The following is a 55,973-nucleotide window of genomic DNA, read 5'->3' as shown; positions in this document are numbered from 1 at the left end:
CAGGCGCTGGGCCTGGTGGGCGACCTGAGCCTCGCCGACAACGTGCTGCTGCCCGCCCGGCTGCGCGGCACGGCCGGCACCGAGGGACCCCGCGCCCGGGCGCTGCTGACCGACTTCGGCCTCGCGCACCTCGCCGACCGGTATCCCTCCCAGGCCTCGCTCGGCGAGCAGCAGCGGGCCGTCGTCGCCCGGGCGCTGCTGCTGCGCCCGGCGGTGCTGCTGGCCGACGAGCCGACCGCGCACCAGGACCGCGGGCACGCCGACGGGCTGCTCGACGCGGTCGTCGAGGCCGCGCGGGGCGGGGCCGCGGTGCTGATCGCCACGCACGACGAGCTCGCCTGGGCCCGCGCCGACCGGGTGCTGTCGATGCGCGACGGCGTGGTCACCGAGGGAGCGCCGTCATGAGCCGGCCGCCGCTGTGGCGGCTGGCCCCGTGGACCCGGGCGCCGCTGCTCGGGCTGCGCCAGCCGGCCGCCGTCCTCGCGGTGCTGGTGACCAGCGCGATCCTGGCCTGCGCGGTCGCCTCCGCGCCGCTGTTCCTCTCCTCCGCCCGTTCGGCCGCGCTGCAGCAGCAGCTCGCCGACCAGTGCGCCGAGGCCGGCTGGGCGCAGACCGGGTTCGACGCCGGACGTGCGGACCCGGCCGCCGACGCCGCGCTCGCCACCGTCTGGGCGGAGCAGGGGCGGACCAGCGAGCCGGTGCTCGCGACCGCGGCGCTGGTGGGCCGGGAGCGGTCCGCCGAGGGCGGCCTGGTCCGGACCGCCACCGGCGAGCCGGCCTCGCTGCCGGTCGCCGTCTACTACCGCCCCGACGCGCTCGCCCACGTCGAGGTGGTGGGCTCGCAGCCCGGGGACGGGCTGTGGCTGCCCGAGTCGTACGCGCGGACGGCGGGCATCGGCCTCGGCGACCGGATCACCGTGGCGGACGCCCCCGTGACGGTGGTCGGGCTCTACCGCGACCTGTTCAGCGTCGACGCCGGCGCCTACTGGTGCGACTACCGCATCCTCTACGCCAACGACATCAACGCCAACACCGCTCCCCCGGCGTTCGCGCTGGCCACCGACCCGGACACCTTCGCCGCGGTCTCGGCCGGCTACCGGGGGGTGCAGCAGCTCGCCCAGGTGCCGGTGGACGCCGCCGGACTGTCGGTCAGCGACGCCCGGGAGCTGCTGGCCGCCCAGGACCGGGCGCAGCGGCGGGCGTCCGCCCTGCTCGGCGCACCCGGCGATGCCGGGCTGGTCAACTCCCGGCTCGCCGACGCGGTCGACCGGGCCGAGCTGGTCGAGTCCGGGCTGCGCGGGCCGGTCGTGCCGGTCGCCGTCGCCGGGGCGCTGCTCGCGCTGGTCCTGGTGGCCGCGGCCGGCAGCTTCTGGGCCGACCGGCGGGCCACCGAGGTGCGGCTGCTGGCCGCCCGCGGGGTCGGGCCGGTGCCGCTGGCCGGCAAGGCGGCGCTGGAGCTGGGGCTGCCCGCGCTCGCCGGCGCCGCGGTCGGCTGGGCCGCCGCCCGGCTGCTCACCAGCGGGCTCGGTCCGGCCGACGACCTGGACCCCTCGGCCACCTCCGCCGCGGTGGCCGCCGCCGTCGCCGCCTTCGTGGTCGGGCTGGGGGCCGCCGCGGCCGTGGCCGGCCTGCGCGCCCGCGGGACGGCCGAGCGCCCGCTCGGCGCCGCCCCGCGGTGGCCCTCCCGGGTCCCGTGGGAGCTGGTGCTGCTGCTGGGTGCCGGGTGGTGCTGGCTGCTGCTGCAGACCCGCGACGCGGTGGTCAGCACCGGGGGCGTCGCGCAGGTCAACGGGCTGCTGGTCGCCTTCCCGCTGCTGGCCACCGCCGGCGCCGCGGTGCTGCTCGGCCGGCTGCTCACCGCGCTGCTGCCCCGGCTGCGGCGCTGGGCCGGGCACCGCTCCCCCGCCGTCTTCCTGGCGGTGAACCGGCTGGCCGCCGCCCGGCTGGCCACCGCGACCCTGCTCGTCGCGGTCACCCTGCCGGTCGCGGTGCTGGGCTACACCGCGACGCTCACCGCGAGCGCGCAGAAGACGCTGGACGCCAAGGTCGGCGTGCAGATCGGCGCCACCCGGGCGGTGCAGACGCTGTCCCGGTTCGCGCCCACCGCCGCGATCGACGAGGTCGGCACCTTCGTCGTCCGGTACGAGGGCAGCGCGACCGCGCCCGACGGGCAGGGCGACAGCGCCGGCCGGCAGGACGTCGCGGTGCTCGCCGTCGACCCCGCCGACTTCGCCGGCACCGCGTTCTGGGACGCCTCCTTCGCCGACGAGCCGCTGCCCGAGCTGATGGCCGCGCTGACCGGGCCGGAGGTCGACGGCCGGCTGCCGGTGGTGGCCGCCGGGCTGCCGACCGGGGACCCGCAGCTGCAGCTGGGCAGCGTCGCGGTGCCCGCCGAGGTCGTCGCCACGGCCCGGGTGCTGCCCGGCCGTCGGCTGGACGGGCCGGTGGTCCTGGTGGCCGCCGACCGGCTGCCGGAGATCGAGCGCACCGCCGGCGCCTCCCGCGCCGCCGAGATCTGGACCAACGGGCAGCTCGGCCCGGCGGTCGAGGCGCTCAGCGCGGCCGGCGGGGTCGGCTTCCGCGCCCTCGAGCCGGCCGGGGTGCTGCAGAGCGCGAACTTCCTCGGCATCACCTGGACCTTCGGCTACCTGTCGGCGCTCGCCGTCTTCGTCGGCGTCATCGCCGTCGGTGGGCTGCTGCTGTACCTGGAGGCGCGCTCCCGCAGCCGGGTGTCGGGCTACGTGATGGCCCGCCGGCTGGGGCTGAGCCGCGGGGCCCACCTGCGCTCGCTGCTGGTCGAGCTGGGCGGGGTGGCCGTCGTCGGGCTGCTGATCGGCGGCGTGCTGGCCGGCGGCGCGGTGGCGCTGGTCTACCGCCGGCTGGACGTCGACCTGGTGCGGCCGCCCACCCCGCTGCTGGACGTGCCCTGGACGGCGCTGGCCGCCAGTGCGGTCGTGGTGGTCGTGGTCGCCGCGCTGGCCGCGCTCTACGCCCAGCGCGCCGCCGACCGGGCCGACCCCGCAACGGTCCTCCGCCAGGACGCCTGACGGAGGACCACCAAGAGCACGCCTCTGGTGGGACGTGGCCCGCAGCGGGAGGGACCACGGACGGCGGGGTGCTGGGAGGCTGACCGGGTGGCCTCGTTCCGCGACCGCAGCGACGCAGGACACCGGCTGGTCGGGCCCACCGCGGCGGTGCTCCCGGCCGGGTGGCCGGTCACCGTGGTCGGCCTCCCCCGCGGCGGCGTCCTGGTCGGCGCCGCCCTGGTGGAGGGCCTGCGCGCCCTGGGCCGGACGGCGCGGCTGGACCTCGTCGTGGTCACCAAGGTGCTCTCCCCGGACTTCCCGGAGCTGGCGCTCGGGGCGGTGACCGAGCACGCCGCCGTGCGCAGCGCGGCGGCGTGCCGGCTCGCCGGGGTCGACGACGACCGGTACGCCGAGCTCACCGCCGACGCCCGCCGCCGGCTCGGGGAGCGGGCGGCTGCGCTGCCCGAACCGGTCACGCCCCCGGACGGCGCGGTGCTGCTGGTCGACGACGGGCTGGCCACCGGTTCGACGGTCGAGGTGGCGGTCGCCGAGCTGCGCACCGAGGTCCCGGACTGGTTGGGCCTGGCCGTGCCGGTGGCCGACGCGACCGCCTGGCAGCGGGTGCGGTCGCTGGTCGACGGCGGTGTCGTGCTGCTGCAGCGCACCCCGATGCGCGCGGTCAGCGTCGACTACGCCGACTTCACCCAGCTGCACGACGACGTCGTCCGCGCCGCGCTGGCCCGGTGGGCCTGACCCGCGGTCAGCGGCGGCGGGGCGAGCGGGCGAGCTGCCGGCTCTGCGCGACCAGCCGGCCGGTGGAGTCCCAGATCCGGTAGTCCTCGTCCAGCCAGCCGCCGGCGATCTCGCTGGACCGGGCCTCCACCAGGCACCAGCCCGGCGCGGGCAGCGCCCGGACCAGCACCTGCAGCTGCACGGTGGGCGCCCAGCCCAGGTCGCCGAGCGCGAAGCTGGTCGGCGGGAGCGCGTCGGCGAAGGTCAGCAGCGCCAGCGGGTCGGGCTCCCGGCCGTCGGTGAAGCGCATCCACGCTCGCAGCCGCGGCTCCCGGGAGGGCCGGCCGAACGCCCAGCCGGCGGTGGCGGGGTCCAGCCGGGTGTCCACCCGCAGCGACAGCCCGGGCACCGGCACGCCGGGCGGGGCGAGGTCGCGGTGCTCGGCGATCGACACGCACTCCTCGACCGGCGGGGCGTCCGGGGTGGGCTCGGACCACTGCGGGGCGTCGGTGCCCAGCGTCGCCGTCGTCACGGTGACGGTCAGGGCCGGCCCAGCGGCGTCGGCGAGGGTGACCAGCGAGTGCGCGAGGGTGCGGCCGGCCGCACCGGGGACGACGGTCAGCGTGGCCGGACCGGCGGCCGGGGCGCGGAGGTAGCTGGCCGACACCGCCACCGGGTGCGGGTGCGGGCTCTCCAGCAGCGCGGCGCGGCCGACCACGGAGAGCAGGTAGCCGCCGTTGAGGATGCCGCCGCCGACGTCCCAGCCCGGGTCGAGCTCGGCGACCAGCCCACCGGCCTCGGTCCGGGTGACGGCGGTGGCGCGGTCGAAGGCGGGGAGGTCGGTCTGCGGCACGACGGACAGGGTGCCAGGGTCGGGCGCATGGACCAGACCCACCTCGGCCGCAGCGGCCTCTCCGTCTCCCGGCTGTGCCTGGGCACGATGAACTTCGGCTGGAAGACCGCCGAGGAGGACAGCCACGCGATCATGGACCGGGCGCACACCGAGGGCGTCAACTTCTTCGACACCGCCAACGTCTACGGCTTCGACGCCGGCAAGGGCCGCACCGAGGAGGTGCTCGGCAGCTGGTTCGCCCAGGGCGGCGGCCGCCGGGACCGCACCGTGCTGGCGACCAAGGTCTACGGCGGCATGTCCGACTGGCCGAACGACACGTTCCTGTCCGCCCGCAACATCGTCCGGGCCTGCGACGCCTCGCTGGGCCGGCTGCAGACCGACTGGATCGACCTCTACCAGTTCCACCACGTCGACCTCGAGACGCCGTGGGACGAGATCTGGCAGGCCTGCGAGACGCTGGTCGCCCAGGGCAAGGTGCTCTACGTCGGCTCCTCCAACCACGCCGGCTGGCAGCTGGCCGCCGGCACCGAGGCGGCCCGGGCCCGGCACTTCACCGGCCTGGTCAGCGAGCAGTCCGTCTACAACCTGCTGGTCCGCGACATCGAGCAGGAGGTCATCCCCGCCGCACAGCACTACGGCATCGGGATCATCCCGTGGAGCCCGCTGCAGGGCGGGCTGCTGGCGGGCGCGCTGGCGAAGGGCGACGGCGCCCGGCGCAGCGACGCCCGCACCCAGCAGCGGCTGGAGGAGGTGCGCCCGCAGCTGCAGCGCTACGAGGACCTGTGCGCGGGGTGGGGGCTGGCGCCGGCCGACGTCGGCATCGCCTGGCTGCTGGGCCGGCCCGGGGTGACCGCGCCGATCATCGGCCCGCGGACGGTGGAGCAGTTCGAGGGCTCCCTGGCGGCCGTCGGCGTGACGCTGACCGGTGAGCAGCTGGCCGCCCTCGACGAGGTGTTCCCGGGGAAGCGGCCCGCGCCGATGCAGTACGCCTGGTGACCGGCCGTCAGGGCGCGATCGGCCAGGCGGCGACGCGCTCGTAGCTCGGGTCGGGGCCGAGGTGGCTGCGCCACAGCACCACCTCCGGCACCGGCCACACCGGCCCGGCGTAGCCGGCCAGCCGGTCGGGCAGGGTGGGGTCCGCCGGCCGGCCGGGCCGCCAGCGCCCCAGGGTCAGGTGCGCCCGGAACGGCCGGTCCTCCACCGGCAGCCCGAGCGCCCGGCCGCCGCGGTCAGCCGGCCGGCCAGCCCGGTGAGCCCGGCGACGTCCCCGGTGAGGCCCGCCCAGCAGACCGCCGGCCGGCGGGACGAGCCGAACCGGCCCGCACCGGCCAGCTGCAGCACCAGCGGCGGTGTGCCCGCCACCGCCGAGGCGACCGCGGTGGTCAGCGGACCCAGCAGGTGCGCCGGGACGTCGCCCAGGAACAGCAGCGTGAGGTGCCAGCGCGACGGCGGGGTCCACCGCGGTGCGCCCGGGGCGGCGCGCAGCGGCTGCAGGGCGCGGTCGAGGTCGGCCACCGCGGCGGGCGACGGGTCGACGGCGAGGAAGAGCCGGCCGGCCGACTCGGTCAGCCGGCCACCACCAGCCCGGCGGCCTCCAGCGAGGCGATGAGCCGCAGCCGCTCCAGCTCCCGGTTGGCCGGTGCGGCGGAGGTCAGCTCGTGCGGCACCTCGAGCAGCTCGGCCGCCTCGATCAGCACGTCGTCGTAGGCGGCCAGCAGCCCGCGGCGCCGGGCCATCGGCATCCCGCCGGGCACCATCGACAGCTCGCGGGTCAGCCGCCGCACGTCGGCGGCGACCAGTTGCAGCGGACGACGTGGCCGCGGGGCCGGCGCCGGGGCGGGGCGCGCACCGGGCACCCGGCGGCCCACCGGGTGGTGCCCGGCAGCCGCCGGACGACGGTCCGCAGGCCCGGCCGGCCGGGGTGCCGGACCGACCGCGGGCGGCGGTTCCTCGCGCAGCCGACGACGGGCCAGCCGGTTCAGCTGCAGCTCACCGGTCACCCAGCGCAGCAGCAGCGCGACGAGTGCGGCCGTGGCGGCGAAGAGCGCGACGAGACCGCCGAGGCGCAACAACGACGTCCCGACGTCCGCAGAGGCCGACCCTGCTGAGGGCACGTGTCTGACGTTACGTCTGCGGACGGCTGGTGACAACGTGGACGCTCAGTGCGACCGCTCAACGCACTGGATCGCGCGCGACCTGTTCTCCCGGGACCTCGCCGTCGGCCTGCTCCGCGATGGCGGCGACCCGGTTCGGCACCGGGTCGCCGGCCGGTGCGGCGGCCACGTGCAGCTGCGCGCTGGGCGGGACGACGTGCAGCTCCAGGCGCACCCGGCGGCCCCGGGCGAGGAGCGCGCCGGCGACGACGGCCGCCGCGACGACCACCAGGCCACCGGCGATGAACCCCCACCGGGCGCCCAGGTGCTCGGAGACCCAGCCGATCAGCGGGGCGCCCACCGGGGTGCCGCCCATGAAGCACATGAAGTACAGCGCCAGGATCCGCCCGCGCATCTGCGGGTCGACGCCGAGCTGGACGAAGCTGTTGCAGGCGACGCTGAACACCAGCGCGGCGGCCCCGGTGGGCACCAGCAGCACGGCGAACGACGTCTGGGTCGGCATCAGCCCCGCGATCACCAGCAGCACGCCGAAGGCGCCGGAGGAGACGACCAGGAACCGCTGCAGCGGCCGGGTGCTGCGCCGGGTGGACAGCAGCGCGCCGGACAGCGAGCCGACGGCGTAGGCGGTGGACATGAAGCCGAAGGCGGTGGCGCCGAGCCCGAACTCCTCCCGCGCCATCAGCGCGATGGTGATCTGGGTGTTGAACCCGAAGGTCCCGGCCACGAAGGCCAGCGACATGGCCAGGACCAGGTCGGGGTGCCGCCGGGTGTAGCCCAGCGCCTCCCGCAGCTGGCCGCGGGACCGGGAGGCCGGCGGGCTGGGCCGCAGCTCGCTGCCGCGCATGGCCAGCAGCGCCGCGATGGTCACCGCGAAGCTGGCGGCGTTGACCAGGAACGCCGGGGCCGTGTCCCCACCGGCGAGGCCGATGACCGAGCCCGCGACGGCCGGCCCGACGAGCCGGGCGCCGTTGAAGACCGTGGAGTTCAGGCTCACCGCGTTGGCCAGCCGGTCGGGGCCGACCATCTCCGAGACGAAGGACTGCCGCACCGGCATGTCCAGCGAGGACACCACCCCGAGGGCTGCGGCCAGCACGTAGACGTGCCACAGCGCGATCCCGTCGGTGGCCACCAGCAGGCCGAGCCCGAGTGCCAGGGCACCCATCACCGCCTGGGTGACGACCAGGACCCGGCGCTTGGAGTGGCGGTCGGCCAGGACGCCGCCGTAGAAGCTGAACAGCAGGGTGGGGGCGAACTGCAGCGCGGTGGTGATGCCCAGGGCGACGCCGCTGCCGCCGGACAGCTGCAGCACCAGCCAGTCCTGGCCGATGCGCTGCATCCAGGTGCCGGTCAGGCTGACCAGGTTGGCCGAGGCGTAGAGCCGGAAGTTGCGGACGCGGAGGGCGGCGAACATCGCCGTCCTCCGCCGTGCTCCTGAGTCAGGCGTCTGCGTCACCCACTGGCGAGCTTGTCCATGATCACCGCGGCCTCGCGCAGGACGGCGCGCTCCTCGGCGGTCAGGTCGTGGAGCTGACCGGACAGCCACGCCTCGCGGGCCCGGACCTCCTCGGTCAGCAGGTCCTCCGCGGCCGGGGTGAGGTCGATGACCACCTGCCGGCCGTCGGTGGGGTGCGGCGTGCGGGTGACCAGCCCGCGGGACTCGAGCGCCACGACGACCCGGGTCATCGACGGGGGCTGGACCCGCTCGTGGGTGGCCAGCTCCCCCGGGCTCATCGGGCCGTGCCGCTTGAGCGTGGACAGCGCGGCCAGGTGGGTGAGGGTCACCGAGGTGTCCACCCGCTGGTTGCGCAGCCGCCGGCTGAACCGCATGACGGCCAGCCGCAGGTCATGGGCCAGCGCCGCGGTGTCCAGCGTCGTCCGAGCCACGTGCCCCACCTTAGCCTGAATAGGAAGCCTGTCTAACGATCCGCCGGCCCGCCTTCAGGGGCCCGCCCCGAGCTCGCGAGGGGTGGGGGGAAGGCGGGTCCTTCTTCACAGGAGCTGCTGGATCGGGTCCAGGGCGAAGTAGACGACGAAGACCGCGGCGACGACCCACATCAGCGGGTGCACCTCGCGGCCGCGGCCGGTGGCCACCCGCAGGACGACGTAGCTGACCACCCCGGCACCGATGCCGTTGGTGATCGAGTAGGTGAACGGCATCAGCGCGATGGTCAGGAAGGCCGGGATGACCAGGGACATGTCGCCCCACTCGAGGTCCCGGATCTGGCTGATCATCATCGCGCCGACGATGACCAGCACCGGCGCCGCGGCCTCGGAGGGCACGACCTGCACCAGCGGGGTGAAGAACGTGGCGACCAGGAACAGCGCGCCGGTCACGACGCTGGCCAGGCCGGTGCGGGCGCCGTCGCCGACGCCGGCCGCGCTCTCGATGTAGGTCGTGTTCGACGAGACGCTCGCCGCGCCACCGGCCGCCGCGGCCAGCGAGTCGACCAGCAGCACCGGCTGGGACCTGGGCAGGTTGCGGTCCTCGTCGAGCAGGTCGCCCTCGGCGCCGACGGCGGTGATGGTGCCGACGGTGTCGAAGAAGTCGGCGATCATGATCGAGAAGACGATCAGCACGGCGGCGAGGACGCCGATCCGGTCGAAGCCGCCGAACAGCGAGAAGTTGCCGATGATCGACAGGTCCGGGACGTCGAAGACCTGACCCGGCCAGGTCGGCACCTGCAGCGCCCAGCCGTGGGTGTTGGCCACCGCGCCGTCGGCACCGGTGCGCGGGCCGATGTCGGCGATCGCCTCCACCACGATGGCGAACAGCGTGGTGGCGACGATCCCGATGAGCAGCGCGCCCTTGACCCGGCGGACGACGAGCACGCTGGTGAGCAGCAGGCCGACGACGAAGGTGAGCATCGGCCAGCCGGCCAGCGAGCCGTTCACGCCGAAGCTGATCAGCGGGTTGCCCGGCCGGACGATGCCGGCGTCGGCGAGCCCGATGATGGTGAGGAAGAAGCCGATGCCCACCGCGATCGCCGTCTTCAGCTGCGCCGGGATGGCGGTGAACACGGCGCGGCGGAAGCCGGTGAGCACCAGCACGGTGATCAGCAGGCCCTCGAGCACGACCAGGCCCATGATCTCGGGCCAGGTGAGCTGGGTGGCGGCGTAGACGCCGACGATCGCGTTGATGCCCAGGCCGGTGGCCAGCGCCAGCGGGTACCGGCCGACGATGCCCATCGCAAGGGTCAACACCCCGGCGACCAGCGCGGTCACCGCGGCGACGGAGGCGAAGGGCAGGGTCGCGCCGGTGATGTCCGCCCCGGACAGGATGATCGGGTTGAGCACCACGATGTAGGCCATCGTGAAGAAGGTGGTCAGCCCGCCACGGAGCTCGCGGCCGAACGAGGAGCGCCGCTCGGTGACCTCGAAGTACCGGTCCACGCCGTTCTTCGGGCGCACCTTCGGGCCGGGGCTGCGGCGCGGTGCGGTGGTCCCGGTCGCCGTCCCCTGCGGGGTCGCTGCCGGCGCCCCCACCGCGGTGCTGCCGGTGCCCTTGCCGGGCGTGCGGGCGGGACGGGACTTGTCGGGCATGGGGGGACCCCTCGGGACGGCGACCGACGCGGGTCCGGCGGGTCGGCTTCCCGGCGGGCCGCCCGGTGCGGGTGGCAGAGAGCGGCGACAGCGTGCCACACCGCGCCGCGGCGCACGGCGTACCGGCGTCCCGACCTGGCCCGCAGCCGCCTATCGTCGCCCCGTGCCCACCCGCCCCTCTCCCCCGCCGCTGCAGGTCGACACCGCCCGCGTGGTGCACGTCGGCATGGCGCTGTGGGCGGGCGCGCTCGTGGTGCTGCTGGTCCTCGGCGACCGGGTGGACCGGGTGTGGACCTGGACCTGCGTGGCCGCGCTCGTGCTGGCGGTGCTCGGGCTGGCCCTCATGCGCTGGCAGGGCCAGGGCCGCCGGGAGCGGCCCACTCCTCGCGGGTGACCGCGTACTCGACCTCGCCGAGCTCGCTGCCGGGCAGCGGGTCGTCGAGGTCGAGGGAGAAGGTCCGCACGTGGGTCATCCCGAGCGCGGCCATCGTGGCGCGGGAGGCGGTGTTCACCGCCATGGTCTCGGCGAACACCCGCCGCAGGCCGAGGTCGGCGAAGCCGTGCCGGAGCAGCTCGCGCGCCCCCTCGGTGGCCAGCCCCCGGCGCCAGTGCCGGCGCAGCAGCCGGTAGCCCAGCTCGGCCTGGCCGGCGACCGGCCCCTGGTCGGGCCGCTCGGGCGGCTCCAGGATCCACCAGCCGACGAACTCCGCATCGTCGAACCCGGCCCAGAACCCGAGCCCGGGCACCCGCGCGGCCGCGGCCAGCCGCGCGCGGTGCCTGGACTCGACCTCCGCGCGGGTGCTCGCCCGGCCGGTCAGGTACCGCATGACCTCGGGGTCGGAGTCGAGCGCGACCTCGGCCTCGAGGTGCTCCTCGGCGAGCGGCACCAGCCGCAGCCGGGCCGTCCGGAGCACCGCCTGCGCGCCCACCGGGTCAGAGGACGTCGAAGTCCGCGGTGTCGTAGCGGGCGGTGAGCTGCACCTCGGCCGGCTCGCCGTCGGAGGGCTCGAGCGTCGCCTGGCTGTGCGCGCCGCAGCCGTAGTCGGCGGTCACCACGTGGCCGTCGGCCGGGGAGTAGCCGTTCGCGCAGGCGCCCAGCGACATCCGCAGCGAGCCGGCCAGCGGCAGGAAGAACCCGCAGGTGGCGCAGGGGCCGGGGGCGTGCCGGGCCATCGCCGAGCGGGGCCCGAAGTCGCCGTCCCGCCAGCGCTCGGCGGCCTCGATCCGGCCCAGCGGCGAGAGCACCCGCTCGCGGCCGATGCCGATCTCCTCGGCGACCACCCGGCCGGCCGGGTCGTCGGCGGAGTCGTCGTCGGCGAGGTAGCTGGGCACCAGGCGGTGGTCGTCCTCGGTGGCGGGGAGCACGTCGCCGACCGACAGGTCACCGGGCCGCAGCCGCTCGTGCCAGGGCACCCAGGCCGGCGCGAGCAGCGCGGCGTCCCCGGGCAGCAGGACCACCTCGTCGAGGGTGATCTCGTCCTCACCGGGCACCCGGGCCAGCGTCACGGCCCAGTGCCAGCCGCGGTAGCCGGCCAGGGTCGCGGCGAAGGAGTGGGTGACGACGACGCCCAGCGCCGGGTCGGCGTCGTCGGCCAGCACCTCGGCGGTCACGCCCCGGTGGTCGCCGACGACGGCCGGGTCCCCGGCCACCTCGACGGCGGCCGTGCGGGCCAGTTCGACCGCGGCGGCCAGCACCTCGTCCGGGGCGGAGCCATGGGCGGCGGGGAACGCAGAGTCGGACACGCCCCCATTGTCGCGGATGCCGCCAAGCGCGCACCCGCCCCGCCCCGGGACGCGCGGCGCACCGCGTCCTCAGGCGGCTGCGGCACCATGGTCCCGTGCCCGACACCCCTGCTCCGCGCGCCCGGCGGCGGCTGCGCGCCGGCCGGGCACCGGAGCCCGGGGTGGAGACGCACCCGCTCGGCATCCCGCGGCAGCAGACCCGGCCGCTGCCGGTCGTCGGCGCCGGGCCGGTCGAGGACACCCGGCCGGGGGCACCGGCCGCGGCGCCGTGGGAGCCGGCGGCCGGGCCGCGGAAGCCGACCGTCACCCGGGTGGCCGCGGCCCGCACCCGCGAGCTCAGCGGCGCCACCGTCCGCCGGGTGCGCGCCTACGGCCGGGCCGACGGTGCCGGTGAGACCGGGCTGGCCGGGTTGTTCTGGGTGAACGCCCTGCACGTGGCCGGCGACGCGATGATCGCCGTCTCGCTGGCCGGCACGCTGTTCTTCGCCGCCGCCTCGGACGCGCAGCGCGGCAACGTCGCGCTCTACCTGCTGGTCACCATGGCGCCGTTCGCGCTGGTGGCCCCGGTCATCGGCCCGGCGCTGGACCGGCTGCAGCGCGGCCGCCGCTGGGCGCTGGCCGGCAGCCTGCTCGGCCGCGCCCTGCTGGCCGTGTTCATGGCCGTCCACCACGACGACCTGGGGCTGTACCCGGCGGCGCTGGGCGTGCTGGTGCTGAGCAAGGCGTTCAACGTGCTGCGGGCCGCCGTCGTCCCCCGGGTGCTGCCCGCGGCGATGTCGCTGACCTCGGCCAACGCCCGGATGTCGGTCCTCGGCCTGGCCGCCGGCGGGGTGTTCGGCGCCCTCGGGGCGGGCACCGCCTCGCTGCTCGGGTTCGGCTGGGAGCTGGGCGCGACCGCGGCGGTGTTCGCCGTCGCCGCCGTCCTCGCGCTCCGGCTGCCCCCGCACGTCGACGTCCCCGGCGAGGAGGAGGACCCGGCCGACGTGCTGCGCACCACGCCGATGGCGGTGCCCGGCAGCCGCCGCCGGGCCACCACGCCGCACGTGGTCACCGCGCTGCGGGCCACCGCGGCGCTGCGCGGGCTCAGCGGCTTCCTCACCATCTTCTCGGCGTTCCTCGTGCAGGCCACCGTGTCCAGCGGCTGGGAGGCCACGGTCGCCCTCGGCGGCATCGCCGTCGCGGCGGGCGTCGGCAGCTTCGTGGGCACCGGCATCGGCGCCCGGCTGCAGACGGCGAGCCCGGACCGGGTGGTGCTGGCCGCGGCCGGCGCGGCGGCGGCGATCACCGTGCTGGCCGCCTTCTTCTTCAGCCTGCCGATGGCCGCCCTGGTGGCCGGGGTCGCGGCGGTCACCAACGCGCTGGGCAAGGCCGCGCTCGACGCGATCATCCAGCGCGAGGTGCCCGACAGCCTGCGGGCGTCGGCGTTCGCCCGCTCGGAGACCTGGCTGCAGCTGGCCTGGGTGCTCGGCGGCGCGCTCGGCGTCGCGCTGCCGACCACCGGCTGGCTCGGTTTCACCGTCGCCGCGGCGCTGCTCGTGCTCGCCGTCGGCCTCACCCTCTGGAGCCTGCGCACCCGCCGGGCCCGCCGCACCACCGATCGGGAGGCCTGGACGTGACCTCGGCAGGACGGACGTCGACCGGGGTGGCCCTGCTCGCCGGGCTGGGGCTGCTGGCCGGCTGCGGGAGCTCCGCGGCCGACGACAGCGGGGCGAGCAGCAGCGGGACCACCGCGCCCACCGTCACCGTGCAGGCCGGCGGGGACGAGATCCCGGTCGACCCCACGCAGTACTGCCTGGACGGCGACGGCCAGCGCTACGCCAGCACGCCGCCGATCGTCGAGGTCACCCCGGACACCACGATCTCGCTGACCGTCTCCGACGCGGTGGCGGAGGCCGGCTGGAGCGTGCAGGTCTTCGACCAGGACCTGCAGGAGCTGATCGGGGAGGTCGACGTGCCCGCCGGCGAGGCGGAGTTCCGCGAGATCAGCACCTCCGACGTGGCGCCGCCGACCTTCTACCTGGTGGTCGTGGAGGACTCCGACCCCGAGGCGTGCAGCGGCCTGTCCGGGGCCTGGCCGGTGGGCTTCATCCGCACCGAGGCCGGCAGCCTGCCGACCGCCAGCCCGTCGGGGTCACCGGCCGGCTGACCGGCTCAGCCCTCCAGGTCGCCGGCGACCGCGCGGAGGACAGCGGCGACCTTGCGCGCCGTCGGCTTGTCCGGGTGCCGGCCGTGCCGCAGCCCCTCGGACACGCCGTCCAGCAGCTGGATGACGTCCTCGATGATCGGCACCAGGTCGTCGGGCTTCCTGCGGGTCGCGGCCACCACCGACGGCAGCGGGTCGAGCACCTGGACCTGCAGCGCCTGGTCACCCCGGCGGCCGGCGACGATGCCGAACTCGACCCGCTGGCCGGGCCTGAGCTCCGTCGTCCCGGCGGGCAACGCGTCCTTGTGCACGTACACGTCCGGGCCGCCCTCGTGGGCGAGGAAGCCGAAGCCCTTCTCCGCGTTGAACCACTTCACCTTGCCGCTGGGCACGTCGATCCCTCGGTCCGTCGATCCTGGTCCGCCCGAGGTTAACCGCCCTGGTGGAGTCCCAGCGCACCACTTTCCGAGTGTTCTGTCTCCGGACATGTGTCGCACTGATGTCTCAGGACATCTGTCGCAGATGGGCTATGCCGCTGTGAGTGTGGCGTAGCGCTTGGTCGGGTCCAGGGTCAGCTGGCCGATCAGCTGGCCGCCCAGGGCGTGGAAGCTGACGTGGCTGCCGTTGACCAGGGCGGTGATCTCGGTGCCGCCGTGGCGGGCGCCCAGGCGGATCAGGTGAGCGCCGAGGGTGACCGTGCCGTGCGGGATGACGGTGAGCCGGTGAACGGTGGCGTCGGTCTGCAGCGGTAGCTGCGCCGGCCCGCCGTGCACCGGCGCACTCCTCCAGGCCTGCTGCGGGGTGGTGGCGACCGCGGAGTGCCGGCGGCGGGTGTTGTAGTGGGCGCGGACGGTGTCCAGCCGGGTCTGCAGCTCCGCCGCTGAGGCGGCGGGGCCGGTGAAGAAGTGGCCGAGCAGCTTGTCCGCGGTCTGGTGCAGCCGCTCGCACTTGCCCAGCGTCTGGGGGTGGTAGGGGCTGGAGTGGATCAACCGGGATCCGGCGGCGATGACGGTGGCGGCGAACCGGCCCGGCCGGGTCAGGTTGGCCTGCCCGATCCGGCCGGTGAACGCCGAGCCGTTGTCGGCCAGCACCAGCCCGGGTGCACCGAACTCGGTGATCGCGCCGGTCAGCGCGGTGATCGCGGCCGCGGTGGTCTCAGCGCGGGCGACGTGGGAGGCCACCCAGAGCCGGGAGCAGTCATCGATGATGTCGATGGCCACCACCACGCTGCCATCGGCGAGGGTGTGCTCGGTGCCATCGATCTGGAAGCAGTCCCGCGGCCGGGCGTAGGCGAACCGCCGCCAGGACGACTTCGGCCGCTTGGCCGGGTTGCGCGCCAGGAGGTCCTGGCGGCCCAGTACGCGGTTGATCGTGGCCCGCGCCGGCACCGCCGCCCCGGTCGGCCACCCCGGCAGCGCAACCGCCGCGACCAGGGCGGCGTGGATGTTGTCCGCCCCGTTGTCGGGCTTGAGTTCCTCGCGCAGCGCCACGATCCGGGTGACCAGCCATTCCGGTGTGCCCGCCGGTGAGCTCAGCGGCCGCCGAGAACGCTCACTCCACGCGCCCTCGGCGACCACCCGCGCCCGATGCCGGTAGAACGTCCGCTCGTTCACACCGTTGAGCCGACACCACTCGGCGACGTTCTCGATCGGCATCCCGACCTGCAACGTCGCATCCAGCAGCTTCATGACTGCCGCTCGCTTCCCCACACCACCTCAACGGCAGCGTGATGATCAAGCGACAGATGTCATGAGACTCCTGGACTGACACATGTCCTGAGACTGAACACACCACTTTCCGAGCGCTGGGACTCCGTCAGGCGTTGCGGACGGCGGCGGCTGCCTCCAGGCCCAGCTCGGTGACCGACACCTCGCGCATCTCGACCTTGCGGACCTTGCCGGTGACGGTCATCGGGAAGCCGTCGACGACCTTCACGTACCGCGGCACCTTGAAGTGGGCGAGCTTGCCGGCGCAGAACGCCCGCAGCGCCTCGGCGGTCAGCGGCTCGGCTCCCTCCCGCAGCTGCACCCAGGCCATCAGCTCCTCGCCGTACCGCTCGTCCGGGACGCCGATCACCTGCGCGTCGACGATGTCCGGGTGGGTGTAGAGGAACTCCTCCACCTCGCGCGGGTACACGTTCTCCCCGCCGCGGATCACCATGTCCTTGATCCGGCCGACGATGTTGAGGTAGCCCGCCTCGTCCATCACCGCGAGGTCGCCGGTGTGCATCCAGCGGGCGGCGTCGAGCACCTCGGCGGTCTTCTCCGGCTCGTCCCAGTAGCCGAGCATCACCGAGTAGCCGCGGGTGCACAGCTCCCCCGGCGTCCCGCGCGGCACGGTCAGCCCGGTCTCGGGGTCGACGACCTTGGACTCCAGGTGCGGGTGGGTGCGGCCGACGGTGGAGGTGCGGCGGTCCAGGTCGTCGTCCGCGCCGGTCTGGGTGGACACCGGGGAGGTCTCGGTCATGCCGTAGCAGATGGTCACCTCGGTCATCCCCATCTCGTCGACCACCCGCTTCATCACCTCCACCGGGCACGGTGAGCCGGCCATGATCCCGGTGCGCAGGCTGGACAGGTCGTAGGAGCTGAAGCCGGGCAGCGCGAGCTCGGCGATGAACATGGTCGGGACGCCGTACAGCGACGTGCACCGCTCGTCCTGCACCGCCTGCAGGGTCGCCGCGGGGTCGAAGCCCGGGGCGGGGATGACCATCGTCGCGCCGTGCGAGGTGCAGCCGAGGTTGCCCATGCCCATGCCGAAGCAGTGGTAGTAGGGCACCGGGATGCAGACCCGGTCGGCCTCGGTGTAGCCGCAGCCCTCGCCGACGAAGAACCCGTTGTTGAGCAGGTTGTGGTGGGTGAGCGTGGCGCCCTTGGGGAAGCCGGTCGTGCCCGACGTGTACTGGATGTTGATCGGGTCGTCCGGGCTCAGCTGGGCCGCCCGCTCGGTGAGCAGGGCGCGGTCGGCGGCGCGGCCGGTGGCCAGCAGCTGCTCCCACTCCGGGTCGCCGAGGAAGACGACGGTGCGCAGCTCCGGGCAGTCCTCACGGACCTCGGCGACCATGGCCCGGTAGTCGCTGGTCTTGAACTCCGGCGCTGCGACCAGCACCGAGATCCCCGCCTGCTGCAGCACGTACTTGAGCTCGTGGGTGCGGTAGGCCGGGTTGATGTTGACCAGGACGGCGCCGAGCTTCGCCGTCCCGTACTGCACGAAGACCCACTCGGCGCAGTTGGGCGCCCAGATGCCGACCCGGTCGCCCTTGCCGACGCCCAGGGCGTCGAGCCCGAGCGCGCAGGCGTCGACGTCGGCGACCAGCTCAGGGTAGGTCCAGCGGCGGCCCGAGGCGCACTCCACCAGCGCCTCGTGGTCACCCACCCGCGCTGCCGTCCGGTCGAGGTCCGCCCCGATCGTGTCGCCGAGCAGGGGCACCGTGGAGGTGCCGCTGCTGTAGGACGGCAGCGCAGGCTGGGTCATGTTCGTCTCCTCTTGTCGGCCCCCCTGCAGGGGCCCGCTGCGAGCTTGCGAGCTGCGGGGGGCAGGGGGGTCCTCCTACTCGCCCGCCATCAGGCCGGCCCGGTTGGGGCGGTCGGTCGGGTGCGCGTAGCGCAGCCGCTCCGGCGGGAGCGGGAAGGCGTGGTCCTCGCCGAAGGGCGAGAGGCCGCCGGCCATCTCGCTCATCAGCTCGGTGACCGGTGGGCCGTCGCCCTCCGAGACCCCCCAGGTCGGTTCGACCAGGTGGGCGTGCTTCTCCTTGCGCTTGGACATCGGGCCTCCGTCAGCGGTGCGGTCCGGGTCAGCTCCCCGGGTGCCTCGGTGCCATCTTCCCGTGTCGGGCGGGTGAGATGCACGTCGCGCTCCCCGCCGTGTCGCCCGGCCGGGTCAACGCCGGCGGGCGACCCGCGCCCCGTAGACGGTGCCCGCACCGTCGGCGGTGAGCAGCCACTCCTTCGGGGAGACCTCCGCGTAGCGGATGTCGGCGCCGTTGAGCTGCTGCACCGCCCGGGTCCGCCACACCGCGGTGGACATCAGCTGCAGCCGCAGCGGCTCGTCGACGAACTCGTCGAAGCCGAGGGGCTCGACCTGCACCACCGCCGGGCCGGCGATCCGCAGGACGCCGATGCGCCACTCGGTGCGGGCCAGCGCGACGGTCCACCGGCGCGCCCGGACCAGCGACCCCAGGCCGATGCAGGCGACGGCGGCACCACCGACGACCAGCGCCACCACCATCAGCCCGGCGAACGGCGGCCGCGCGCCGCCGTTCTCCACGATCCGGACGACGGCCGCGCCCAGCAGCACCCCGAGGACGACGGCCACCAGCCCTCCGCCGAACCAGCGCAGCGCGCCGGCGCGCAGCGCGTCGACGGCGGTGCGGGTCTGCGGGTCGTCGAGCGCGGGCACCCGGCGATGCTCCCAGAACCGGACGACGAGGTCGCCCGCCCGCGCCGCCGGGGTGGGTCCGGGACGGTCGTGCTCTGCTGCCTGGACGGCAGCAGAGCACGACTGCCGCCAGGTGCCCTCCCGGCCGGCGGAGCAGGACCGACGGGCCGCGACGTAACGTGGACCGGATGTCTCCGGACCAGCCCGCCACGCTCGCCGCCTGGCTGCGCACCCGCACCGACGAGCAGCTGGGCGCCCTGCTGGTGTCCCGGCCCGACGTCGCGCGCCCCGCCCCGTCCGACGTCGTGGGCCTCGCGACCCGCCTCGCCGTCCCGGTCTCGGTCGACCGGGCGCTCGACGAGCTGGACGCGGCGACCCTGCAGGTGCTCGACGCGGTGCTGCTCTCCCCCACCGACGGCGTGCCCCGCACCGAACTCCCCGGTCTGCTGCCCGACGTGCCCACCGAGGTCGTCGACGCGGCCGTGGAGACGCTGGCCACCCGCGCGCTGCTGTGGGGCGACGAGGAGCTGCACGCCCCCGAGCCGGTGCGCCGCGCGGTCCGCTACCCGGCCGGGCTGGGCCGGCGGGCGGTCGACCTGCGGGTGCAGCTCCCCCGTGACCTGCCCGCCGTGCTCGCCGACCTGGCCCCCGACGAGCGCACCGTGCTCGACCGGTTGGCCGGCGACCGCCCGGTCGGCCACCTGCCCGACAGCACCGCCGGCTCGCTGAGCCCCGCGCGGCGGCTCCTGCAGGCCGGGCTGCTGGCCCGCATCGACGCGATCAACGTCGAGCTGCCGCGGGAGATCGGCCTGGTCCTGCGCGGCGACCGGCCGCTGGGCCCGCCCCGGCTCCGCCCCGAGCCCGAGCCGAGCCGGCGCGACCCGGCCGTCGTCGACCGGCAGGCCGCCGGTGCGGCGCTGGAGGTCCTCAGCCGGGTCGTCGACGTCCTCACCGCCCTGGAGGAGGAGCCGGCGGGCCTGCTGCGCGGCGGCGGTCTCGGGGTGCGGGACCAGAAGCGGCTGGCCAAGGAGATGCGCATCGGCGAGGCCGACGTCGCCTTCCTGGTCGAGGTCGCGCACGCCGCCGGGCTGCTGGACGTCGGCGGGGCGCACCGCGACGAGTGGCTGCCCACCCGCAGCTACGACGCCTGGCGCGAGCAGGACCTGGCCGACCGGTGGGCGACGCTGGCCTGGGGCTGGCTCACCAGCGTGCGACTGATCTCGCTGGTCGGTCAGCGCGACGTCGCCGGCAAGGCGGTCAACGTGCTCTCCCCCGACGTCGTCCGGCAGACCGCGCCGGTGCTGCGGCGGTCGGCGCTGTCGGTGCTCGCCGAGTTCCCCGCCGGCACCGGCCTGGCCGCCCCCGAGCTGGTGTCGCTGCTGCGCTGGCGCACCCCGCGGCGGGCCGACCGGCTGGCGCCGGTGCCCGACCTGCTGGCCGAGGCCGAGCGGCTGGGCATCGCCATCGGCGGGGTGCTCAGCAGCGGCGGGCGCGGCCTGCTCACCGGCGGGGAGGACGACGCCGCCGACGGGATGCGCGGCCTGCTGCCCGAGCCGGTCGACCACGTGCTCGCCCAGCCCGACCTGTCGCTGATCGCCCCCGGGCCGCTGGTCGCGGACCTGGCGGGCACCCTCGGCGTGGTCGCGGACGTCGAGTCCTCCGGCGGCGCCACGGTCTACCGGGTCTCCGACGGCAGCATCCGGCGGGCCCTGGACGCCGGCTGGTCGGCCACCGACCTGCACGACTTCTTCGCCCGGTCCTCCCGCACCCCGGTGCCGCAGGCGCTGGAGTACCTGATCGACGACGTCGCCCGCCAGCACGGCCGGCTCCGGGTGGGCGCCATCGAGTGCTACGTCCGCTCCGACGACCACGGGCTGGTCTCCCAGGTGCTCAGCGACCGCCGCACCGCCAACGCCGAGCTGCGCCGGCTGGCCCCGGGCGTGCTGGTCAGCGGGCTGCCGCCGGAGGAGGTGCTGTCGGTGCTGCGCGCCGCCGGGTACGCCCCGGCCGGGGAGTCCGCCGGTGGCGCGGTGCTCACCCGGCCGCAGGCGCCGCCGCGGGCCGCCGGACGTCGTCCCGGGGCGGGTGCCGGGCCGGTCGGGCCGCGTCCGCTGGCACCGGGCGACGTCGCCGCGACGGTCCGGGAGATCCGCGCCGGGGACGCCGCGCTGGCCGCCCGGCGCAGCGAGCCGGTGCGCCAGGTGCCGGGGGTGACCACGGCCAGCACGCTGGAGCTGCTCAGCCGGGCGGTCCGGGAGAACCTGCCGATCTGGCTGGGCTACGTCGACGCCCAGGGCAGCGGCAGCCAGCGCGTCGTCCAGCCGGTGTCGCTGGCCGGCGGCTTCCTGCAGGGCTTCGACGAGGGCCGCGGCGAGAGCCGCACCTTCGCCGTCCACCGGATCACGTCGGTGGCGCTGGTCGAGGCCGAGGACGCGACCGGATGACCTGCCGGGTCGCGGGTTGTTCCGCTTTCCCGCTCCTTCCGGGATGATCAAGCGCCCGTCCGGTGTTGCGCGGGGAAGTTGGGACGCGCAACCAGTGTCTGGGCAGAGGGTCCCGGGTCGTCCGCTGGTTGCGGCCAGGGCGAGGAGCGTGGGGCATGACGAAGAAGCGGACGGTCGCCGACCGGCTGGCCGAGGCACTGGGCGCGGTGCTGGGCACGACGGAGCTCCCGGTGCGGCTGCGCGGGTGGGACGGGTCGATCACCGGCCCGGCCGGCGCGCCGGTCGTGGCGGTGCACTCGCGCCGGGCGCTGCGGCGGATGCTGTGGTCCCCGGGGCAGCTGGGCATCGGCCGGGCCTACGTCGCCGGTGAGATCGACATGGAGGACGACGTCTTCGCGACGTTCAGCGCGCTGCGCACCGACAGCCGGCTGGCGCAGGAGAAGCCGCCGTCGAACTGGTCCTGGCGCGATCGGCTGACCCTGCTGGGCACCGCCCTCCGACTGGGCGCCATCGGCCCGGAGCCCGAGCCGCCGGCCGAGGAGGCCCGTCCGGCCAGCGGGAACCGGCACACCCGCGTCCGGGACGCTGCCGCCATCGCCCACCACTACGACGTCGGCAACGACTTCTACGAGCTCGTGCTCGGCCCGTCGATGGTCTACTCCTGCGCGGTCTGGGCCTCCCCCGAGACCGGGCTGGACGCCGCCCAGGAGGCCAAGCTCGACCTGGTCTGCCGCAAGCTCGGGCTGGCCCCCGGGTCGCGGCTGCTGGACGTCGGCTGCGGCTGGGGCAGCATGGCCATCCACGCCGCGCAGCGCTACGGCGCCACGGTCGTGGGCGTGACGCTGTCCGAGGAGCAGGCCCGGATGGCCCGCAAACGGGTGGCCGAGGCCGGTCTGACCGACAAGATCGACATCCGCGTGCAGGACTACCGCGCGGTGGACGACGAGCCCTTCGACGCGATCAGCTCGATCGGGATGGCCGAGCACGTGGGGCGTGCGCAGATGCCCGAGTACGTGGCCCAGCTGGACCGGCTGCTCCGGCCGGGCGGGCGGCTGCTCAACCACGCGATCTCCTGGAACGCCGGCGTCTCGACCTGGCGACCGGACTCCTTCATCGCCCGCTACGTCTTCCCGGACGGCGAGCTGCTGAACCTGGGCGAGACGGTGAGCCTGCTGGAGTCCCGGGACCTGGAGGTCCTCGACGTCGAAGCACTGCGCCAGCACTATGCGCTGACGCTGCGGGCCTGGGTGCAGCACCTGGAGCAGAACTGGGACGCCGCCGTGGCCGCCTCCAGCGAGGGCCGGGCGCGGGTGTGGCGGCTGTACATGGCCGCCAGCGCGCTGACCTTCGAGGCCGGCGACATGGGCGTGAACCAGGTGCTGCTGCAGAAGACCGGCGGCGAGCAGCCCCCGCTGCGCCGCACCGCCTGGCTCTGATCGCGGCGACCTGAGCCACCGCTCCTGATGGGGAGCCGTGCCACGGCGCGGCTCCCCATCAGGTCCACCGGCTTCGCCGGGCGAGGCGACCGGTCGCACACCGTCGTCCGGAAGGGAGGGTCGTCCTGCGGCGTTAACCTGGGCAGTCCGGCGCGTGTCTGCGCCTGAGCCACCGAACAGAGGATGCGCACGCGTGAGTGACGGCCCCCTGATCGTCCAGTCCGACAAGACGTTGCTGCTCGAGGTCGACCACCCGCAGTCCAAGGAGTGCCGGGCGGCGATCGCCCCGTTCGCCGAGCTGGAGCGCTCCCCCGAGCACGTGCACACCTACCGGGTCACCCCGCTGGCGCTGTGGAACGCGCGGGCCGCGGGCCACGACGCCGAGCAGGTCGTCGACGCGCTGGTGCGGTACTCGCGCTACCCCGTGCCGCACGCCCTGCTGGTCGACATCGCCGACACGATGGACCGCTACGGCCGCCTCACCCTGGCCAACAACCCGGTGCACGGGCTCACGCTGACCAGCACCGACCGCGCCGTGCTGGAGGAGGTCGTCCGCAGCAAGCGGGTGGCCCCGATGCTCGGTGCCCGGATCGACGCCGACTCGGTCGCCGTCCACCCCTCCGAGCGCGGCCGGCTCAAGCAGGCGCTGCTGAAGATCGGCTGGCCCGCCGAGGACCTCGCCGGCTACGTCGACGGCCAGGCGCACCCGATCTCGCTCGCCCAGGACGACTGGCACCTGCGGGACTACCAGCAGGAGGCCGTCGACGGGTTCTGGGCCGGCGGCTCGGGCGTCGTGGTGCTGCCCTGCGGGGCCGGCAAGACGCTGGTCGGCGCCGCGGCGATGGCCGAGGCCAAGGCGACCACGCTGATCCTGGTCACCAACACCGTCTCCGGCCGGCAGTGGAAGCGCGAGCTCATCGCCCGCACCTCGCTCACCGAGGAGGAGATCGGCGAGTACTCCGGCGAGCGCAAGGAGATCCGCCCGGTCACCATCGCCACCTACCAGGTGATCACCACCCGCCGGAAGGGCGAGTACCGGCACCTGGACCTCTTCGACGCCCAAGACTGGGGCCTCATCGTCTACGACGAGGTCCACCTGCTCCCGGCGCCGATCTTCCGGCTCACCGCCGACCTGCAGTCCCGCCGTCGCCTTGGGCTGACCGCGACGCTGGTCCGCGAGGACGGGCGCGAGGACGACGTCTTCTCCCTCATCGGGCCCAAGCGGTACGACGCCCCCTGGCGGGACATCGAGGCGCAGGGCTACATCGCGCCGGCCGAGTGCATCGAGGTGCGGGTCAGCCTGGACGACGAGGAGCGGATGACCTACGCCGTCGCCGAGCCCGAGGAGCGCTACCGGATCGCGGCCACCGCGCAGTCGAAGCTGCCGGTGATCCGCCGGGTGCTCGAGCGGCACCCCGACGAGCAGAAGCTGGTCATCGGCGCCTACCTCGACCAGCTCGACGAGCTCGGGACGGCGCTGGACGCCCCGGTGATCCAGGGGTCGACGACCAACACGGAGCGCGAGCGGCTGTTCCAGGCGTTCCGGGTCGGCGAGATCAAGACCCTGGTCGTGTCCAAGGTCGCGAACTTCTCCATCGACCTGCCCGAGGCCGCGGTCGCGGTGCAGGTGTCGGGCACGTTCGGCTCCCGGCAGGAGGAGGCCCAGCGGCTCGGCCGGGTGCTGCGCCCCAAGGCCGACGGCCGGCAGGCGCACTTCTACACCGTCGTCTCCCGCGACACCCTGGACAGCGAGTACGCCGCGCACCGGCAGCGCTTCCTCGCCGAGCAGGGCTACGCCTACACGATCGTCGACGCCGCCGACCTGGCCGGCCCGGGCGAGGTCAACGGCCCCGACTGGGTCGACGAGCCCGCCGACTGACCCCACGGCGTCCACCAAAGGCGCGCCTTCGGTGGTCGTGCGCCGAAAGCGCGCCTTCGGTGGCTGGAGCGGCGGCTCTCCGGCGGGACCCGGACGAGGGTCCCGCCGGAGCCCCGGGGCTCCGGCGGGACGGTTGGGGACGGCGGGACCGGCGGGGCGTGACGGGTCGGTCCGGCACGGGCATGACCTGTGCCACACCCGGCCCGACCGTCGTGGCATCGCCGCAGGTCAGAGCGGGTGCGCCGGCCTCCTATACGTCGTCGCGGAGGAGGCGCGCGGGAGGCCCCCGGTTGGGCGTGTTGCCTCCCCGCCGACCAAGATGGACCGCGACATGGGGACTGCAGCACGAGCGGAGACACTGGGCCCGCAGACGACCAGCCGACCGCTCCGAGCGTGGCAGCAGGCCGCACTGGCCAGCTACGAGGAGACCTCGCCGAAGGACTTCCTGGTCACCGCGACCCCCGGCGCCGGCAAGACGACGTTCGCGCTGACCCTGGCCGCGCGGCTGCTCACCCGGCGCGAGGTGGCCCGGGTGGTCGTGGTCTGCCCGACCGACCACCTGCGGCTGCAGTGGGCCGACGCGGCCGACCGGATGGGCATCGTGCTCGACCCCGGGCTGACCAACGCCGTCGGGCCGGTCCGGGCCGGCACCCAGGGCTACGTCACCACCTACGCCCAGGTCGCCGGCAAGCCGATGCTGCACGCCGCCCGGGCGACCGCGGTCAAGACGCTGGTGATCCTCGACGAGGTGCACCACGCCGGCGACGGGCTGTCCTGGGGTGAGGCGACCGAGGAGGCGTTCGGTCGCGCCGCGCGCCGGCTGTCGCTGACCGGGACACCGTTCCGCACCAAGGCCGACGAGCGCATCCCGTTCGTCCGGTACGTGGAGGACGGGTTCGAGGGCCAGGGCGGGCTGATGAGCGTCGCCGACTTCACCTACGGCTACAAGGAGGCGCTGGCGGACAACGTCGTCCGGCCGGTGGTCTTCGCCGCGTACACCGGCACCTCGCGGTGGCGGAACTCGGCCGGCGAGGTGGTCGCCGCGTCGCTGTCGGAGGCCGGCACCCGCTCGGTGGAGATGCAGGCCTGGCGCACCGCGCTGGACCCCAAGGGCCAGTGGGTGCCGCACGTCATCGCCGCGATGGACGACCGGATCACCCACCTGCGCGAGACCGGCATGCCGGACGCCGCCGGGCTGGTGCTGGCCAGCGACCAGGACGACGCCCGGGAGTACGCCAAGATCGTCCGCCGGGTCACCGGGAAGGCGCCGGAGCTGATCCTCTCCGACGACCCGAAGGCGTCGAAGAAGATCGAGAAGTTCAACCTCGGCGGCGCCCGGATCGCGGTCTGCGTGCGGATGGTCTCCGAGGGCGTCGACGTGCCGCGGGCCGCTGTCCTGGCCTGGATGACCTCCTACCGGACGCCGCTGTTCTTCGCCCAGGCCGTCGGCCGCGTCGTGCGAGCCCGCGGACCGCACGAGTCGGCGACGGTGTTCCTGCCCGCCGTCCGGCCGCTGCTGTCGCTGGCCGCCGCGATGGAGGAGCAGCGCAACCACGTCATCCCGCCGCCGAAGTCCCAGCCGGACGAGGACCTCGAGGAGCTGGACCTGCCGCCGCGGGAGCCCCGCGAGGGCGAGATGAAGCAGTGGGAGGCGCTGGAGGCCGACGCCCGGTTCGCGCACGTGCTGCACAGCGGGACGGCGCACACCGGCGAGGGCAGCTCGGCCGGCGCGCCGCTGGAGGCCGAGGACGAGGACTTCCTGGGCATCCCCGGGCTGCTCACCGCCGCGCAGACCGCGGAGCTGCTGTCCAAGCGGGACGACGAGCTGCGGCTCCGGATCGCCGCGTCGCACCGCCGCGGGGACGACGAGGACGGCTTCATGGTCGTCGAGGACCACCCGGAGGAGGAGCTGCCCGGCCGCGGCTGGCGGGACGTCGCCGAGCTGCGCCGGGAGATCAACCGGCTGGTGAACCGGATCGCGGCGAAGACCTCGCAGCCGCAGGCCGTGGTGCACACCCAGCTCCGCCAGTCGGTGCCCGGCCCGCCGTCGGCCTCGGCGTCGGTCGAGGTCCTGCGCGCCCGCCGGGAGCGTCTCCGCACGATGTTGTGAGCCCCGCCCGCGCCGACTGAGCAGTTCCGGTCGCCCGCGGCGGCGTGTCCGCCCGTGTCGGCGACCGCAACTGCCCACTCGCCGGACCGTCAGCGTCAGCGACGGGCCGAGCACGGACGGGTGACAGCCGATGCGCACATCGGGGGTTCCCCTGAGTCGCGGGATCCGGGACGGGTCCGGGCGTTCACCGATGTGCCGGACGCCTCGCACCGCGCAGGCTCGTGTCATGACATCGACCCCGCTCCCCGGCCCGGACTCCACCGCTCGCCCGCCGCTGTTCCGCAGCCGCACCGAGATGATGCTCGGCGGCGTCAGCGGCGGCCTGGCCGAGCACACCGGCGTCGACGCGCTCCTGTGGCGGGTCGGCTTCGCCGTCCTCACCCTCACCGGTGGGCTGGGCATCCCGATCTACCTGGCGCTGTGGGTGCTCATGCCGCCGGCGCCCGCCGGCCCGGCGGACCGCACCAACCTGCTCGACCAGTGGGTCGAGCGGCTGCGCGGCCGGCTCAGCAGCGACCGCACGGCCCCGACCGCCGGCTGACGGTCCCAGCGAGGTCCAGCGCACGCGTCCCGTCGGCGTTGCACCTGCAACGCACAGGGGGAGGCCGCCCGCGTACGTGAGGTCAGGACAGCAGGCCGCGGGCGGCGGCCAGGGCGACCGCCTCGGTGCGGCCGGAGGCGCCGAACTTCGCCAGGATGTTGCTCACGTGCACGCTGGCCGTCTTCTCGCTGATGAACAGCTCCGCACCGATCTGCCGGTTGGTCCGCCCCTGCGCCATCAGCGCGAGCACCTCGACCTCCCGCGGGGTCAGCACCGCGGAGACCTCCGCCGGCCGGGGCAGCCCGGGCAGCTCCAGCCGCCCACGCCGGGCCAGCGCCTCGACGGCCGTGCGCAGCGGCGCCGCCCCCAGCCGCACCGCCACCTCGTGCGCCGCGGTCAGCTCGACGGCGGCCCCCGGCCGGTCGTCGGCCGCCAGCAGCGCCTCGGCCAGCCGGAAGCGGGACCGCGCCTGCTCGTAGACGTGCCCGTAGCCGAACAGCTCGACCACCTGCCGCCAGGCCTCCGGCGACGCGCTCCCGCGCAGCCGGCCCAGCTCGGCCTCCAGCCGCGCGCACCACGCCTGCGCCTCGACCCCGAGCTCGCCGACCGCCGCGTCGTGCGCCCGCGCCGCCGCCCGGGCCAGCTCCGCCAGCGCCTCCCCCTCGGCCACCCAGCCGGCCAGCGCCTCGCGGTCGCCGTTCGCCCGGGCGGTGGCGGCCGCGTCGGCGACCGCGCCCACCGCCGAAGCCGCCAACCGCACCGTCGCCGGCCGGTCCTCCCCCCACAGCGCGTGCAGCCGCTCGTCGGCCCAGCGCGCCCGGTCGGCGGCCGTCCGGGCGTCCCCGGCCGCCGCCGCCAGCTCGATCTCGGCCGAGACGGTGGCCAGCATGAGCAGCACGTGCGAGTCCCAGCGGGTGGCGAGGCCCTGCGCCCAGGCCAGCCGCTCGCGGACGGCCGGGTCACCCCGGCCGACCAGCACCAGCAGCCCGTCGGCGCGCACGTGCGCCGCCATGTCCGGCACCCGGGCGAGCTCGTCGGCCGCGGCCAGGCTGCCGTCCCAGTCACCCGTCGCGTAGCGGGCGACGACCTCCAGGTGGCGGAGCTCGGCGCCGTAGAACGACCACTCCACGCCCAGCGCCCGGGCGCGGTCGAGGCCCGCGCCCGCCTGCGCCAGCGTCTCCTCCAGCTCCCCGGCCTCGTGGGCCACGATCGCCAGGCTGAACCACACCCGGGTCTCCACGTCGGCGTCCCCGGACCGCTCGGCGCGCAGCCGGGCCTCGTGCAGCCGGGCGCGCACGGTCGGCAGGTCACCGGCGCCCTGCACCCGGGCCAGCGAGATCGCGGTGTCGGCCCAGGCACCGTCCAGGCCCAGCGCGTCGGCGGCGGCGAGCGCCTCGTCGGCTGCGGCGTCGCCCTCGGCGATCCGGCCCAGCGCGTACAGCGTGCGGGCGTGGGTGGCCACCGCCCAGGTGCGCGCCACCGACGGCGGCTGCGCCGGCACCAGCTGCAGCGCCAGCTCGCCCTCGCGCAGCGCGTCGGCGGTCTCCTCGATCCGGGTCAGCCCCCGGGCCAGGGTGTAGTGCACCCGCGCCCGCGCCTCCGGGTCGCCGTCCGGGCCGAGCAGCTGCTGCGCCGAGCGCAGCATCGCCACCGCCCGGTGCAGCTCCCCGCCAGCCCGGGCCGCGGCGGCGGTGTCCAGCAGCAGCTCCCACTGCTCCCGGCCGGCGCGCTCGGCGGCGTCGGGCACGGCGGCCCACAGTGCGAGCGCGGCCTCCAGGTGCTGCAGCTGCTCGGCCGGCGCACCGACCCGCCGGGCGGCGTCGGCCGCCTCCAGCGACGCGCTCAGCGCACCGGGCAGGTCGTTGCTCTCCCGCGCGTGGTGCGCCCGCTCCGCGGCGGTGCCGGCACCCGGGTGCGCGCTCAGGTGCGCGGCGACCTCGGCGTGCAGCCGCACCCGCTCCCCGGGGAGCAGGTCGGCGAGCACCGCCTCGCGCAGCAGCGCGTGCCGGAAGCGGTAGCGGCCGGCGTCGGAGACGACCAGCAGGTGGTGGTGCACGGCCTCGCCCAGCGCCCGCTCGGTCTCCTCCGGCGACTGCGGGGAGACCGCCGACACCAGCTCGTGGCGCACCTGCCGGCCGGCCACCGCGGCCACCCGCAGCACCTGCTGGGCCGCCGGGCTGAGCTGCTCCACCCGGGCCAGCAGGACGTCGGTGAGCCCCATCGGCAGCGCCTCGCCGGCCAGCCCGGCCGCCAGCAGCTCCTCGGCGTAGAACGCGTTGCCCTCGGCCCGGGCCACGACGTCCTCCACCGTGCCCTCGGCGAGCCCGCCGGAGTCGGCGGCCAGCCCGCGGACGAGGGTGTCGACGTCGGCGTCGGGCAACGGCTCCAGGGTCAGCCGCTCGACCCCGGGCAGCCGGACGAGCTCGGCCAGCAGCGGCCGGAGCGGGTGCCGCCGGTGCAGGTCGTCGGCGCGGTAGGTGACGACGACGGTGATGGGCTCGTCGACCAGCCGGGCCAGCAACCGGGCGAGCAGGTAGCGCAGCAGGTCCCGGCTGGACCTGTCCGCCCAGTGCAGGTCCTCCAGCACGACCAGCAGCGGACGGTCCGCGGCGACCTGGGTGAGCAGCGCGGCGACCGCCTCGAACAGCTGCAGCCGGCCGTCCTCGGCCGGCGGCCGGAGCGCGCCGCGGCCCAGCGGGCTGCCGCGGTCGGGGTCGTCCTCCGGTGGGCCGGGCACCGGTGCGCCCGGCCGGCCGGTGAGCAGTCCGGCCAGCACCGGGTGGTCGGCCAGCACCGCGCTCAGCTCGGGGTCGGCCGCGACCGGGCGCAGCAGGTCGACGAACGGGAGGTAGGGCAGGCCGACGTCCCCGAGGTCGACGCAGTGCCCGGTGAGCACCCGCACGCCCCGCTCGGCCGACCGGCGGGCCAGCTCGTCGAGCAGGCGGGTCTTGCCCACGCCGGCGTCACCGGCGACCAGCACGGCCGAGGGGCGCCCCTCGACCGCCCGGTCGACGTGCGCCAGCAGCCGGGCCAGCTCGTCGGCACGGCCCACCAGCGGACCCTCGTCCCAGCGCGGCATGCCCTCGATCGTGGCAGAAGCCTGCGACAGGTCCGGGCGCACGCTCAGCGCGTCCGCCGCCGCCGGGAGGTCCAGGAGCCGCGCCGGCTGCCGGTGGCGAAGGCCTGCTCGATGCGCTCGCGGCGGTAGGCCAGCTCGGCCTCCAGTGCGGGGTTGGGGTAGTGCGCGGTCATGACCGTCTCCTCGTCTCGTCCGGGTGGAACGAGGAGAACGGTCGTCCTGAGGGGGCACCTCGGGCATCGGTCGACCGGGCAGTCCTGGCGGCTGCGGGGGGTCTGAGGTGCCTCAGCAGGACCTCAGACGGGCCTCAGCCGGACCTCAGCGGAGCTCGCTCCCCCGGGTCTCGGGGAGGGTGAGGATCGCGCAGAACGCCACGACCGCGGCCGCGGCGACGTACCAGAAGAACCAGAGCGGGTGGTCGGCCTCGGACAACGCGGTGATGACCAGCGGCGCCGTCCCGCCGAAGACGGCGACCGTGAGGTTGTACCAGGCGCCGATGCCGGTGGCCCGCAGCTCGGTCGGGAACAGCTCGCTCATGATCGCCGGGGCGATGGAGGCCAGCAGGGCGTAGAGCACGAGGCCGACGCTGAACACCACCACCAGCGAGGCGAGCCGGTCCTGCACCAGGAAGGACAGCGGGACGATCAGCACCGCGATGGCCGCGGACCACACCAGCATCTGCGGCTTGCGGCCGAACCGGTCCGACAGCGCCCCGAACGGGTAGCAGCAGGCGACGAACAGCGCGGTGCCGATCGAGAGGGCGAGGAAGACGTCGTTGGCGTCGGCGTCCCGGAAGTTGATCGCGAAGGGCGTCAGCGCGCTGAAGAACGTGTAGTACGACAGCGTCGACAGCATGGTGAAGGCGCACAGCTGCAGCACCGCCCGCGGGTGCTCCTTGACGGTCAGCAGCAGCGGGTTCTTCGTCGCTCGCGCCTTGGCCGCGTTCTCCTCGAACTGGTCGGTCTCGCTGAGCGACCGGCGCAGCCACAGCCCCACGAGGCCCAGCAGGCCGCCGGCCGCGAAGGCGATGCGCCAGCCGTAGGAGCTGAGCTGGTCGTCGTCGAGCACGTTGGTGAGCAGCACACCGAGCAGGGAGGCGGCCAGCAGCGCGGTGCCGGTCGAGATGTAGAAGAAGGCGGAGTACCTGCCGCGGCGCGCCGGTGGGGCGATCTCCGCCAGGTAGGCCGAGGCGTTGGAGACCTCACCACCGAGCGACATGCCCTGGGCGATCCGGGCGAGCAGCAGGAACAGGGGTGCCAGCCACCCCACCTGCTCGTAGGTCGGCAGGATCGCGATCACCAGCGAACCGCCGGCCATCAGCAGGATGGTGAGCAGCATCCCGGCCTTGCGTCCGCGCAGGTCGGCGAAGCGGCCGAGCAGCCAGCCACCCAACGGCCGGAAGAAGAACGCCAGCGCGTAGGTGGACGTGGTGCCGATCAGCGCCAGCGCCTCGTTCTCCTTGGGGAAGAACTGGGTGGAGAAGTACACCAGGAAGGTCGCGTAGACCGTCCAGTCGAACCACTCGACGGCATTGCCGATGCTGGCCGAGACCAGCGTGCGCACCGGCAACCGGTGCTGTTCAGGGGGTGCCTGCTGCACCGCGCCGGCCATGGAGGTCCCCTTCGCTGCTGACGTCGGTGGTCCGGGTCACGTTAATGACCCCCGGCACCGGCGGCATCCCGACGTCAGCCGAGGGAGTACGCGGCGCCGTCGTCGACCACGTCGGTGTCGTCGGAGGCGTCGTCCGAGCTGTCGTCACCGGAGATCGGCTCGGGCACGGCCTCGTCGGCGGTCGGGTCGAACGCGCCGTCCCCGTCGGTGTCGGCGACCAGGGTCGCGGTGAGATCGGTGCTCGCGGTCAGCGGCGTGTCCAGCGGCACCTGCACGTCGTCCGTCGTCCCGACCTGGACCTGCACCGAGCCGAGCGGGGCGTCGGCACCCTCGGCGGTGACGACCACGAAGCCACCCTGCGGTGCGGAGACGGTGTCCACGACGACGCTGCTGCCGTCGCCGGACTGGTCCTCGAACTCCAGATCGGCCTGCTGGTCGCTGCCCGACTCGCCCTCGGGCGCGACGGTGGTCTCCCCCGCCGTCGCCGGGGACGACGCCGGGGCATCGCCCTCAGGCGCGTCGTCCCCGCAGCCGGAGAGCAGGATGAGCGCGGCTGCGGTGGGTAGGACCAGCAGGGATCGGCGACATCGGGTCACCTGGGACTGCTGCCCCGCCGTCCGTGGTTCCACACAACGCAGTTGCTCCGCGGATCGTCCACCTCATCGGCGTGGGGACTCACCGTCGGGCACACCGACCACCCAGGGCGCCGCACCGGCGCCCAGCGAGAGGAGCATTGTGCCCCCCACCGGGACGAACGAACTGACCCCCACCGTGTTCGTGCTCTACGGCGCGACCGGCGACCTGGCCCGCCGGATGGTGCTGCCGGCCTTCTTCGAGCTGGCCCAGCACGGCCTGCTCCCGGAGGACTGGCGGCTGATCGGCAGCGGGCGCGGTGAGCGCACCGACGAGGAGTTCGTCGAGCACGTCCGCAGCGCGCTCGCGGAGTTCGGGCCCGACCCGGACGAGGGCCCGTGGGACGACTTCGCCCAGCGGCTGCGCTTCGCCGGCGGTGGGTTCACCGCCGACGACCCCGGCCAGCTGCTCGACGCCGTCGCCACCGCCCGCAAGGAGATCGGCGACGACGCCCAGCTCGTGCACTACCTCTCCCTGCCGCCCAAGGCCTTCACCGACTACACCCGGGCGCTGGGCGCCCACGGTCTCGGCGAGGGCGCCCGGGTCGTGTACGAGAAGCCGTTCGGCGCCTCCCCCGAGGGCTTCCGCGAGCTCGACGACCTGGTGCACTCGGTCTTCGACGAGGAGCAGGTCTTCCGGATCGACCACTTCCTGGGCAAGGAGGGCACGCAGGACCTGCACGCGCTGCGCTTCGCCAACGGCCTCTTCGAGCCCATGTGGAGCCGCGAGCACGTGGCGCAGGTGCAGATCGACGTCCCCGAGGACCTCGACGTCGCCGACCGGGCCGACTTCTACGACGCCACCGGCGCGACGCTGGACATGCTGGTCACCCACCTGTTCCAGGTCGCCGCCGAGGTCGCCATGGAGCCCCCGGTGAGCTTCTCGGCCGACGACATCCTCTCCGCCCGCGAGTCGGTGCTGGCCAACTTCCGCCCGCTCGCGCCCGAGGACGTCGTCCTCGGCCAGTTCGAGGGCTACCGCGAGCTGGACGGCGTGCCGGACGACAGCGACACCGACACCTACGTGGCCGCCCGGCTGTTCATCGACACCGGCCGCTGGCGGGGTGTGCCCTTCCTGCTGCGCACCGGCAAGCGGATGGCGGCCAAGCAGCAGCGGGTGAGCCTGGTGCTGCACCGCCCCAAGGGCCCGGTCAACGACGTGCCCGCCAACGGCAACGTGGTCTCGCTGTCGCTGGCCGGCGCGGGCGCCGTGGACATCGACGTGATGGCCAAGAAGCCGGGGCCGGACCTGGCGATGGCCCCGGCGCGGGTCTCGCTGGACCTGTCGAAGATCCCCGGCGGCGAGCCGCTGGCGCCCTACGTCTCGCTGATCCACGACGTGCTGATCGGCGACCGGTCGCTGTTCACCACCAGCGAGGGGCTGGCGCAGACCTGGCGGGCGCTGCAGCCGGTGCTCGACGCCCGGCCCGAGGTGCACCCCTACGCCCCCGGCTCGTGGGGGCCGGCGGCGGCCAACGCGCTGACCGGCGAGCACGGCTGGCTGCTCGGCCAGACCGAGTAGAAGGACCTCCGTGCCCCCCACCGCTCGCACGCTCGCGGCGGGACCCTGCACGAGGGCCTGACACGCAGAACGGCCCCCGTCCTGGTGGACGGGGGCCGTTCTGCGTCTGGGTCCGGACCGGACGCTGGTCGCCTCGCGGCGGTTTGCACATCCGCGGCTCCAGCCCCCGACCGAGGTCGGGGCGGTGTTCCGCGGCGGCAGTTATCTAGTGGAGCCCGGGGACACAGGTCGCCCGGCCCGGACGTCCACGACTCTACCCGCGCCGCCCGGCGGGCACCCGTGCACGGCTCAGTTGAGGCCCCGGTCGTCCTGCTTCAGCGCGGTGTCGACGGTCAGCGCGCTGGCCAGCACGAGGCTGGCCAGCGGGTCCTCCAGCCGCTGGTGCACCTGGACGACGTAGTTGTCCGCGGTGGTGAACAGCGTGCGGGCGAACCCCTCCCACTTCTTGGTGATCCGGGCGACCTCGGCACCCGACCCGTCGCTGACCGCGAAGTCCCAGGCCCGCCAGTTCTCCGCCTGGATCGCACCGACGGGCCGGCCGCCGACCAGCAGGTCGAACCGGATCCTGCCGAAGACGTTGGCCTGCGCGATCTCGCCGACCGGCTCGCCGTCCGGCCGGGCCACCAGCACCCGGGACCGCACCACCTTCGCCGGCCGGGTCAGCACCAGCACCGGGCCGGCGGCGTCGCGGACCTCCAGGTGGTGGGTGAGGAACTGGTCCAGGCTCGACACCAGCCGGAACGCCTTCTTCAGCGAGCTCTGCCCGACCTGGGTGACCGCGCCGACCTGCTGGCCGGCCCCGTCGAAGACGGCGTACTCGTTGGTGAGCTCGATCAGCTTGGTCTTCTGCGCGACCACCAGCACCGGCTGCTCGAGCAGCACCGACCGCCGCCGTTCCGGCGCCTGATGCACCGCCACCGCGGGGGCCTGGAGGTGGTCGGTCCAGCCCCGGCCGTCCCACCAGCGCGTACCGGGGCTGCCGGCGGGGTCGGGGTACCAGCCCGGCGGGGGCGGCGGTGCGGTCATGGCCGGGACGGTAGCGACCGGCCGTCCTCGGTCAGGTGGTCCCGCCAGCTCCGGCGTGGCGCCCAGCCGAACAGCCGCTGCGCCTTCGCGCTGCTGATCGCGCTGGCATCGGGCCGGTCCAGCGGTCGCACCTCGAGCCCGGGGTGCACGGCGAGGGCCTCCCCCCGCAGGTCCCGGCCACCGGCGTTGTCCGCTGCGGCCGCGTAGACCACCTCGTGGCCCGGGGTGTCGGACTCCACGGCCAGCACCAGCAGCTCGGCCAGGTCGGTGACGTCGACGTAGCTCCAGAACATCGGGCTGGGCAGCGACCGGTCACGCAGGAACGGCCCGAGGTTGCCCGCGTAGGTGTCGGCCGTCTGCACCCAGGTGGCCCGCACCGACACCGCGGTGCACGCGCTGCGGCGCACCAGCGCGTCGCAGAGCAGCTCCGCCACCTGCTTGCTCGTGGCGTAGGGGTCCTCGGGGCGGTCCGGGTGCGTCTCGTCGATCGGCAGGAACGCCGGCGGCCCGGGCTCCGCCGCCCAGGTGATTCCCGCGACGCTGTCGGAGGAGAGCGCCACGAACCGGCGGACCCCGGCGCGGGCCGCCGCGTCGACGACCGCGAAGGCAGCCGCCGTGTTGACGCCGAAGACGACGTGGTCGGGGTCCATCCCGGGCCGGGGCAGGGCAGCCGTGTGCACCACCGCGTCGACGTCCCGGACGACGGCCGCGGCCTGCCCGGCGTCGGTCAGGTCGGCCCGGACGTAGGGCACCGGCTCGCCGGCTCCGTAGGACGGCGTGCCCAGGTCGGTGCCCCGGACGTCGTGACTCCGGGCGGCCAGCTGCGCGACGACCGCCCGGCCGACCTGGCCGCGGCTGCCGGTGACGAGCACCCTCACGACCGCAGCGCCCACCGGTCGAGGAAGTCCGGCGCCAGGGTCACCCCGAGGCCCGGCCCGGTCGGCACCGGCAGCCGGCCGTCGACGATCGCGGAGAGGCCGAGGGCCAGCCCCGCGTCGTCGGTCAGCAGCGGGTCCAGGTGCACCGGGAACTCGAGGACGTCCACCGCCGTCGAGGCCGCGACGTGGAGGTTGGCCGCCATCGAGATCACGCCACCGTGCAGGTGGCCGACCGCCCGGGCCCCTCGGGCGGCCGCCAGCCCGGCGATCGCCCGCGCCGGCTCGATGCCGCCGCAGATGGACGCGTCGGGCTGGACGACCGTGATCCCGCCGTCCAGCGCCTCGGCCGCCTCCCCCAGGGTGAACAGGTGCTCCCCGTAGGCCAGGGGCACCCGGGTCCGGCGCGCCAGCTCCGCGATCGCCGGGCGCTGCTCGTAGGGCAGCGGTTCCTCGAGCCAGGCGATGTCCAGGCCGGCCAGCCCGTCGGCGATGCCGAGGGCGTCGGCGAGCGTGAAGAACTCGCTGGCGTCCACCGCGACCTCGACCGCGTCCCCGAGCAGCCCGCGCAGCTCGGCGAGGACCCGGAGCGCGGCCCGCCAGTCCTGGCCTATCCGCATCTTGACCATGTCGACGCCGCGCTCCAGCGCCGGGGCGAGCCGGTCCAGGTGCTGGGTCGCCGGGCCGGACTCGAGGAACGGGCTGCTCCCGACGTACACCCGCACGCTGTCGCGCACCCGCCCCGCGGCGTCGCTCACCGACCGGCCGGCCGCCTGCCCGGCCAGGTCGGTGAGCGCGATGGCCACGGCGCTGCGGGCCTGGGCGGCGACGGTGCCCGCACCGAGCGTCCGGCGGGTGGCGTGCACGACCGGCTCCACGACCGGACCGCCCGCCCCCACCTCGGTGCCCAGCAGCGCCGGGGCCAGGACGTCGTCGACGATGGTGGCCAGCACGGTGGGGTGCGAGACGCCGAAGCAGTCGCACGCCTCCCCGTACCCGACGAGGCCCTCGTCGGTGGCCACCCGGACGACGAAGAACGTCATCGGCTGGTTGGCGCTGGAGCGCAGCAGCGGCGCCGCCGTGATCTCGGTGATCTTCACCGTGGTCCTCCCCCGGGTCGCCGGCTCACGAGCCGCTCTGGGTCGTGTACCTGGCCGGGTCGTAGCTGATCGAGGGGTCGATGAACTCGTTGGTGTAGAGGTCGTCGGCGGTCAGGCCGTCGGCCAGCTCGGTGCCCAGGTCGTCGAAGACGCCGGTCAGCAGGCCGGTCATCCGCTCCATCCGCTCGGCGTCGAAGGCGCCGAGCGTGCCGTCCGGGGCGTTGGCGACGATGCCGTCGTCGTTGAGCGAGTCGGTGATGGCCGCCGCACGCTCCGGGGTGATCTGGAAGAACTGACCGATCTCCTCCAGGTAACCGGAGATGGCCTCGTTCACCGGCGTCGGGTCGTACATGTAGTCGACCTGGCCCTGCTGCAGCAGCGGCACCAGCTGGGTCAGGCAGGCGCTGTTGGCCTCGACGGACTCGGGCGTGCCGGCCCAGGCCGAGCCGTAGGTGTCGTACCCGGCGTCCCCGAGCGTGAGGTACCCCGGCGCCTTGCCGAAGTCGGTGAACTCGTTCTCCAGCCGCCACGGTTCCTGGGTCACGTACCCCTGGATGACGACGTCCTCGCCGGCGACGATCCGGGTCAGCGAGCCGTCGAAGGAGCCGTCGAGCTGCTCGGGCCGGACGAAGCCCTGCTGCTCCAGGTAGTCCATGTACGTCGCGCCCTGGAAGTACAGGACGGTCGCGTCGCTGGCCGCGATGTCGGCGAAGGACCGGAAGTCGTACTTGTCCGGGTCCCAGAGCAGCACCTGCGGGTTGAGCTCCAGCGGGGTGACCACGGCCTTGGTGGGCTGCTCGGCGGAGAGCCGCACCGACTCGTCGGTGTCGACCATGCCGAGCATGACGTCGTCGTCGGTGTAGAGCAGCGCGGTGTTGCTCTGGAAGCCGATGAACGGGCCGCCGGCGCGGATCTCGATGGTGACGTTCCCGTCGGCGGTCGACGGCCCGGAGTAGATGCCCGCCTCGGCGTCGATGGCGGCGTCGGCCGGGTCGATGAGCTGGTAGGCGGCGGCGTGCTCGGGCTCGGGGAACCAGTTCGTCTGCAGCACCACGGTCGACGGGCAGTCCGACAGCGCGCCGTCGCCGCCGACGGCTGCCGCGGCGTCGTCGTCGGAGCCGCCGCACGCGGACAGCAGCAGGGTCGCGGACAGCAGCGCGGCGCCGGGGCCGAGCAACCGGGAGGGGCGGGGGGTGCGCCGGGCAGAGGGCATGGCGGGCTTCCTCGGGGTCGGGAGAGGACCGGTCGGCACGTGCCGATCGGGCAGGACGGGACGAGCGAGGGGTCAGCGGCGGGGCGGGCGGTACCAGGCGCCGGTGGCCAGGTGGGCGATCCAGCCGAAGACCCAGAAGACGACGAGCCCGAAGAACGACGCGAGCAGGATCGCGCCGTACAACATCTCGCCGTCGAGGTTGTTGCGGTAGATGTCGAACAGATTGTCGATGTTCGGCTGCTTACGGTGGTCCATGGAACTCGCCGCTGAACTGGGGGTTCACGGTTGAGCGCTGCTGGTCGGTGACGGTCGCGATTGGGTGATCTGCGGACTATCTGCGGACTGGCTGCGGACCAAATCGCTCGACTGTCCGTCGTACTGGGACGGGACACCTCCGCGAAAGTCGCCGGTTGGCGGCCCTAGGCAGGCGGGCAGTGCCTCAGGTACGTCTCCAGATCCAGCGGTCGGGACTCGAGGACGGCCATCTGTCCCGGCTGGATTCGGTGCTCGAACGCCGCGAGGACGTGGCCGTCCCCGGTGGCGGACGGAGCCAGAACGCCGGCGTATTCGAGAAACCAGGCCGCATGGCCTACTGACTGGCACGCAGCCCAATCGTCATCGGCGATGTCATCGACGCTGAGTCCGACGAAGGCAAGGGCGGCCGGGGTGCGTAGGTCTAGCACCGGAAGGTCGACCACCTCGATGTCGTGCAGGACGTATCCCCGACGTAGAAGTGCTTGCGGATCGACCGAGGTTGCTTCAGCCAGGCGGCGCAGCTCGCCCATCGAGGCGCTCAGCGGCCGGGCCAGGTAGATCGTCGGGAAGATGCGCCGCGGGTTCCAGCGACCGCCGAACTTGTAGGCGCCCTCTCCGGAGAGAGGTTCGTACTCGGCGGCCGTGTAACGGTGGACGGTTCCCGACCACGGCGTGGACCCGGCGTCGTTAACCTGCTGAACGACGTCCTCATCCAACGGGACGCTCACACCACCACGCCGCTAGCAATCGCCTCGATCAGGTCCAGGACGTCCCGGTAGTGCCCGTCGTGGATGCGCGCGGCGGGGGACTCGTGTCCCAGCATGCGATTGGGGGCGAACATCCACAGATTGGCTTCATCCGGGGGCAGCACCGCGGTGACCGCTTCGGCAACATAGGCGAGTTCCACCAGACGCTGCTTGTTCAGCCGCTGAGGCACGACCTCGCCGCTGGACCAGCGCGAGACCGACCGCGCGGAGGCGTCGACGATCGTTCCGATCTCTTCTTGCGTGAGCCCGAGGCCGGAGATCAGGCCGGCTACTTTGTGCGCGAGGGCTCCCTGTGTCGCCATTGTGTCGCTCCTTCTGTCATGCTGTCTGTCAGTGAGTATGGCAGCAGCCTGCTCCCGCCGTCGATAAGGAGTCACCCGTGGGGGTCGAATTTCGCCTGGGTGGAGGCGACCACAAGGTGGCCGAGGACTTTCTGGCTCACCAGGCAGCCGGGGTGTCGGCCATCGTGGTGGACACCAAGGCAGCCAAGCACCAGCAGGCCGCCGCCGAGGCCGCGGCCGACGCAGGCGTGAAGGTCTACTTCGACCCGGCCACCGAGCGGCTCGCCGATGTCGGGTTCGAGCTTCCCGGGCTGGCCTACTACCCCCCGACTCCCTACGACGTGGACAAGCTGGCGCAACAGCCGGCTCAGCGCACTGCACTTGTCGCTGGCGTCCTGGCGGCCCACCCGCGGTTCGTCACCACGGTCACTCCGCCGCACTTCTTCGTCCGCGACGAGCGCTCGGCCAACCTCAACGTCAGCCTTGCTGAGGAGACCCTGCACGAGCACGGCGCCGACGTGCGAGCCACCCTCGTCCTGAGCAGCCGCTACCCCGTCGCGGCGGCGGCGGAGCTCGCTGCGGAGTACCGCCGGGCCGGTATCCGCGACATGGAGCTGCGGATCAGCCCCCTCGGGGGCGAAGACGAGAGCGTGCGCAAGATCCGCAGCTCCTTCGCTCTGCTGCGCGCGTTCACCGACTCCGCGTTGACCGTGACCCTGGGCTTGTCGGGCAATGTGGGGCAGACCGCCATGGCCCTGGGGCACGCTCAGCACTACTCCGTGGGCATCGGCCTGCGGGAACGGGTCAACCACGCCGGCACCATCAGTCGCCAGAAGCAGCCGCCCAAGCCTCCCAAAGACGGCGAGGAGGACGGCGGCGGCGGACCGATCGCCGGCATCTACCTGCCCGGGCCCGCGCTGACCGTCAGCCGCAAGCTGGGAGCCTCCTACCTGGCCAACACCGACATCCGCACCAGGGTGGGGTGCCGGCTCGGAGCCTGCGGCACCAGCGTCAGTGGGCCCAAGAACGACCCGCGGGGCCACTACCTGCATGCACGGGCCACGGAGGTCGACAAACTCATGTCCACGCCGGAACGCTGGAGGCCGGGAATGGAGGTCGATCGGCTGACCCGCGCCCGCGACCTGCGCCGGCTGATCAACGACAAGCACCGGGGACCGGAGGATCCCGTCCTCAATATCCGAACGCTCAGCAGCCTTCTCGAGGACATCGCCATCGAGCGGGAACAGAAGACCGCATGAGTCCTCCGGCAACGGCCTCGTGTCACCGGGCCCTCCTCCTCTCGCGCCCGGCAACCCCAGCCGGGCAGGCAGTGGCCGACGGTGGCAGCCTGCAAGGGTGAGAAGCCCTGTCTGCGACGACTGCGTAGGAGGGCGACCTACAACCCGACCCACGGCTGTGCGGCACCTGCTGGCCGGCTACGACCTGTCCACCGCCCTCCCCGTCGAGCTGCGCCGCTTCGCCGAGGAACCGCCGTGGGTTCAGTAGAGGTAGCGGTCGATGCCTGAGCCGTGCGCCCACAGGTGGTTCATGCGGTCGGCGGTGCGGGCGTGGGCGGCTTCCTCGGTCTCGCTGAGCACGCAGTCGGTGCCGGGCGGGGTGGCCCGAAGGCGGACGATGAGCAGTCGGGTGTCGTCGGTGGGGGCGAGGTCGAGCAGGCCGGCCAGCCGTGCCAGGAGCGAGACCAGTTCGGTGCGGTCGGCCCGACGGTAGCCGCCGGCGAGCTGCGCGGTGTGCGCGTCTACCAGCTCGGCGAGGTCGGCGTCCAGCCCGGGGTGGCCGAGGGTGGCGGCGGTCGCGGCGAGGATGTCGATGTCGGTGGCGGGCAGGGTGAGCGCGGTCATCGGCGCGTGCTCGTAGCGGCCGTCCGGGGCGAGCAGCCGGCCACGCCACGGTTCCCGGGACTGGGTGGGCGCCAGTGCGCTGAGCAGGCGCTGCACGGCGGCGAGCGCGGCCCGGTCGGCCAGCGGGGCCGGCAACCGCAGCGGCTCCGCGCCGGCGCTCGGATCCCGCCGGTCGTCGTCCTCCCACCTGCCCAGGCACAGCAGGATTTCCTCCAGGGCGCGCAGCGGTGCCAGCGGCTCGCCGTCGAGGTCGACGACGAGCACGGCCCGCTGCCCTGGCGGGGTTTGCTTGCTCGGTCCGGGGCGGCCGGTGGGCTGCTCAGTCACGGGCGGACCACCGCTCGGTGGCCGACCGGCCGGTCATGCCGGTGGCCCGGCCGATGTCGGCCCACGAGGCTCCGGCCGCGAGCGCGGCACGCACCGCCTGGTCCAGCGCGCGGGCGGCGGCGGCCTGCCGGGCGGCGGCCGCCTCGACGTCCTCTAGGGCTTGCCATCCGGCGATGTGTCGGCGCCATTCGGTCATCACCCGGTGCTCGTCGGCGGCCTCCAGATCGGCCCACGGGCCAGCGGTGGCGAGCCGCCGCGCCGCGGGGTCGGCCAGCTCCGGTGGTACGCGGGTCCAGGGGGTGCCGCGCCAGCCGCAGGTGCAGCCGGCGGCCCAGCCGACGACCGCGGCATCGGGGCGCCACTCCTCGGCCTGGTCGAGCACCTCGAGGTGGACCTGGCCGCTGGTGTGGGCGTGCAGAATCCGGTCGCCGTGGATGAGCGTGCCGTCCTGCCAGAGGCCCTCGGCGGTGGAGCCGTCGCGGTAGGTCAGCCGCATCCGGTCGCCGTTGCAGGGCCCGTCGTCGGGCCGGTGGGCTATCAGTCGACCGCGGGCGCTGCTGGTGCCGGCGCCCTGAGCGCCGTCGGCGAACAGCGGCACCACCCAGCCCTCGTGCTCCTGGCCGTCCACGACCGGGCCCACCCATCCCATCGCTCCTCCTCTCGATGCGCGTAGGCAGCGTCGCCTTTCCGGCGCAGCCGAGGCCTGGCCTGTTCGGCTTCTGTGGATGGCCGTCGTTGTCCACAGCCGGGGGTGGCCACAAGGCCTCACCGTGTGCCCGGAGTCGGAGTCGGAAGCGGGCCTCGCGCCCGGTCCAGCCGCTCTCCGGAGGCGGGGCTATCGGCGCGGGCACTGGTCTGCTTGTGCGTCGATCCAGGTGCGCAGGTCGGCGCGGCGGTAGAGGACGCGCCGGCCGAGGCGGAAGCTGGCCGGGCCGGTGCCGAGGTGTCGCCAGTACCGGAGGGTGGCGACGGGCGCGCGGAGCACGTTCGCGGCCTCGGTGATGGTGAGCAGTTCGGGCTCGTGGTCGGCAGTGGGGTCGGGCATGGCTGGCTCCCCGGGAGTCTCGGTGCGGGTGGTGCCTTCACCACACAAGGCGCCATTTCCGGCCCGTTGGTGACACTTCGCAGCCAGCCTCGTCCGACTCTCTGCAGTTTTTCTCCTGCCGCCGCCCGGTTGTTCTCCGCGGCGAGGGCCGCTGATGGACCGCCCCGGCCGCGCTTCTGCAGCTGTCCTCCGGTAGCCGGCCACAGCCGCCCGACCAGCGCCTTCGCAGACTGGAGAACTACCGGAGGTCCTCTGGTGACCTGCCAGGCGTCCGCTTCCTGCGCATTAGGCCCGCTCGGTCGCAATCGGTCCCTGTGGACAACGGCTCCTGTCCACAGCATCCGGACGGACACGCTCGGGCGTGCGCTGGCCTGGCCACGCTCAGATCATGGCGTTCGACACCTCACCCCGACTACGGCCAGACCGCGGCCCCCGTGACCGGTCCGCCGGGGCCCTCCGCGACGTGTCGGGTGATCGAGGCTTGCTATCCGGTGGGCGCGTCGTCGACGTCGTCGCGCCGCGACCGCCGGGGTGGGCCAGGAGCGCCCTTCGGGCCACGCTGCGCGTGGCGCCGGCTGCGCCGTCGTCAAGGTCCGCCTGCGGCGGGCTGCGCTTGCTGGTCCCCCGACCCGTCCGGCAGCTCAGCGTAGGGGCCTCCCGCGCCGCCTCCTCCCGACCGGACCAAGATCCTTCCGCCCTTCGGGCGCTCCGCTGCGGAAGCAGTCTTGGTCCGGTCGTCCCCCGCCGTCGCTCCCGGCCCCTGAGCAGAGCTCTGTGCCGGACGGGCCGGGGGAATGGGTGGCAGGACACCTGTTCCGTAGTCCCTCTCGATCCGGTTTCGGCTTCGGTACCGGGAGGGTCCAGATGACCACCAGCAGCACAACAACCAGCAGCGCGGCCAGCGCCACGAGCACCAGCCGGACCGGCAGGGGGAGCCGCAGCCGGCGGCCGCAGCCGAGTCCGGAGCAGCGGGAGGCAGCAGACGCCGCCCGGGCGGCGAGGATCGCCGCCCTGCATGACCAGATCGGCGAGCAGGTCGAGGCGCTCACCGCCGATCCGCAGTGGCGGGCGATGCTCGACGCGGCGGCGAAGTTCCACACCTACAGCCTCAACAACCAGATGCTGATCGAGTTGCAGGCCGCGCGGCTGGGCATCAGCCCGACCCGGGTCGCCGGGTTCGGCACCTGGAAGGCGCTGGGCCGCAGCGTGCTCAAGGGCTCCACCGGGCTCGCGGTCCTGGCCCCCTGCACCTACACGCCCAAGGACACCCCCACCGACCAGGCCGTCCCCGTCCCCGCCCCCGGGACGGGGACGGCGGGTGAGCCGTCTGGCGGGGACGCCGACCAGCGGGCGCCGGGGCGGGTGTTGCGCGGGTTTCGCGTGGCGCACGTCTTCGACATCTCCCAGACCGAGGGCGACCCGTTGCCGGAGATCACCCCGGAGCTGCTCACCGGTGACGCCCCCGACGCCCTGTGGCAGGCGCTGGCCACCCAGGTCGCCGGGCACGGCTACACGCTCACCCGCGAGGCCTGCGGGCAGGCCAACGGGCTCACCGACCCGGCCGCCCGCACTGTGCGGGTCCGCCCGGACGTCGCCGACGCGCAGGCGGTTAAGACCCTCGCCCACGAACTGGCCCACATCGAGTGCGGGCACACCGCCGACGGCTTCGACTACACCGGCTGCCGCGGGCGGGCCGAGGCCGAGGCCGAGTCGGTGGCCTACATCGTCACCGCCTGGGCCGGGCTGGACTCCGGCACCTACACCGTCCCCTACGTCGCCGCCTGGTCGGCCGGGGACACCGACGTCGTCCGCGCCGCCGCGGCCACGGTGACCGCTGCCGCCCGCCGCATCCTCGACCACCTCGACGGCGCCGAGGGCGCCGAGAACCGGCCGGGGGATGGGGGAACCGCGCCGCCCGCCGAACCGGTCACGCAGGCCGCCGGCGCCCGCGTCCTCGCCACCGCCTGAGCGGGGAGAGCGCGACATGACCGCCACCAGCACCCCCGCCGACAGCACCCGCACCGAGAGCACCGCCACCCCACAGAGCATCGAAGGAGAACCCGCCATGACCACGACCACCACAGTCACCGCCCCGAACAGCGGCCGGGAGAGCGCGCCCGACGAGCCGTCCGCGACCGGAAACGCTCAACGTGCCGGGATCGAGCCGCGCGAGACCGGGCACGTCGACCCGGCCGGCACCGGCACCACAAGCGCCGGGATGGCCGAGGACAGCGGCCGGGCTCACCGGCTGGTGTGGCTGGACCCTCGGGGGCTGGCCGTGCATCCCCGCAACATCCGCGACGACCTCGGCGACCTGTCCGGGCTGGCCGACTCCATCGCAGCCCAGGGCGTGCTGGAGGTCCTCACCGTGATTCCGCACGCCGCCGCCGACGGCACGCCGGGTCATCAGCTTGTGGCCGGGCACCGCCGGGCGGCCGCCGCGATCCTCGCCGGAGTCACCGCGGTGCCGTGCGTGCTGCGCCCCGACCTCGCGCACGACTCCGCCGACGGTGACCGGGCCGCCCAAGCCGTGCACGTGGGCGCGATGCTGGCCGAGAACCTGCACCGCCGGGGCCTGTCCGCGGTGGAGGAAGCACGCGGCGTGCAGGCGATGCTCGACCTCGGCGTGCCCCTCACGAAGGTGGCCAAGTCCACCGGACTCGGTCGGAAGAGAGTCGCCAAGGCCGCAGGCGTGGCCCGGCTGGACGGCGAGACCGCGGCCGCGGTGGCGGGTGCGGGGCTGACCCTGGACCAGGCCGCCGCCGTCGCCGTCTACGCCGGCGACGCCGACACCACCGCCGCCCTCATTGCGGCAGCGGGGGAGGGGCCCGGGCGGTTCGCCCACGCCCTGACCCGGGCCAAGCAGGCCCGCGCCGAAGCCGAACGGGCAACCGACCTGCTGGCGGAGCTGACCGCCGCCGGGCGCACCGTCTTGGACGAGGACACCGGCCGCGCCCGCACCCGGCTGGCAGACCTCGAGCACGACGGCCGGCCACTGACCGCCGACGGCCACGCCGGCTGCCCCGGCGCGGCGGTCTACGTCGCCACCACCGGCTGGCAGGGGCCGCAAGCCGTGGAGGTGTGCACCGACCCGGCGGGCAACGGCCACCGCTACCGCTGGACGGCCACCGCCCTACCCGTCGGCGCAGCTGGCGAGGACGACCGGGAGGCCGCCGCGGCCGAGCGGCGGGCCACCATCGAGAACAACAAGGCGATGGCCGCGGCCAACGAGACCCGCCGCGAGTGGATCAAGGGCCTCCTGCAGCGCAAGACCGCGCCCAAGGCCGCGCTGCGATTCGCCATCGAGACGATGGCCACCGACCACCGGGCACTGTCCCGCTGGCTGTCCGGGCAGCCCAACCGCGCCCAGGACACCGCCGCCGCCGACCTCGGCATCGACGCCCCCGGCCAGTGGTGGACCACCAGGGACAAGCCCGCGCCCACGCTGACCAGCGGCGAACAGGTGCCCGACGGGCGGCTCGCCGTGGCGCTGCTGGCCCACGTCGCCGGGGCCATCGAGTCCGGGCTGCACCGCCAGTCCTGGCGCAACCCCGGCACCGGCGACGCCCGCTGGCTACGGTTCCTGGCCTCCTGCGGCTACACCCTCGCCGACATCGAACGGCAGATCGTCGACGCCGCGAACCAACACACCGACGACCCCTCACCCGACCCGACCTGACCGGCGTCCGGCCGCCCCCGCACCCCTGCGGGGCGGCCACGCCGAGGCGGGGGCCGGTTCATGTAGCCGGCCGGCGGCGGGGGTCGCGCGAGGCCCCGCCGCTGGCGCGTCGAGACCAACCGTCAGCAAGCTGCCGGCGGGCCTGCCGGCCCGACGCGCTCACCAGCACCGCGACCGCCGCCGCACACCCGTCCCCGGCCGCGCCTGTCAGACCCCAACGGCACACTCCAACCTGAGCCTGGAGGCCGGAGGACAGGAGAACCCCAGTGATCTTCGAACCCAGAGCCGCCGACCTCGACCCGGTCGGCGTGGAAAATGCCCTGCTGCGCGCCGCCCTCGGCGACTACTCCGACGAGGCCGCGATCCTCCTGCTGATCACCTCCGGCCACTGGCTGCCCCAGCTGCAGCACGCCGGGCTGATCACCCTCGACGGCAACGTCGACGGCGAGGGACTGTGGGCCCACATCGCCTGGCCAGACCTCGACGGGGCCCTTCGCATCGGCACCATCACCGGCAGGAGCAGTGACCACCAGGTCCTGCGGGCGGCCGCCAGCATCGCCGACGGCCACCCCGTCGACCTCGGCGACCTCGCCACCGGCCTCGACCGCCACGCCCTCACCCTCGTCCTCGCCGCGATCGCCCACGCCGCCGGCAGCCACGAACCCCGCAGCATCACCCACGTCCCTGACGGAGTCCCGCACCCGGGTGACCGGCTGCCGCCGCTGGTCCCCTGGCCCCAGCCGAACCTCCAGTGAACCGTCGTGAGACGGGGAAAGAGCGACCTGCGCGAAGGCATCGAGCGCCGAAGACAGCTGGGCGGCTGGGGGTCACCGTTCGGCGCTCCCAGGGTCGGGGAGCCGGTCACAGCCGGTGACTTCCGCCGAATGCGATGTCTCCCTCTCTCGCGGCTTCGTCGGGTCGGTGAAGGCGCCGACCCAATACCGAGTGGTCTCCCCGCGGGGCGCGTCAACCCAGTCGGCCCACTGGTCCCGCTCACCAGAGCGGCTCGCTGAGGCAGAGTTGCGGATACCCCCTGGGGTATCTAGGGTTGTCTACGTGGACATCCCCCAGAGCGAGCTCGCCGACGTGATCAAGCGCCTCAAGCGCGTTGAGGGCCAGATCGGCGGCATCGTCCGCATGATCGAGGACGGGCGGGACTGCTCGGCCGTGGTTACCCAGCTGGCCGCCGCGTCCAAGGCGCTGAGCAAGGCCGGCTTCGCGGTGGTCTCCACGGGGATGCGCTACTGCTCCACCTCCGAGGACGGCAAGGCGCGCGAGCTCGACCTGCGCGAACTCGAGCGGCTGTTCTTGTCCCTGGCCTGACCGCCGACCCCTGCGAGAGGACCCGATGAATCTCGTCCCACAGGTGACCCCCGCCCAGCTGAGCATCGTCCGCGACAACGTGGCCGTTCTCGACGTCCGCGAGCCGGAGGAGGTCGCCCGCGGCCACATCCCCGGCAGCACCAACATCCCGCTCGGTCAGCTGCCCGCCAGGCTCGACGAGTTGGAGCCTCGCCGGCCGATCGTGGTCGTCTGCCAGAGCGGGCGGCGCAGCCAGCAGGCCGCAGAGATATTGACCGTCGCCGGGTTGATGGTCAGCAACCTGACGGGTGGCATGAACGACTGGGTCAGCGCCGGCTGGCCGACCATCGGCTCCCCCTTTTCTGATCTATATACCCTGCCCCGTTCGGTAAGGAAGGCCGGGCATGTCGGCGCCGAAGGGCCGGACCCGGCCGACCTCTCCAAACCCCGCATCGTCGATCCGGCCGAGTTGGGCCGCCGTCTTCTCGTCCGCGAGTGGGTGGTCGATATCCGCACCCGTACCGCGTTCGCCGCCGGCCACCTGCCCGGCGCGCTCAACTTCGAGTTGGGTGACGACTTCGCGACCTACCTGGGCCGGCTCTACGACCTGGGCTCGCCACTGACCCTCATCGCCGACGCCCGGGCACAGATCGCCGACGCCCGCCGCCGACTGATGCGCGTCGGTATCCACCGAATCAACGGAGCCGCGATCGGCCGCCCCGAGGAGCTCACCGGCGGACGCCCCGTGGCCTCCTATCCGGTCACCGACTTCGCCGGACTCGCGCAGGCCATGGCGGCCGGGACGCCCAACGTCCTCGATGTCCGCCGAGCCGACGAGCGCGCCGCCGGTGGCGTACGCGACTCCCTGCACGTGCCTGTCGACCATCTGCGGGTCCGCCTCGGCCGCGTGCCCCAGCCTGAGGTCTGGGTCTACAGCGGATCGGGCTACCGCGCATCGATCGCCGCCTCCATCCTCGCCCGCGCCGGGTACCACCCGATCCTCGTGGACGGGCCCTACGACGACCCGGAGACCGGCGCCGCCGCCCTCGGGCTCCACACACCGCCACGCCCAGACGACCGGACTATGGAGGTAGACGCCACTCATGTGTAGAGCAGTCGCGTGCCGGACCTGCGGCAAGACCACGTGGGCCGGCTGCGGCCAGCACGTGGATCAGGTCATGCGGGGCGTGGCCACCAACCAACGTTGCCGCGGTCACCACGACGACGGGTCCGCGCCGACGGGCTGGGTCGCGCGCCTGTTCTCCCGCCGGTGACTGGCCGGTCCGGTGAAGCCCGCCGGACCGCCGGACCGCGCCGGCGCCATGATCATCGCCCGCGCCTTCCGGCTTCGTCGAGGCGTTGGCGGACACCCCGCGCTCGACTGCGCCAGTTCCAAGATCACAGCCCTCGGCCTGCGGCAGTGCGTGGTCGACGAGGACGCCGGCACACGCCAGCTCGAGGGGCTGAACCGGAGCGATTGTTCCGCTCCCTGGTCTGGCCCTGCGGCACCCCTCCCGGCAAGCCCCCCGCAACTGAAAGAGGAGTCAACGTGGATTCGAAGACCGTCAACAGCCGTCGTGATCAGGTGCAACTGCTCGACGTCCGAGAGGACGACGAGTGGAGCGCCGGGCGTATCGACGGCGCGACGCACATTCCCCTGAGCCAGCTTCCGGCCCGCCTCGGCGAGCTCGACCGGGACCGGACCGTCGTCACCGTTTGTCGTAGCGGCGGTCGCGCAGGCAAGGCCGCCGAGCTCCTCGGTGGGTCCGGGTGGACCGCCGAGGTCATGGACGGGGGCATGACCGCCTGGGCGAAGGCCGGCCTGCCGGTCACCACGCCCGAGGGGGCCCCCGGACACGTCGCCTGAGCCACCACTCGACCTCCATCACCCAGCGCGCAGCACATGCCTACGGAAGGACAACCCATGATCCAGATCGAGACGATCGAGACATCCAGCCTCGGCGACCGCAGCTACCTGGCCAGTGACGGCGAAATCGCCGTCGTGGTCGACCCCCAGCGGGACATTGACCGGGTCCTGGACCTGGTCGACAAGCGCGGAGTCCGAGTGACCCACGTCCTGGAGACTCACATCCACAACGACTACGTCACCGGCGGGCTGGAGCTGGCCCAGCGCACCGGTGCCGCCTACGTGGTGCCCGCCGACAGCGGCGCAGAGTTCGACCACCTGCCGGCCGGCGACGGCGAGGAGTTCCAGGCCGGTCGGATGCGGCTGCGGGCACTGCACACCCCCGGACACACCCACCACCACATGAGCTACGCACTGGAGAACGCCGACGGAGACGTCGAGGCCGTGTTCACCGGCGGTTCGATGCTCTACGGCTCCACCGGACGAACCGACCTGGTCAGCCCCGAGGACACCGTGGGCCTGACCCACGCGCAGTACCACTCGGTGCAGCGGCTCGCCCGCGAACTCCCCGCGGAAACCGGAGTCTTTCCCACCCACGGGTTCGGCAGCTTCTGCTCGGCCACGCCCACCAGCGGAACGGCGTCCACCGTCGGCGAGCAGAGGCGCGTCAACCCCGCCCTGACGTCGGCCGAGCAGGACTACGTCGACACCCTGCTGGCCGGGCTGGACGCCTTTCCCGCCTACTACGCCCACATGGGGCCGATCAATCGGCAGGGCCCCCGGCCGGTGGACCTGTCCCTGCCCCAGCTCGTCGACCCGGCGGAGCTGCGCCGGCGGATCGAGGCCGGTGAGTGGGTGGTCGACCTGCGCGAGCGCACCGCCTTCGCGGCCGGACACCTGACCGACTCGCTGAACTTCGAGCTGGGCGACAACTTCGTCACCTACCTCGGCTGGCTCTACCGGTGGGGTGCGCCGCTGACCCTGATCGGCGAGAGCGAAGAGCAGGTCGCCGAGGCGCGCCGGCAGCTGGTTCGAATCGGCATCGACGAGCTCGCTGGTGCCGCAGTCGGGAACATCGAGACCCTCGCCCACGGGGCACAGCTCCGCTCCTACGAGGTGAGTGACTTCGCCAGCCTCGCCGAAGCCGTCCGCCAGGGGCCGGTGCAGGTCCTCGACGCGCGCCGCGACGACGAGCGTGCCCAGGGCGGCGTGCGCGACTCCCAGCACATCCCGTTGCACGAACTCAACGACCGCATCGGCGAGGTGCCCGAGGGCGAGGTGTGGGTGTACTGCGGATCGGGCTACCGGGCGTCCATCGCCGCCTCGGTCCTGGACCGCCCCGGCCGCCAGGTCGTCCTCATCAACGACTCGTACGGCGCCGCCGCCGAGGCCGGCCTCGAGGACGAGCGCCCTACCGAAGGTGCCGGATCTCCCACTGCCTGAACCACCACCGTCCGCCCCGACGTCGCCGCACTTCTTGAAGGACACCCATGACGCCCGCCCCTGACCGCCTCGACGCCCACACGGTCATCGACTGGATCCGCGACCCCGACGCCGTCACGGTGATCGACGTCCGCAGCCCGGCGGAGTTCGAGACCGCTCATGTCGCCGGCTCCTACAACGTGCCACTCACCCTGCTCGGGGAGCACGCCGATCAGTTGGCCGCCCGGCTGGACCGCCAGGTCGTGCTGGTCTGCGCCTCCGGGGCCCGCGCCGCGGAGGCCCGGCAGCGGCTGGCGGGAGTCGGCGCCGACCACGTCCACGTCCTGGACGGCGGCATCGGCGCCTACGCCGCGGCCGGCGGCGAGGTCGTGCGTGGGCGGGCCCGCTGGCCGATGGAGCGGCAGGTCCGCCTCCTCGCCGGCTCCCTCGTCGTGGCCGGGGTCGCCCTCGCCTGGCGCGCCCCGAAGGCCTCCCTGCTCGCCGGCGGCGTGGGCGCCGGGCTCACCGCCTCCGCCCTGACTGACACGTGCACGATGGCGCGCCTGCTCTCGGTGCTGCCCTACAACCGCGGGCCGCGCGAGCTGACCGCCGGCGAGATCCTCGGCCGGCTGCCGGGCGCGCAGCAGGCGGCCTGATGGGCAGCCGGCGCGGACGAGAGCCCACACTGCGGGACACGAGGTGATGGCCGCGGCGCTGGGTCTGGGCCTCATCATCGGGATGCTGCTGGGACTGCTCGGCGGCGGGGGTTCCATCCTCGCCGTTCCGGCGCTGGTGTACGGCGTGGGAATGCCGCTGGCAGCTGCAGTGCCGACGTCCCTGGTCGTCGTCGGAATCTCCTCGGCTACGGCGCTGATTCCCCGACTGCGCGAAGGCCAGGTGCAGTGGCGTCTGGCGGCCGTCTTCGGCGCAGCCGGTGCCGGCGCAGCCTTCGCCGGCGCGGCGGTCAACCGGCTGCTGGAGCCGCGGGTCGTCCTGGTCGGCTTCGCCACGATGATGGTCGCCGCCGGCGTGCGGATGCTGCGGGAGCAGACCACGGTCGGCGGCGACTGCGCACTCCCCGGTGGCGGCATCAACTGGCGCGGTTGCCTGCCCAAGGCCATCGGCTCCGGCGTGGTCGTCGGGTTCCTCACCGGCCTGTTCGGCGTCGGCGGCGGATTCCTCATCATCCCCGCGCTGGTGCTGCTCCTGGGCCTGCCGATGACCGTCGCGGTCGGCACCTCGCTGGTCATCATCGTGATCAACTCCCTGGCCGGGTTCGCCGCCCACGCCGGGGACGCCGCGCTGGACTACCGGATCGCGCTGGCCTTCACTGCGGCTGCGGTGGTCGGCTCGCTGGCCTCGGCGCGGGTGGCCTCCCGGCTGCCGGCGGAACGGCTGCGCCGCTGGTTCGCCTACCTGGTGTTCGCCGTCGCTGCGTTCGTCCTGGTCCAGGCGCTGATCAACCCGTCCGCGGCCGGTTGAGACCATCGACCGTCGGCGCGAGCAGCAGGGGGACGTGCGCCGCACCACGGCGGTTGCGACGCGGACCGCGAGATGGCACCCCGCACCGGGCGCCTGCCCGCATGTGGCCGAGCATGACGATGAGGACGAGGAGACATCATGATGGGGAACGGCATGGGCATGGGCTGGGGCTGGCTCTTCTGGCTACTGGTGCTCGTCGGGATCGTGCTGGTGATCGTCGTCGCGGTGAAGGCGGTCGGCGGCAGCGTCCGACGGGAAGGGAACACTTCCCGCGCGGAGGGCGGGCGGCCGGGCCGGAGCCGTGCCCGGAACGTGCTCGACGAGCGCTACGCCCGCGGCGAGCTGACCACCGAGGAGTACCGCGAGCGGCTGACCGCACTGGGGGAGAACCAGTAGTGCAGCCGATCAGCCGCCGCCGCGCCCTGCAACTGGGCGGGCTGGGCCTGCTCAGCGCCGTCGTCGGGGGCGCCGGCTTGACGTGGCAGTCGGCCGCCGGATTCGAACCGGCGCCCGGGCGCGCGCTGACCCAGCCGGACGTGCTTCGCAGCAGCGGCGGCCGTCTCCGGGTGACCCTGCGAGCGGCCCAGGGGCCGACCAGGGTCGCCGGCCGGGAGGCCACCACGCTGAGCTACAACGGCGGCCTGCCCGGGCCGACGCTCTACTTGCAGCCCGGTGACCGGCTGCAGGTGCGGCTGGTCAACGACCTCGGCGACCCGACCAACCTGCACGTGCACGGTCTGCACGTCTCGCCGCTGGACAACGGCGACAACGTGTTCATCGCCGTGCAACCGGGGGAGTCCTTCGACTACGACTACCAGCTCCCCGCCGACCATCCCCCCGGCGTGTACTGGTACCACCCGCACCACCACGGCATGGTCGCCGACCAGGTCTTCGGTGGCCTCTACGGCGCGATCGTCGTCGGCGACCCCGAGCGGGTGGCGGTGACCCGCGAGCGGGTACTGGTGATCTCCGACCTGTCCCTGGACGGGTCCGGCCAGGTCGCCGCGCCCCCGGCGATGGCGCGGATGGCCGGGCGGGAAGGGGAGCTGGTCCTGGTCAACGGCCAGTCGCGACCGGTGCTCACCGCCCGCCCGGGCGAACGGGAACGCTGGCGGATCGTCAACGCCTGCTCGTCCCGCTACGTGCGGCTGCGCCTGGACGGGCAGCAGCTGCAGCTGCTCGGCGTCGACTCCGGCCGCTACCCCGAACCACGCGACGTCGACGAGATCGTGCTGGCCACCGGCAACCGGGCCGACCTGCTCGTCACCGCCACTGCGGGGTCCAGCGTCCTGGAGTCGCTGCCCTACGACCGCGGCGGGATGGGCGGCATGATGGGCGGCGGCTCGACATCGTCCGGCGGCGGAGCGATCGCCCTGGCGACCCTGGACGTCGCGGGCGCCGCGGTGGCCGCACTGCCTCCCCTGGAAGCGCAGCCCGCTCCGCGTGACCTGCGCGGCCTGACCGTCGCCGGCCGGCGCGAACTGATCTTCGCGATGGGCATGGGCGGCGGGGGAATGCAGTTCACCATCGACGGCAAGGCGTTCGACCCCGCACGGGTCGACCAAGCCGTGCAGGTGGGCACCGTGGAGGAGTGGAAGCTGACCAACGCCTCCTCCATGGACCATCCGGTGCACCTGCACGTCTGGCCCATGCAGGTCATCGCCGAGGGCGGTCAGCCGCTCGACGAGGTCAGGTGGCGCGACGTCGTCAACGTCCCCCCGGGCGGCCAGGTGACGGTGCGCATCGCCTTCGACCGCTACCCCGGCCGCACCGTGTACCACTGCCACGTCCTCGATCACGAGGACGACGGCATGATGGGCGTCCTGACCGCGACCTGAACCATGGCGCTGATCTCCAACCGGACCCCACGAACAGAGGCGGCTCGCCCCGGTCGTTCGCCGGGACGGTTCTGCCCCGTTTCTCTTCAGGGGGGAGCGCGGCCGGGCGCCTTCTGCGTGTCCGCACCGATCGTCTGCGTCGGCCGGCCCGCGTAGGTGGTCGTCAGTCGCCGAACCATCGCTGTGCACGGACTGATCCGAAGCGCCGCTTCTCCTCGGCGACTTCGGCGGACGGGGCGGTGAACACTGCCGTGGGCTCCGCTCCGGACAGGAAGTCGACGTCGACCTTGGCGACGGTTCCGCCGCCGGTCTCGATGTAGCAGACCGCCGCTCCGCTGTACGGCGGCGGTTGGGGCCTCCCCTTGAGCGTGGCGAGCAGTACGTCGGCGAGTGTCGCTGCCTCCCCTTCGGCGATGGTCCCAGCTCGGGGGACGGGAGCGTTGGTGACGTCCCCGACCGCATAGACGGCGGGGAACCGGGTCGCGAAGGTGGCCGGGTCCACCGGGATCCAGCCGTCCTCGGTGAGGCCGGCATCGAGGACGACTGCGGGGGCGCGGTGTACGGGGACCGCCAGGAAGAGATCAAAGGGCAGCCTGCGGCCGTCGGCGAGGTGGGCCACCTTGGCTGCAGGGTCGAGACGCTCAACCTGGGACGACGGCCAGTGCTCGATGCCCCTCTCGGCGAGCATCGACACGATCGCCGCCGAGGTTTCCTCTGACACCGGGATCGGCGACCCGAGCGGGTTGACCAGGTGGATGGTGACGGCGTCGCGCACGCCCCGCTCACTGAGGTAGTCATGGAGCATCAGCGCGGCCTCATTGGGTGCCGGCGGGCACTTGAAGACCGGGCCCAGTACCCCGATGACGGCGACGCCGGCCTGGAAGGACGGCAGCACGTTCGCGACGCTTTCGGCTCCTTGTGTGGAGTAGAACTCGTGGCCGCCTTCCACGAGTCCAGGGGTGGCGCCCGGATCGAGGTCGGCTCCGAGCGCGACGACGAGAATGTCGGCGTCGTACGTCGCCCGATCGGTCCGGACACGCCGGGCCTGCGGGTCGATCGACAGAACGGTCTCCTGCCGGAACTGCACATTTGGCTTGGCGATGTCCCGGTAGAACAGGCGCACCTCGTCCGGACCGCGCCTACCGAACATAACGTCGAGCTTGGCGAATCCGAAGATGAACGAGTCGTTCTGATCGATGAGCGTGACGCGAACGTCGTCGGCGAGGTCTTCGGCGAGCCGAGCCGACAGCTCCAGCCCGCCGAAGCCGGCCCCCAGGATCACAACATGTGCAGCCACGATCAGACGCTACCGCCTCGTGGCGAGGCGCAAACGGGGTGCGCAGCAGGAGCGGGACCCGGTCACTGCCCCGTCAGGGTCGATCACTCGACCTTCCAGCTCGAAGCCCCGATGGCGTCGGGTTAGATCGTCCAGCGTCCGGGCCTGACAGTCGGGTGCTTCAGCCGCATGCCCGCATACGCCCGATCCAGCGTCAATGCATCCCGCCGTCGCTACTTGATACTCCGATCAAGGTCCGTCTCGCAGTCAATGGCAATCAACTGCAACCCCCGCCATTCAGCCCTTCGCTGAAGGAATGTCATCCCTTCACTAGAGAACGGCACGCATGCTACCTTCACGGGTAGTTCGGGCCCCGTTTCGCGGGGCCCATCGCCGTTTCTAGGGGTGACCTGTTGGTCATTATTGGGTGGCGTTGAAAATGCACGGGGGAATGAAGGTGTACGTCGGCGACCCGACAGCCGCCCGCGCTTATGTGGAGGCCGACCGGGGTCGGGCCGATGACTACTACCTGGCCGAGGGCACCGGCTTCGCCCGCCGCTTCACCGCCACCGACGCC

At 74.0% G+C, this 55,973-nt stretch carries 56 protein-coding genes (2 of these 56 only partly in view); 27 read left to right on the top strand and 29 right to left on the bottom strand.

Annotated features, from left to right (window positions below; all coding sequences use genetic code 11):
* The 3 genes from MODMU_RS04095 to MODMU_RS04085 form a co-directional block, all read left to right on the top strand.
* Nucleotides 1-405: the 3' portion of an ABC transporter ATP-binding protein gene (locus MODMU_RS04095; protein ID WP_014738909.1), read on the top strand. The gene continues 282 nt to the left of window position 1, outside the view; only the last 405 of its 687 coding nucleotides appear in the window; its start codon lies off the left edge, out of view; its stop codon occupies nt 403-405.
* A complete protein-coding gene (locus tag MODMU_RS04090; protein WP_014738908.1) occupies nt 402-3,047 on the top strand; it encodes an FtsX-like permease family protein in 2,646 nt (881 codons plus the stop codon). The genes MODMU_RS04095 and MODMU_RS04090 overlap by 4 nt, the downstream gene beginning before the upstream one ends.
* A gap of 87 nt (nt 3,048-3,134) precedes the next feature.
* The gene (locus MODMU_RS04085; RefSeq protein WP_014738907.1) at nt 3,135-3,779 is read left to right on the top strand and encodes a phosphoribosyltransferase; all 645 of its coding nucleotides are present in this window, start codon (nt 3,135-3,137) and stop codon (nt 3,777-3,779) included.
* Nucleotides 3,780-3,786: 7 nt separating this feature from the next.
* Here MODMU_RS04085 and MODMU_RS04080 read toward each other — a convergent pair whose 3' ends face one another.
* Entirely contained in the window at nt 3,787-4,611 is an 825-nt protein-coding gene (locus MODMU_RS04080; protein WP_014738906.1) for a thioesterase family protein, read from the bottom strand.
* A gap of 27 nt (nt 4,612-4,638) precedes the next feature.
* Here MODMU_RS04080 and MODMU_RS04075 point away from each other — a divergent pair, with 27 nt between their 5' ends.
* Nucleotides 4,639-5,607, top strand: coding sequence for an aldo/keto reductase (locus tag MODMU_RS04075; protein ID WP_014738905.1), 969 nt, complete (start codon nt 4,639-4,641; stop codon nt 5,605-5,607).
* Between the two features lie 7 nt (nt 5,608-5,614).
* Here the strand turns inward: MODMU_RS04075 and MODMU_RS29300 are convergent, their stop codons facing one another.
* From MODMU_RS29300 to MODMU_RS04045, 6 genes are all read right to left on the bottom strand, one after another.
* Nucleotides 5,615-5,812 carry a 2'-5' RNA ligase family protein gene (locus tag MODMU_RS29300; RefSeq protein WP_014738904.1) on the bottom strand — a complete coding sequence of 66 codons (198 nt, stop codon included), beginning with the start codon at nt 5,810-5,812 and terminating at the stop codon, nt 5,615-5,617.
* Nucleotides 5,782-6,126, bottom strand: a complete 345-nt coding sequence (locus MODMU_RS29295; protein ID WP_014738903.1) for a 2'-5' RNA ligase family protein — start codon at nt 6,124-6,126, stop codon at nt 5,782-5,784. The genes MODMU_RS29300 and MODMU_RS29295 overlap by 31 nt, the downstream gene beginning before the upstream one ends.
* Before the next feature lie 50 nt (nt 6,127-6,176).
* Nucleotides 6,177-6,725, bottom strand: a complete 549-nt coding sequence (locus MODMU_RS26720) for a hypothetical protein (protein WP_014738902.1) — start codon at nt 6,723-6,725, stop codon at nt 6,177-6,179.
* Nucleotides 6,726-6,783: 58 nt separating this feature from the next.
* Nucleotides 6,784-8,136, bottom strand: coding sequence for an MFS transporter (locus MODMU_RS04055; protein ID WP_014738901.1), 1,353 nt, complete (start codon nt 8,134-8,136; stop codon nt 6,784-6,786).
* A 38-nt stretch (nt 8,137-8,174) separates the two neighbouring features.
* Entirely contained in the window at nt 8,175-8,609 is a 435-nt protein-coding gene (locus tag MODMU_RS04050; protein WP_014738900.1) for a MarR family winged helix-turn-helix transcriptional regulator, read from the bottom strand.
* A 105-nt stretch (nt 8,610-8,714) separates the two neighbouring features.
* Complete coding sequence (locus MODMU_RS04045; protein WP_014738899.1) at nt 8,715-10,265, bottom strand: NCS2 family permease; 1,551 nt, start codon at nt 10,263-10,265, stop codon at nt 8,715-8,717.
* A gap of 163 nt (nt 10,266-10,428) precedes the next feature.
* Here MODMU_RS04045 and MODMU_RS29290 point away from each other — a divergent pair, with 163 nt between their 5' ends.
* Nucleotides 10,429-10,659 (top strand): DUF2530 domain-containing protein, encoded by a 231-nt coding sequence (locus tag MODMU_RS29290; protein ID WP_014738898.1) that lies wholly within the window; start codon nt 10,429-10,431, stop codon nt 10,657-10,659.
* On the opposite strand, the gene MODMU_RS04035 is transcribed toward MODMU_RS29290, so the two are convergent.
* Together MODMU_RS04035 and MODMU_RS04030 are read right to left on the bottom strand one after the other, a co-directional pair.
* Nucleotides 10,607-11,194, bottom strand: coding sequence for a GNAT family N-acetyltransferase (locus MODMU_RS04035; protein WP_014738897.1), 588 nt, complete (start codon nt 11,192-11,194; stop codon nt 10,607-10,609). The two genes, MODMU_RS29290 and MODMU_RS04035, sit on opposite strands and share 53 nt — an antisense overlap.
* A gap of 4 nt (nt 11,195-11,198) precedes the next feature.
* Nucleotides 11,199-12,008 (bottom strand): DUF3027 domain-containing protein, encoded by an 810-nt coding sequence (locus MODMU_RS04030; protein WP_014738896.1) that lies wholly within the window; start codon nt 12,006-12,008, stop codon nt 11,199-11,201.
* Between the two features lie 95 nt (nt 12,009-12,103).
* Between MODMU_RS04030 and MODMU_RS04025 the strand changes: the two genes are divergently transcribed.
* Entirely contained in the window at nt 12,104-13,624 is a 1,521-nt protein-coding gene (locus MODMU_RS04025) for an MFS transporter (protein WP_231851762.1), read from the top strand.
* A complete protein-coding gene (locus MODMU_RS04020) occupies nt 13,621-14,154 on the top strand; it encodes a DUF2771 family protein (protein WP_231851761.1) in 534 nt (177 codons plus the stop codon). Before MODMU_RS04025 ends, MODMU_RS04020 begins: the two co-directional genes overlap by 4 nt.
* 5 nt (nt 14,155-14,159) lie before the next feature.
* On the opposite strand, the gene MODMU_RS30275 is transcribed toward MODMU_RS04020, so the two are convergent.
* From MODMU_RS30275 to MODMU_RS03995, 5 genes are all read right to left on the bottom strand, one after another.
* Nucleotides 14,160-14,543, bottom strand: a complete 384-nt coding sequence (locus MODMU_RS30275) for a cold-shock protein (RefSeq protein WP_014738893.1) — start codon at nt 14,541-14,543, stop codon at nt 14,160-14,162.
* Between the two features lie 135 nt (nt 14,544-14,678).
* Nucleotides 14,679-15,839 carry a DDE-type integrase/transposase/recombinase gene (locus MODMU_RS04010; RefSeq protein WP_014738892.1) on the bottom strand — a complete coding sequence of 387 codons (1,161 nt, stop codon included), beginning with the start codon at nt 15,837-15,839 and terminating at the stop codon, nt 14,679-14,681.
* Nucleotides 15,840-15,966: 127 nt separating this feature from the next.
* Complete coding sequence (locus MODMU_RS04005; RefSeq protein WP_014738891.1) at nt 15,967-17,622, bottom strand: AMP-binding protein; 1,656 nt, start codon at nt 17,620-17,622, stop codon at nt 15,967-15,969.
* A gap of 75 nt (nt 17,623-17,697) precedes the next feature.
* On the bottom strand, nt 17,698-17,913 hold the full coding sequence (locus MODMU_RS04000; RefSeq protein WP_014738890.1) for a hypothetical protein: 216 nt from the start codon (nt 17,911-17,913) through the stop codon (nt 17,698-17,700).
* 114 nt (nt 17,914-18,027) lie between these two features.
* Nucleotides 18,028-18,546, bottom strand: a complete 519-nt coding sequence (locus MODMU_RS03995) for a hypothetical protein (RefSeq protein WP_014738889.1) — start codon at nt 18,544-18,546, stop codon at nt 18,028-18,030.
* Nucleotides 18,547-18,713: 167 nt separating this feature from the next.
* On the opposite strand from MODMU_RS03995, the gene MODMU_RS03990 reads away from it, so the two are divergent.
* From MODMU_RS03990 to MODMU_RS03970, 5 genes are all read left to right on the top strand, one after another.
* Nucleotides 18,714-20,969 (top strand): helicase C-terminal domain-containing protein, encoded by a 2,256-nt coding sequence (locus tag MODMU_RS03990; RefSeq protein WP_014738888.1) that lies wholly within the window; start codon nt 18,714-18,716, stop codon nt 20,967-20,969.
* 155 nt (nt 20,970-21,124) lie between these two features.
* Nucleotides 21,125-22,405 (top strand): SAM-dependent methyltransferase, encoded by a 1,281-nt coding sequence (locus MODMU_RS03985; RefSeq protein ID WP_014738887.1) that lies wholly within the window; start codon nt 21,125-21,127, stop codon nt 22,403-22,405.
* Between the two features lie 193 nt (nt 22,406-22,598).
* Entirely contained in the window at nt 22,599-24,284 is a 1,686-nt protein-coding gene (locus MODMU_RS03980) for a DNA repair helicase XPB (RefSeq protein WP_014738886.1), read from the top strand.
* 331 nt (nt 24,285-24,615) lie between these two features.
* Nucleotides 24,616-26,394, top strand: a complete 1,779-nt coding sequence (locus MODMU_RS29940; RefSeq protein ID WP_014738885.1) for a DEAD/DEAH box helicase — start codon at nt 24,616-24,618, stop codon at nt 26,392-26,394.
* Between the two features lie 226 nt (nt 26,395-26,620).
* Nucleotides 26,621-26,935: a PspC domain-containing protein gene (locus MODMU_RS03970; RefSeq protein ID WP_014738884.1), complete on the top strand. Its 315-nt coding sequence runs from the start codon at nt 26,621-26,623 to the stop codon at nt 26,933-26,935.
* Between the two features lie 82 nt (nt 26,936-27,017).
* Here the strand turns inward: MODMU_RS03970 and MODMU_RS29935 are convergent, their stop codons facing one another.
* From MODMU_RS29935 to MODMU_RS28320, 4 genes are all read right to left on the bottom strand, one after another.
* On the bottom strand, nt 27,018-30,014 hold the full coding sequence (locus tag MODMU_RS29935) for a helix-turn-helix transcriptional regulator (RefSeq protein WP_041795894.1): 2,997 nt from the start codon (nt 30,012-30,014) through the stop codon (nt 27,018-27,020).
* Between the two features lie 44 nt (nt 30,015-30,058).
* Nucleotides 30,059-30,187: a hypothetical protein gene (locus tag MODMU_RS29930; RefSeq protein ID WP_269454060.1), complete on the bottom strand. Its 129-nt coding sequence runs from the start codon at nt 30,185-30,187 to the stop codon at nt 30,059-30,061.
* Between the two features lie 145 nt (nt 30,188-30,332).
* Complete coding sequence (locus MODMU_RS03960) at nt 30,333-31,625, bottom strand: MFS transporter (RefSeq protein WP_014738882.1); 1,293 nt, start codon at nt 31,623-31,625, stop codon at nt 30,333-30,335.
* Nucleotides 31,626-31,699: 74 nt separating this feature from the next.
* On the bottom strand, nt 31,700-32,221 hold the full coding sequence (locus MODMU_RS28320) for a DUF7282 domain-containing protein (RefSeq protein WP_014738881.1): 522 nt from the start codon (nt 32,219-32,221) through the stop codon (nt 31,700-31,702).
* Nucleotides 32,222-32,360: 139 nt separating this feature from the next.
* On the opposite strand from MODMU_RS28320, the gene MODMU_RS03950 reads away from it, so the two are divergent.
* Nucleotides 32,361-33,779 (top strand): glucose-6-phosphate dehydrogenase, encoded by a 1,419-nt coding sequence (locus MODMU_RS03950; RefSeq protein ID WP_041794935.1) that lies wholly within the window; start codon nt 32,361-32,363, stop codon nt 33,777-33,779.
* Between the two features lie 288 nt (nt 33,780-34,067).
* On the opposite strand, the gene MODMU_RS03945 is transcribed toward MODMU_RS03950, so the two are convergent.
* From MODMU_RS03945 to MODMU_RS03915, 7 genes are all read right to left on the bottom strand, one after another.
* On the bottom strand, nt 34,068-34,805 hold the full coding sequence (locus tag MODMU_RS03945; RefSeq protein WP_014738879.1) for a phospholipid scramblase-related protein: 738 nt from the start codon (nt 34,803-34,805) through the stop codon (nt 34,068-34,070).
* On the bottom strand, nt 34,802-35,683 hold the full coding sequence (locus tag MODMU_RS03940; protein ID WP_041795893.1) for an NAD-dependent epimerase/dehydratase family protein: 882 nt from the start codon (nt 35,681-35,683) through the stop codon (nt 34,802-34,804). Before MODMU_RS03940 ends, MODMU_RS03945 begins: the two co-directional genes overlap by 4 nt.
* Nucleotides 35,680-36,780, bottom strand: a complete 1,101-nt coding sequence (locus MODMU_RS03935) for a mandelate racemase/muconate lactonizing enzyme family protein (protein WP_014738877.1) — start codon at nt 36,778-36,780, stop codon at nt 35,680-35,682. Before MODMU_RS03935 ends, MODMU_RS03940 begins: the two co-directional genes overlap by 4 nt.
* A gap of 25 nt (nt 36,781-36,805) precedes the next feature.
* Nucleotides 36,806-37,993, bottom strand: a complete 1,188-nt coding sequence (locus tag MODMU_RS03930) for a substrate-binding domain-containing protein (protein WP_014738876.1) — start codon at nt 37,991-37,993, stop codon at nt 36,806-36,808.
* A 72-nt stretch (nt 37,994-38,065) separates the two neighbouring features.
* Nucleotides 38,066-38,248: a hypothetical protein gene (locus tag MODMU_RS03925; protein WP_014738875.1), complete on the bottom strand. Its 183-nt coding sequence runs from the start codon at nt 38,246-38,248 to the stop codon at nt 38,066-38,068.
* A 164-nt stretch (nt 38,249-38,412) separates the two neighbouring features.
* Nucleotides 38,413-38,976: an RES family NAD+ phosphorylase gene (locus tag MODMU_RS03920; RefSeq protein ID WP_014738874.1), complete on the bottom strand. Its 564-nt coding sequence runs from the start codon at nt 38,974-38,976 to the stop codon at nt 38,413-38,415.
* On the bottom strand, nt 38,973-39,317 hold the full coding sequence (locus MODMU_RS03915) for an antitoxin Xre/MbcA/ParS toxin-binding domain-containing protein (RefSeq protein WP_014738873.1): 345 nt from the start codon (nt 39,315-39,317) through the stop codon (nt 38,973-38,975). The genes MODMU_RS03920 and MODMU_RS03915 overlap by 4 nt, the downstream gene beginning before the upstream one ends.
* 77 nt (nt 39,318-39,394) lie before the next feature.
* Here MODMU_RS03915 and MODMU_RS29015 point away from each other — a divergent pair, with 77 nt between their 5' ends.
* The gene (locus MODMU_RS29015; protein WP_014738872.1) at nt 39,395-40,555 is read left to right on the top strand and encodes a hypothetical protein; all 1,161 of its coding nucleotides are present in this window, start codon (nt 39,395-39,397) and stop codon (nt 40,553-40,555) included.
* Between the two features lie 240 nt (nt 40,556-40,795).
* Here MODMU_RS29015 and MODMU_RS03905 read toward each other — a convergent pair whose 3' ends face one another.
* From MODMU_RS03905 to MODMU_RS03895, 3 genes are all read right to left on the bottom strand, one after another.
* Nucleotides 40,796-41,422 (bottom strand): hypothetical protein, encoded by a 627-nt coding sequence (locus tag MODMU_RS03905; protein WP_014738871.1) that lies wholly within the window; start codon nt 41,420-41,422, stop codon nt 40,796-40,798.
* Nucleotides 41,423-41,477: 55 nt separating this feature from the next.
* The gene (locus MODMU_RS03900) at nt 41,478-42,134 is read right to left on the bottom strand and encodes a hypothetical protein (RefSeq protein WP_014738870.1); all 657 of its coding nucleotides are present in this window, start codon (nt 42,132-42,134) and stop codon (nt 41,478-41,480) included.
* Between the two features lie 186 nt (nt 42,135-42,320).
* Complete coding sequence (locus MODMU_RS03895; RefSeq protein WP_014738869.1) at nt 42,321-42,530, bottom strand: helix-turn-helix transcriptional regulator; 210 nt, start codon at nt 42,528-42,530, stop codon at nt 42,321-42,323.
* An 864-nt stretch (nt 42,531-43,394) separates the two neighbouring features.
* On the opposite strand from MODMU_RS03895, the gene MODMU_RS03890 reads away from it, so the two are divergent.
* The 12 genes from MODMU_RS03890 (at nt 43,395) to MODMU_RS03840 (ending at nt 54,120) form a co-directional block, all read left to right on the top strand.
* A complete protein-coding gene (locus MODMU_RS03890; RefSeq protein WP_014738868.1) occupies nt 43,395-44,498 on the top strand; it encodes an ArdC-like ssDNA-binding domain-containing protein in 1,104 nt (367 codons plus the stop codon).
* Between the two features lie 16 nt (nt 44,499-44,514).
* A complete protein-coding gene (locus tag MODMU_RS03885; protein ID WP_014738867.1) occupies nt 44,515-46,209 on the top strand; it encodes a ParB/RepB/Spo0J family partition protein in 1,695 nt (564 codons plus the stop codon).
* Nucleotides 46,210-46,475: 266 nt separating this feature from the next.
* Nucleotides 46,476-46,964 carry a hypothetical protein gene (locus tag MODMU_RS03880; RefSeq protein ID WP_014738866.1) on the top strand — a complete coding sequence of 163 codons (489 nt, stop codon included), beginning with the start codon at nt 46,476-46,478 and terminating at the stop codon, nt 46,962-46,964.
* Between the two features lie 301 nt (nt 46,965-47,265).
* Entirely contained in the window at nt 47,266-47,532 is a 267-nt protein-coding gene (locus tag MODMU_RS03875) for a metal-sensitive transcriptional regulator (RefSeq protein ID WP_014738865.1), read from the top strand.
* A 43-nt stretch (nt 47,533-47,575) separates the two neighbouring features.
* Nucleotides 47,576-48,622 carry a rhodanese-like domain-containing protein gene (locus tag MODMU_RS26705; protein WP_193375759.1) on the top strand — a complete coding sequence of 349 codons (1,047 nt, stop codon included), beginning with the start codon at nt 47,576-47,578 and terminating at the stop codon, nt 48,620-48,622.
* Entirely contained in the window at nt 48,615-48,785 is a 171-nt protein-coding gene (locus MODMU_RS30415; RefSeq protein WP_085984729.1) for a hypothetical protein, read from the top strand. The genes MODMU_RS26705 and MODMU_RS30415 overlap by 8 nt, the downstream gene beginning before the upstream one ends.
* A gap of 275 nt (nt 48,786-49,060) precedes the next feature.
* The gene (locus MODMU_RS03865) at nt 49,061-49,378 is read left to right on the top strand and encodes a rhodanese-like domain-containing protein (protein WP_014738863.1); all 318 of its coding nucleotides are present in this window, start codon (nt 49,061-49,063) and stop codon (nt 49,376-49,378) included.
* 57 nt (nt 49,379-49,435) lie between these two features.
* On the top strand, nt 49,436-50,821 hold the full coding sequence (locus tag MODMU_RS03860; RefSeq protein WP_014738862.1) for an MBL fold metallo-hydrolase: 1,386 nt from the start codon (nt 49,436-49,438) through the stop codon (nt 50,819-50,821).
* A gap of 47 nt (nt 50,822-50,868) precedes the next feature.
* The gene (locus tag MODMU_RS03855) at nt 50,869-51,456 is read left to right on the top strand and encodes a rhodanese-like domain-containing protein (RefSeq protein WP_014738861.1); all 588 of its coding nucleotides are present in this window, start codon (nt 50,869-50,871) and stop codon (nt 51,454-51,456) included.
* A gap of 46 nt (nt 51,457-51,502) precedes the next feature.
* Entirely contained in the window at nt 51,503-52,282 is a 780-nt protein-coding gene (locus MODMU_RS03850; protein ID WP_014738860.1) for a sulfite exporter TauE/SafE family protein, read from the top strand.
* Nucleotides 52,283-52,420: 138 nt separating this feature from the next.
* Entirely contained in the window at nt 52,421-52,678 is a 258-nt protein-coding gene (locus tag MODMU_RS03845; RefSeq protein ID WP_014738859.1) for an SHOCT domain-containing protein, read from the top strand.
* The gene (locus MODMU_RS03840; RefSeq protein WP_014738858.1) at nt 52,678-54,120 is read left to right on the top strand and encodes a multicopper oxidase family protein; all 1,443 of its coding nucleotides are present in this window, start codon (nt 52,678-52,680) and stop codon (nt 54,118-54,120) included. The genes MODMU_RS03845 and MODMU_RS03840 overlap by 1 nt, the downstream gene beginning before the upstream one ends.
* Nucleotides 54,121-54,283: 163 nt before the next feature.
* Here MODMU_RS03840 and MODMU_RS03835 read toward each other — a convergent pair whose 3' ends face one another.
* Entirely contained in the window at nt 54,284-55,417 is a 1,134-nt protein-coding gene (locus MODMU_RS03835) for an NAD(P)/FAD-dependent oxidoreductase (protein WP_041794928.1), read from the bottom strand.
* Between the two features lie 430 nt (nt 55,418-55,847).
* On the opposite strand from MODMU_RS03835, the gene mobF reads away from it, so the two are divergent.
* On the top strand, nt 55,848-55,973 hold the 5' end (the start) of the coding sequence (gene mobF / locus MODMU_RS03830) for a MobF family relaxase (protein WP_041794926.1). 3,492 nt of this gene lie beyond the right edge of the window; only the first 126 of its 3,618 coding nucleotides appear in the window; it begins with the start codon at nt 55,848-55,850; its stop codon lies off the right edge, out of view.

Source organism: Modestobacter italicus (assembly GCF_000306785.1).
GTDB lineage: Bacteria > Actinomycetota > Actinomycetes > Mycobacteriales > Geodermatophilaceae > Modestobacter > Modestobacter italicus.
Note: the sequence above shows the minus strand (reverse complement) of the source record. Positions and strands in the feature narration are given on the sequence as shown.

What these genes read in the sequence shown, in the direction of transcription:
- MODMU_RS29935 (WP_041795894.1), bottom strand. Translation starts at nt 30,014, where the DNA reads ATGCCGCGCTGGGACGAGGGTCCGCTGGTGGGCCGTGCCGACGAGCTG.
- MODMU_RS30415 (WP_085984729.1), top strand. Translation starts at nt 48,615, where the DNA reads ATGTGTAGAGCAGTCGCGTGCCGGACCTGCGGCAAGACCACGTGGGCC.
- MODMU_RS29930 (WP_269454060.1), bottom strand. Translation starts at nt 30,187, where the DNA reads ATGACCGCGCACTACCCCAACCCCGCACTGGAGGCCGAGCTGGCCTAC.
- MODMU_RS04075 (WP_014738905.1), top strand. Translation starts at nt 4,639, where the DNA reads ATGGACCAGACCCACCTCGGCCGCAGCGGCCTCTCCGTCTCCCGGCTG.
- MODMU_RS03915 (WP_014738873.1), bottom strand. Translation starts at nt 39,317, where the DNA reads ATGGCGACACAGGGAGCCCTCGCGCACAAAGTAGCCGGCCTGATCTCC.
- MODMU_RS03845 (WP_014738859.1), top strand. Translation starts at nt 52,421, where the DNA reads ATGATGGGGAACGGCATGGGCATGGGCTGGGGCTGGCTCTTCTGGCTA.
- MODMU_RS03970 (WP_014738884.1), top strand. Translation starts at nt 26,621, where the DNA reads ATGACATCGACCCCGCTCCCCGGCCCGGACTCCACCGCTCGCCCGCCG.
- MODMU_RS04045 (WP_014738899.1), bottom strand. Translation starts at nt 10,265, where the DNA reads ATGCCCGACAAGTCCCGTCCCGCCCGCACGCCCGGCAAGGGCACCGGC.
- MODMU_RS03890 (WP_014738868.1), top strand. Translation starts at nt 43,395, where the DNA reads ATGACCACCAGCAGCACAACAACCAGCAGCGCGGCCAGCGCCACGAGC.
- MODMU_RS03960 (WP_014738882.1), bottom strand. Translation starts at nt 31,625, where the DNA reads ATGGCCGGCGCGGTGCAGCAGGCACCCCCTGAACAGCACCGGTTGCCG.
- MODMU_RS04010 (WP_014738892.1), bottom strand. Translation starts at nt 15,839, where the DNA reads ATGAAGCTGCTGGATGCGACGTTGCAGGTCGGGATGCCGATCGAGAAC.
- MODMU_RS03900 (WP_014738870.1), bottom strand. Translation starts at nt 42,134, where the DNA reads ATGGGATGGGTGGGCCCGGTCGTGGACGGCCAGGAGCACGAGGGCTGG.
- MODMU_RS04000 (WP_014738890.1), bottom strand. Translation starts at nt 17,913, where the DNA reads ATGTCCAAGCGCAAGGAGAAGCACGCCCACCTGGTCGAACCGACCTGG.
- MODMU_RS04005 (WP_014738891.1), bottom strand. Translation starts at nt 17,622, where the DNA reads ATGACCCAGCCTGCGCTGCCGTCCTACAGCAGCGGCACCTCCACGGTG.
- MODMU_RS03855 (WP_014738861.1), top strand. Translation starts at nt 50,869, where the DNA reads ATGACGCCCGCCCCTGACCGCCTCGACGCCCACACGGTCATCGACTGG.
- MODMU_RS04055 (WP_014738901.1), bottom strand. Translation starts at nt 8,136, where the DNA reads ATGTTCGCCGCCCTCCGCGTCCGCAACTTCCGGCTCTACGCCTCGGCC.
- MODMU_RS04090 (WP_014738908.1), top strand. Translation starts at nt 402, where the DNA reads ATGAGCCGGCCGCCGCTGTGGCGGCTGGCCCCGTGGACCCGGGCGCCG.
- MODMU_RS03945 (WP_014738879.1), bottom strand. Translation starts at nt 34,805, where the DNA reads ATGACCGCACCGCCGCCCCCGCCGGGCTGGTACCCCGACCCCGCCGGC.
- MODMU_RS03860 (WP_014738862.1), top strand. Translation starts at nt 49,436, where the DNA reads ATGATCCAGATCGAGACGATCGAGACATCCAGCCTCGGCGACCGCAGC.
- MODMU_RS29940 (WP_014738885.1), top strand. Translation starts at nt 24,616, where the DNA reads ATGGGGACTGCAGCACGAGCGGAGACACTGGGCCCGCAGACGACCAGC.
- MODMU_RS03930 (WP_014738876.1), bottom strand. Translation starts at nt 37,993, where the DNA reads ATGCCCTCTGCCCGGCGCACCCCCCGCCCCTCCCGGTTGCTCGGCCCC.
- MODMU_RS03895 (WP_014738869.1), bottom strand. Translation starts at nt 42,530, where the DNA reads ATGCCCGACCCCACTGCCGACCACGAGCCCGAACTGCTCACCATCACC.
- MODMU_RS03985 (WP_014738887.1), top strand. Translation starts at nt 21,125, where the DNA reads ATGACGAAGAAGCGGACGGTCGCCGACCGGCTGGCCGAGGCACTGGGC.
- MODMU_RS03850 (WP_014738860.1), top strand. Translation starts at nt 51,503, where the DNA reads ATGGCCGCGGCGCTGGGTCTGGGCCTCATCATCGGGATGCTGCTGGGA.
- MODMU_RS03925 (WP_014738875.1), bottom strand. Translation starts at nt 38,248, where the DNA reads ATGGACCACCGTAAGCAGCCGAACATCGACAATCTGTTCGACATCTAC.
- MODMU_RS03990 (WP_014738888.1), top strand. Translation starts at nt 18,714, where the DNA reads ATGTCTCCGGACCAGCCCGCCACGCTCGCCGCCTGGCTGCGCACCCGC.
- MODMU_RS03885 (WP_014738867.1), top strand. Translation starts at nt 44,515, where the DNA reads ATGACCGCCACCAGCACCCCCGCCGACAGCACCCGCACCGAGAGCACC.